51 protein-coding genes, 3 pseudogenes and 1 riboswitch (1 of these 55 only partly in view) are annotated in these 56,431 nt (G+C 71.4%); of the genes and pseudogenes, 28 read left to right on the forward strand and 26 right to left on the reverse strand.

Annotation, left to right across the window (positions count from 1 at the left end):
* The first annotated feature begins 18 nt into the window (after window positions 1–18).
* A riboswitch (cobalamin riboswitch) is annotated at window positions 19–161 on the forward strand.
* Between the two features lie 97 nt (window positions 162–258).
* From LE548_RS33555 to cobI, 7 genes are read left to right on the forward strand one after another with little or no spacing between them, the layout of a single operon-like run.
* The gene (locus tag LE548_RS33555) at window positions 259–1,212 is read left to right on the forward strand and encodes a cobalamin biosynthesis protein (protein WP_225100785.1); all 954 of its coding nucleotides are present in this window, start codon (window positions 259–261) and stop codon (window positions 1,210–1,212) included.
* Entirely contained in the window at window positions 1,209–2,717 is a 1,509-nt protein-coding gene (locus LE548_RS33560) for a cobyric acid synthase (protein WP_225100786.1), read from the forward strand. The genes LE548_RS33555 and LE548_RS33560 overlap by 4 nt, the downstream gene beginning before the upstream one ends.
* Window positions 2,714–6,367, forward strand: coding sequence for a cobaltochelatase subunit CobN (gene cobN, locus LE548_RS33565; RefSeq protein WP_225100787.1), 3,654 nt, complete (start codon window positions 2,714–2,716; stop codon window positions 6,365–6,367). Before LE548_RS33560 ends, cobN begins: the two co-directional genes overlap by 4 nt.
* Window positions 6,364–8,358 carry a putative cobaltochelatase gene (locus tag LE548_RS33570; RefSeq protein WP_225100788.1) on the forward strand — a complete coding sequence of 665 codons (1,995 nt, stop codon included), beginning with the start codon at window positions 6,364–6,366 and terminating at the stop codon, window positions 8,356–8,358. The genes cobN and LE548_RS33570 overlap by 4 nt, the downstream gene beginning before the upstream one ends.
* Window positions 8,358–8,957 carry a cob(I)yrinic acid a,c-diamide adenosyltransferase gene (gene cobO / locus LE548_RS33575; RefSeq protein ID WP_201818749.1) on the forward strand — a complete coding sequence of 200 codons (600 nt, stop codon included), beginning with the start codon at window positions 8,358–8,360 and terminating at the stop codon, window positions 8,955–8,957. The genes LE548_RS33570 and cobO overlap by 1 nt, the downstream gene beginning before the upstream one ends.
* Window positions 8,957–10,366 (forward strand): cobyrinate a,c-diamide synthase, encoded by a 1,410-nt coding sequence (locus tag LE548_RS33580; protein ID WP_225100789.1) that lies wholly within the window; start codon window positions 8,957–8,959, stop codon window positions 10,364–10,366. The genes cobO and LE548_RS33580 overlap by 1 nt, the downstream gene beginning before the upstream one ends.
* Entirely contained in the window at window positions 10,363–11,094 is a 732-nt protein-coding gene (gene cobI / locus LE548_RS33585; protein ID WP_225100790.1) for a precorrin-2 C(20)-methyltransferase, read from the forward strand. Before LE548_RS33580 ends, cobI begins: the two co-directional genes overlap by 4 nt.
* Window positions 11,095–11,126: 32 nt before the next feature.
* Here cobI and LE548_RS33590 read toward each other — a convergent pair whose 3' ends face one another.
* On the reverse strand, window positions 11,127–11,861 hold the full coding sequence (locus tag LE548_RS33590; RefSeq protein ID WP_225100791.1) for a ZIP family metal transporter: 735 nt from the start codon (window positions 11,859–11,861) through the stop codon (window positions 11,127–11,129).
* A gap of 117 nt (window positions 11,862–11,978) precedes the next feature.
* Between LE548_RS33590 and cobM the strand changes: the two genes are divergently transcribed.
* From cobM to cobC, 6 genes are read left to right on the forward strand one after another with little or no spacing between them, the layout of a single operon-like run.
* Window positions 11,979–12,845, forward strand: a complete 867-nt coding sequence (gene cobM, locus LE548_RS33595; protein WP_225100792.1) for a precorrin-4 C(11)-methyltransferase — start codon at window positions 11,979–11,981, stop codon at window positions 12,843–12,845.
* The gene (gene cbiE, locus LE548_RS33600) at window positions 12,842–14,077 is read left to right on the forward strand and encodes a precorrin-6y C5,15-methyltransferase (decarboxylating) subunit CbiE (RefSeq protein ID WP_225100793.1); all 1,236 of its coding nucleotides are present in this window, start codon (window positions 12,842–12,844) and stop codon (window positions 14,075–14,077) included. The genes cobM and cbiE overlap by 4 nt, the downstream gene beginning before the upstream one ends.
* Window positions 14,074–15,774: a precorrin-3B C(17)-methyltransferase gene (cobJ, locus tag LE548_RS33605; RefSeq protein ID WP_225100794.1), complete on the forward strand. Its 1,701-nt coding sequence runs from the start codon at window positions 14,074–14,076 to the stop codon at window positions 15,772–15,774. The genes cbiE and cobJ overlap by 4 nt, the downstream gene beginning before the upstream one ends.
* Entirely contained in the window at window positions 15,771–16,358 is a 588-nt protein-coding gene (locus LE548_RS33610) for a precorrin-8X methylmutase (RefSeq protein ID WP_225100795.1), read from the forward strand. Before cobJ ends, LE548_RS33610 begins: the two co-directional genes overlap by 4 nt.
* Entirely contained in the window at window positions 16,355–17,305 is a 951-nt protein-coding gene (locus LE548_RS33615) for a sirohydrochlorin chelatase (RefSeq protein ID WP_225100796.1), read from the forward strand. The genes LE548_RS33610 and LE548_RS33615 overlap by 4 nt, the downstream gene beginning before the upstream one ends.
* Window positions 17,295–18,350 carry an Rv2231c family pyridoxal phosphate-dependent protein CobC gene (gene cobC, locus LE548_RS33620; protein ID WP_225100797.1) on the forward strand — a complete coding sequence of 352 codons (1,056 nt, stop codon included), beginning with the start codon at window positions 17,295–17,297 and terminating at the stop codon, window positions 18,348–18,350. Before LE548_RS33615 ends, cobC begins: the two co-directional genes overlap by 11 nt.
* A 127-nt stretch (window positions 18,351–18,477) precedes the next feature.
* On the opposite strand, the gene LE548_RS33625 is transcribed toward cobC, so the two are convergent.
* Entirely contained in the window at window positions 18,478–19,338 is an 861-nt protein-coding gene (locus tag LE548_RS33625) for a helix-turn-helix domain-containing protein (protein ID WP_225100798.1), read from the reverse strand.
* A 113-nt stretch (window positions 19,339–19,451) separates the two neighbouring features.
* Between LE548_RS33625 and LE548_RS33630 the strand changes: the two genes are divergently transcribed.
* Window positions 19,452–20,051: an NADPH-dependent FMN reductase gene (locus LE548_RS33630; protein WP_225100799.1), complete on the forward strand. Its 600-nt coding sequence runs from the start codon at window positions 19,452–19,454 to the stop codon at window positions 20,049–20,051.
* Between the two features lie 33 nt (window positions 20,052–20,084).
* On the opposite strand, the gene LE548_RS33635 is transcribed toward LE548_RS33630, so the two are convergent.
* The 5 genes from LE548_RS33635 to LE548_RS33655 all read right to left on the reverse strand — a co-directional run bounded on the left by LE548_RS33635 (window position 20,085) and on the right by LE548_RS33655 (window position 24,710).
* On the reverse strand, window positions 20,085–20,987 hold the full coding sequence (locus tag LE548_RS33635; protein ID WP_225100800.1) for an SCO1860 family LAETG-anchored protein: 903 nt from the start codon (window positions 20,985–20,987) through the stop codon (window positions 20,085–20,087).
* 143 nt (window positions 20,988–21,130) lie between these two features.
* A complete protein-coding gene (locus LE548_RS33640; RefSeq protein ID WP_225100801.1) occupies window positions 21,131–22,222 on the reverse strand; it encodes an amidohydrolase family protein in 1,092 nt (363 codons plus the stop codon).
* Window positions 22,223–22,240: 18 nt separating this feature from the next.
* Complete coding sequence (locus LE548_RS33645) at window positions 22,241–23,035, reverse strand: amino acid ABC transporter ATP-binding protein (protein WP_308030921.1); 795 nt, start codon at window positions 23,033–23,035, stop codon at window positions 22,241–22,243.
* On the reverse strand, window positions 23,032–23,865 hold the full coding sequence (locus LE548_RS33650; protein WP_225100802.1) for an amino acid ABC transporter permease: 834 nt from the start codon (window positions 23,863–23,865) through the stop codon (window positions 23,032–23,034). The genes LE548_RS33645 and LE548_RS33650 overlap by 4 nt, the downstream gene beginning before the upstream one ends.
* Window positions 23,862–24,710, reverse strand: coding sequence for a transporter substrate-binding domain-containing protein (locus LE548_RS33655; protein WP_225100803.1), 849 nt, complete (start codon window positions 24,708–24,710; stop codon window positions 23,862–23,864). The genes LE548_RS33650 and LE548_RS33655 overlap by 4 nt, the downstream gene beginning before the upstream one ends.
* 150 nt (window positions 24,711–24,860) lie before the next feature.
* On the opposite strand from LE548_RS33655, the gene LE548_RS33660 reads away from it, so the two are divergent.
* Window positions 24,861–25,970: an aminotransferase class V-fold PLP-dependent enzyme gene (locus LE548_RS33660; RefSeq protein ID WP_225100804.1), complete on the forward strand. Its 1,110-nt coding sequence runs from the start codon at window positions 24,861–24,863 to the stop codon at window positions 25,968–25,970.
* 203 nt (window positions 25,971–26,173) lie between these two features.
* Here LE548_RS33660 and LE548_RS33665 read toward each other — a convergent pair whose 3' ends face one another.
* On the reverse strand, window positions 26,174–27,601 hold the full coding sequence (locus LE548_RS33665; RefSeq protein ID WP_225100805.1) for an FtsW/RodA/SpoVE family cell cycle protein: 1,428 nt from the start codon (window positions 27,599–27,601) through the stop codon (window positions 26,174–26,176).
* A gap of 119 nt (window positions 27,602–27,720) precedes the next feature.
* On the opposite strand from LE548_RS33665, the gene LE548_RS33670 reads away from it, so the two are divergent.
* The 8 genes from LE548_RS33670 to thpD all read left to right on the forward strand — a co-directional run bounded on the left by LE548_RS33670 (window position 27,721) and on the right by thpD (window position 35,358).
* On the forward strand, window positions 27,721–28,692 hold the full coding sequence (locus LE548_RS33670; RefSeq protein WP_225100806.1) for a heavy metal transporter: 972 nt from the start codon (window positions 27,721–27,723) through the stop codon (window positions 28,690–28,692).
* Window positions 28,693–28,776: 84 nt separating this feature from the next.
* Window positions 28,777–29,562: a hypothetical protein gene (locus tag LE548_RS33675; RefSeq protein WP_225100807.1), complete on the forward strand. Its 786-nt coding sequence runs from the start codon at window positions 28,777–28,779 to the stop codon at window positions 29,560–29,562.
* Between the two features lie 255 nt (window positions 29,563–29,817).
* Window positions 29,818–31,341 (forward strand): LCP family protein, encoded by a 1,524-nt coding sequence (locus tag LE548_RS33680; RefSeq protein ID WP_225100808.1) that lies wholly within the window; start codon window positions 29,818–29,820, stop codon window positions 31,339–31,341.
* A 90-nt stretch (window positions 31,342–31,431) separates the two neighbouring features.
* Complete coding sequence (locus tag LE548_RS33685; protein ID WP_225100809.1) at window positions 31,432–31,962, forward strand: DinB family protein; 531 nt, start codon at window positions 31,432–31,434, stop codon at window positions 31,960–31,962.
* A gap of 266 nt (window positions 31,963–32,228) precedes the next feature.
* Window positions 32,229–32,747 (forward strand): diaminobutyrate acetyltransferase, encoded by a 519-nt coding sequence (gene ectA, locus LE548_RS33690; RefSeq protein WP_225100810.1) that lies wholly within the window; start codon window positions 32,229–32,231, stop codon window positions 32,745–32,747.
* A gap of 13 nt (window positions 32,748–32,760) precedes the next feature.
* Entirely contained in the window at window positions 32,761–34,032 is a 1,272-nt protein-coding gene (ectB, locus tag LE548_RS33695) for a diaminobutyrate--2-oxoglutarate transaminase (RefSeq protein ID WP_225100811.1), read from the forward strand.
* 28 nt (window positions 34,033–34,060) lie between these two features.
* The gene (locus LE548_RS33700; RefSeq protein WP_225100812.1) at window positions 34,061–34,465 is read left to right on the forward strand and encodes an ectoine synthase; all 405 of its coding nucleotides are present in this window, start codon (window positions 34,061–34,063) and stop codon (window positions 34,463–34,465) included.
* A 5-nt stretch (window positions 34,466–34,470) separates the two neighbouring features.
* Window positions 34,471–35,358, forward strand: a complete 888-nt coding sequence (gene thpD / locus LE548_RS33705; RefSeq protein WP_225100813.1) for an ectoine hydroxylase — start codon at window positions 34,471–34,473, stop codon at window positions 35,356–35,358.
* A 149-nt stretch (window positions 35,359–35,507) separates the two neighbouring features.
* On the opposite strand, the gene LE548_RS33710 is transcribed toward thpD, so the two are convergent.
* The 5 genes from LE548_RS33710 to LE548_RS33730 form a co-directional block, all read right to left on the reverse strand.
* Window positions 35,508–36,560 (reverse strand): aminotransferase class V-fold PLP-dependent enzyme, encoded by a 1,053-nt coding sequence (locus LE548_RS33710; protein ID WP_225100814.1) that lies wholly within the window; start codon window positions 36,558–36,560, stop codon window positions 35,508–35,510.
* A 95-nt stretch (window positions 36,561–36,655) separates the two neighbouring features.
* Window positions 36,656–37,375 (reverse strand): DsbA family oxidoreductase, encoded by a 720-nt coding sequence (locus LE548_RS33715; RefSeq protein WP_225100815.1) that lies wholly within the window; start codon window positions 37,373–37,375, stop codon window positions 36,656–36,658.
* Between the two features lie 76 nt (window positions 37,376–37,451).
* Complete coding sequence (locus tag LE548_RS33720) at window positions 37,452–37,958, reverse strand: GNAT family N-acetyltransferase (RefSeq protein WP_225100816.1); 507 nt, start codon at window positions 37,956–37,958, stop codon at window positions 37,452–37,454.
* Window positions 37,959–37,993: 35 nt separating this feature from the next.
* Window positions 37,994–38,602: a DUF1349 domain-containing protein gene (locus LE548_RS33725; RefSeq protein WP_225100817.1), complete on the reverse strand. Its 609-nt coding sequence runs from the start codon at window positions 38,600–38,602 to the stop codon at window positions 37,994–37,996.
* 45 nt (window positions 38,603–38,647) lie between these two features.
* Window positions 38,648–40,177 carry an aldehyde dehydrogenase (NADP(+)) gene (locus tag LE548_RS33730; protein ID WP_225100818.1) on the reverse strand — a complete coding sequence of 510 codons (1,530 nt, stop codon included), beginning with the start codon at window positions 40,175–40,177 and terminating at the stop codon, window positions 38,648–38,650.
* Between the two features lie 173 nt (window positions 40,178–40,350).
* Between LE548_RS33730 and LE548_RS33735 the strand changes: the two genes are divergently transcribed.
* Window positions 40,351–41,124, forward strand: a complete 774-nt coding sequence (locus LE548_RS33735) for an IclR family transcriptional regulator (RefSeq protein ID WP_225100819.1) — start codon at window positions 40,351–40,353, stop codon at window positions 41,122–41,124.
* A gap of 94 nt (window positions 41,125–41,218) precedes the next feature.
* Window positions 41,219–42,676 (forward strand): penicillin-binding protein 2, encoded by a 1,458-nt coding sequence (locus LE548_RS33740; protein ID WP_225100820.1) that lies wholly within the window; start codon window positions 41,219–41,221, stop codon window positions 42,674–42,676.
* 3 nt (window positions 42,677–42,679) lie between these two features.
* Here LE548_RS33740 and LE548_RS33745 read toward each other — a convergent pair whose 3' ends face one another.
* On the reverse strand, window positions 42,680–44,077 hold the full coding sequence (locus tag LE548_RS33745) for an NCS2 family permease (protein WP_225100821.1): 1,398 nt from the start codon (window positions 44,075–44,077) through the stop codon (window positions 42,680–42,682).
* Window positions 44,078–44,336: 259 nt separating this feature from the next.
* Between LE548_RS33745 and LE548_RS33750 the strand changes: the two genes are divergently transcribed.
* A complete protein-coding gene (locus LE548_RS33750) occupies window positions 44,337–44,906 on the forward strand; it encodes a SigE family RNA polymerase sigma factor (RefSeq protein WP_225100822.1) in 570 nt (189 codons plus the stop codon).
* On the forward strand, window positions 44,903–45,745 hold the full coding sequence (locus LE548_RS33755; RefSeq protein WP_225100823.1) for a hypothetical protein: 843 nt from the start codon (window positions 44,903–44,905) through the stop codon (window positions 45,743–45,745). The genes LE548_RS33750 and LE548_RS33755 overlap by 4 nt, the downstream gene beginning before the upstream one ends.
* Window positions 45,746–45,768: 23 nt before the next feature.
* Here LE548_RS33755 and LE548_RS33760 read toward each other — a convergent pair.
* A pseudogene (locus tag LE548_RS33760) lies at window positions 45,769–45,897 on the reverse strand (pectate lyase); the annotation flags it as partial.
* A gap of 125 nt (window positions 45,898–46,022) precedes the next feature.
* Window positions 46,023–46,820 (reverse strand): HAD family acid phosphatase, encoded by a 798-nt coding sequence (locus tag LE548_RS33765; RefSeq protein WP_225100824.1) that lies wholly within the window; start codon window positions 46,818–46,820, stop codon window positions 46,023–46,025.
* Window positions 46,821–47,009: 189 nt separating this feature from the next.
* Here LE548_RS33765 and LE548_RS33770 point away from each other — a divergent pair, with 189 nt between their 5' ends.
* On the forward strand, window positions 47,010–47,468 hold the full coding sequence (locus tag LE548_RS33770; RefSeq protein WP_225100825.1) for a hypothetical protein: 459 nt from the start codon (window positions 47,010–47,012) through the stop codon (window positions 47,466–47,468).
* Between the two features lie 88 nt (window positions 47,469–47,556).
* Here LE548_RS33770 and LE548_RS33775 read toward each other — a convergent pair whose 3' ends face one another.
* The 10 genes and pseudogenes from LE548_RS33775 to LE548_RS33820 all read right to left on the reverse strand — a co-directional run.
* A complete protein-coding gene (locus LE548_RS33775; protein WP_225100826.1) occupies window positions 47,557–48,666 on the reverse strand; it encodes a chondroitinase-B domain-containing protein in 1,110 nt (369 codons plus the stop codon).
* A gap of 23 nt (window positions 48,667–48,689) precedes the next feature.
* Window positions 48,690–49,829: a pectinesterase family protein gene (locus tag LE548_RS33780; protein WP_225100827.1), complete on the reverse strand. Its 1,140-nt coding sequence runs from the start codon at window positions 49,827–49,829 to the stop codon at window positions 48,690–48,692.
* Between the two features lie 88 nt (window positions 49,830–49,917).
* On the reverse strand, window positions 49,918–51,213 hold the full coding sequence (locus tag LE548_RS33785) for a polysaccharide lyase family 1 protein (RefSeq protein ID WP_225100828.1): 1,296 nt from the start codon (window positions 51,211–51,213) through the stop codon (window positions 49,918–49,920).
* 85 nt (window positions 51,214–51,298) lie between these two features.
* Window positions 51,299–52,096: a rhamnogalacturonan acetylesterase gene (locus LE548_RS33790; RefSeq protein WP_225100829.1), complete on the reverse strand. Its 798-nt coding sequence runs from the start codon at window positions 52,094–52,096 to the stop codon at window positions 51,299–51,301.
* Window positions 52,097–52,116: 20 nt separating this feature from the next.
* Window positions 52,117–53,457 carry a sugar ABC transporter substrate-binding protein gene (locus LE548_RS33795; RefSeq protein ID WP_225100830.1) on the reverse strand — a complete coding sequence of 447 codons (1,341 nt, stop codon included), beginning with the start codon at window positions 53,455–53,457 and terminating at the stop codon, window positions 52,117–52,119.
* 73 nt (window positions 53,458–53,530) lie between these two features.
* Window positions 53,531–54,005, reverse strand: a pseudogene (locus LE548_RS33800) (glycoside hydrolase); the annotation flags it as partial.
* Window positions 54,004–54,387 (reverse strand): annotated as a pseudogene (locus tag LE548_RS33805) (DUF6807 family protein); the annotation flags it as partial. The pseudogenes LE548_RS33800 and LE548_RS33805, both read right to left, overlap by 2 nt.
* Entirely contained in the window at window positions 54,387–55,526 is a 1,140-nt protein-coding gene (locus tag LE548_RS33810; protein WP_225100831.1) for a Gfo/Idh/MocA family protein, read from the reverse strand. The pseudogene LE548_RS33805 and the gene LE548_RS33810, both read right to left, overlap by 1 nt.
* Window positions 55,523–56,410, reverse strand: coding sequence for a carbohydrate ABC transporter permease (locus tag LE548_RS33815; protein ID WP_225100832.1), 888 nt, complete (start codon window positions 56,408–56,410; stop codon window positions 55,523–55,525). The genes LE548_RS33810 and LE548_RS33815 overlap by 4 nt, the downstream gene beginning before the upstream one ends.
* Window positions 56,407–56,431 carry the 3' portion of a carbohydrate ABC transporter permease gene (locus LE548_RS33820; protein WP_225100833.1) on the reverse strand. Its footprint extends 911 nt past the window's final position, so the window shows 25 of its 936 coding nt (coding positions 912–936); its start codon lies beyond the right edge, outside the window; it ends in the stop codon at window positions 56,407–56,409. Before LE548_RS33820 ends, LE548_RS33815 begins: the two co-directional genes overlap by 4 nt.

Consider the following 56,431-nt stretch of genomic DNA (forward strand, 5'->3'; position numbering starts at 1 on the left):
TCAACGGCAAGTTGACGGCCGTTCCGGACACGTGGTGGACTGCCCAGGCCATGTACGGCGGCAGGAGAGGAAGCCGGTGCGAATCCGGCGCGGTCCCGCCACTGTCACCGGGGAAGAACCCCCGGGAGCCAGGAACTCTCACCGCCGAATCTCGTCGAACCAGGGCGCGGACACCCTGAGTGAGGACAACGATCGCCATGCCCGGCTGCCGAAGGACCCCTGTCAGGCCCGCTCCTGTACCCACGGCCGGCTGAGCCCATGGGTGCCGATCGCTCCTACGCGTACGGCGCCGCCGCCGGCCTTCTCGGGGACCTGCTCCTCGGCGATCCGCGCCGCGGGCACCCGGTCGCCGTGTTCGGGCGGGCGGCCACGGCCGTGGAAGGCGCGTTGTGGCGCGACCACCGCGGCTGGGGCACGCTGCACACCGTCGTGTGCGCGGGCGGCGCCGTCGCCCTCGGCACGGTCGCCGCGCGCGCCGTACGCCCCTCCCCTGCCGCCTCCGCCGCGCTGACCGCCGCTGCCGTCTGGGCGGTCGTCGGCGGCACCTCGCTGGCCCGTGAGGCCGGCACGATCGGGCGGGCGCTGCAGGCCGGGGACGTCGAGGCGGCCCGTGCCCGGCTGCCTCATCTGTGCGGCCGGGACCCGCAGGCGCTGGACGCCGACGGGATCGCGCGGGCCGTGGTCGAGTCGGTCGCCGAGAACACCTCCGACGCCGTCGTGGGCGCGCTGGTGTGGGGCGCGGTGGCCGGGGTGCCGGGGTTGCTCGGGTTCCGGGCCGTCAACACCCTGGACGCGATGGTGGGTCACAAGTCCCCTCGCTACCGCCGCTACGGCTGGGCCTCCGCCCGCCTCGACGACGTGGCCGGCTGGCCGGGGGCACGGCTGACCGCCGTACTCGCCGCCGTGGCCGGACCCGACCCGCGCGGCGCCCTGCGCGCCTGGAAGGCCGACGCCGGCAAGCACCCGAGCCCCAACGCCGGGCCCGTGGAGGCCTCGTTCGCCGGCGCGCTCGGCGTGCGCCTCGGCGGCACCCTCTCCTACGGCGGCCGCGTCGAGCACCGGCCCGTGCTGGGCGGGGCCACGGGCCGGGCCGTCCGGGTCACCGACATCGACCGGGCCGTACGGCTCTCCCGCCGCGTCGGCCTCCTCGCGCTCGGCACCACGGTCGCCGCGCGCCTCCTCGTCAAAAGCCTGAAGGGACGTGGCAAGTGAGCGGGGGACTCCTCGTCGCCGGCACCACCTCCGACGCCGGCAAGAGCGTCGTGACGGCCGGGATCTGCCGGTGGCTGGTGCGTCAGGGAGTGAAGGTCGCGCCGTTCAAGGCGCAGAACATGTCGCTCAACTCCTTCGTGACCCGTCAGGGCGCGGAGATCGGCCGGGCGCAGGCCATGCAGGCCCAGGCCAGCCGGATCGAGCCGACCGCGCTGATGAACCCCGTGCTGCTCAAGCCGGGCGGCGAGCAGAGCAGCCAGGTGGTGCTGCTGGGCAAGCCGGTGGGCGAGCTGAGCGCACGCGGCTACCACGGCGGGCGGCAGCAGAAGCTCCTCGGCACGGTGCTGGACTGTCTCGCCGAGTTGCGGGGCACGTATGACGCGGTGATCTGTGAGGGGGCGGGCAGCCCGGCCGAGATCAATCTGCGCCGGACCGACATCGTGAACATGGGGATCGCGCGGAACGCGCGGCTGCCCGTGCTGGTGGTGGGGGACATCGACCGCGGGGGCGTCTTCGCCTCCTTCTTCGGCACCGTCGCCCTGCTCTCGCCGGAGGACCAGGAGCTGATCGCCGGGTTCCTGGTGAACAAGTTCCGGGGCGATGTCAGCCTGCTGGCGCCCGGGTTGGAGATGCTCCAGGGCCTCACCGGGCGGCGCACCTACGGCGTGCTGCCGTTCCGGCACGGGCTCGGCATCGACGAGGAGGACGGGCTGCGCGTCTCGCTGCGCGGCACGGTCCGCGAGTCGACCGTGTCTCCTCCGGTCGGCGAAGACGTGCTGCGGGTCGCCGTATGCGCGATCCCGCTGATGTCGAACTTCACGGACGTCGACGCCCTCGCCGCCGAACCGGGCGTCGTGGTGCGGTTCGTGGACCGCCCGGAGGAGCTGGCCGACGCGGACCTCGTGGTGATCCCGGGCACGCGCGGGACCGTGCGGGCGCTGGAGTGGCTGCGGGAGCGGGGCCTCGCCGACGCCCTTGTCCGCAGGGCCGCCGATCAGAGGCCCGTCCTCGGCATCTGCGGCGGCTTCCAGATCCTCGGCGAGCACATCGAGGACGAGGTCGAGTCGCGCGCCGGCGCGGTCCCCGGGCTCGGGGTGCTGCCGGTGCGGGTGCGGTTCGCCCGCGAGAAGACGCTCACCCGGCCGGTCGGCGAGGCCCTCGGCGAGCGGGTCGAGGGGTACGAGATCCACCACGGCGTCGCCGAAATCACGGGCGGAGAAGCCTTCCTCGACGGCTGCCGGGTCGGCCGGACCTGGGGCACCCACTGGCACGGCTCGCTGGAGTCGGACGGCTTCCGGCGGGCCTTCCTGCGCGAGGTGGCCGCCGCCGCGGGCCGCCGCTTCGTGCCCGCGCCGGACACCTCCTTCGCCGCGCTGCGCGAGGAGCAGCTCGACCGGCTCGGCGACCTGATCGAACAGCACGCGGACACGGACGCGCTGTGGCGGCTCATCGAGTCGGGCGCGCCGCAAGGACTGCCTTTCATTCCACCGGGAGCGCCCGCATGAGCACAGTGTTGTTGTTGTCCACCGCCGACACGGATCTGCTGGCGGCCCGGGCCTCCGGTGCGGACTACCGCATCGGCAACCCGACCCGGGTGGACGTCGGGCAGGAGCTGCCGGAGCTGCTGGCGGGCGCGGACCTCGCCGTCGTACGGCTGCTGGGCGGCAAGCGGGCCTGGGAGGAGGGGCTCGCCGCGCTGAGGGCGGCCGGGATCCCGACCGTGCTGCTGGGCGGCGAGGCCGTGCCGGACGCGGAGCTGATGGCCGAGTCGTCGGTGCCGGCCGGAGTCGTCGCGGAGGCGCTGCGGTACCTGGTCGAGGGCGGCCCGGCGAACCTGCTGGAGCTGTCCCGGTTCCTGTCCGACACCGTGCTGCTGACCGGCGAGGGCTTCGAGGAGCCGCGCACGATGCCGGCGTACGGCGTCCACGGTGAGCGTGCTCGCGTCGACGGCCGGCCGACGGTGGGCGTGCTCTTCTACCGGGCGCACGAGCTGAGCGGCAACACCGCCTTCGTGGACACCCTCTGCGACGCGATCGAGGCGCGGGGCGCCAACGCCCTTCCGGTGTACTGCGGTTCGCTGCGCGGCGCGGACGCCGGGCTGTACGAGCTGCTGGGCGGGGCCGACGCGCTGATCGCCACCGTGCTCGCGGCGGGCGGCACACACGCCTCGCAAGCCTCGGCGGGCGGTGACGAGGAGGCCTGGGACATCGGCGCCCTCGCCGACCTCGACGTCCCTGTGCTGCAGGGGCTCTGCCTCACCTCGTCGAAGCAGGCCTGGGAGGAGTCGGACGCCGCCCTCTCCCCCATGGACGCGGCGATGCAGGTCGCGATCCCGGAGTTCGACGGCCGCCTGATCACCGTGCCGTTCTCCTTCAAGGAGCAGGGCCCCGACGAGGTCCCGGTGTACGTCGCCGACCCCGAGCGGGCGGGCCGGGTCGCGGGGATCGCCGTACGGCACGCGCAGTTGAAGCACAAGCCGAACGCGGAGAAGAAGGTCGCGCTGGTCTTCACCGCGTACCCCACCAAGCACTCCCGCGTCGGCAACGCGGTCGGTCTGGACACGCCCGCGTCGGCGGTCCGGGTGCTGGACGCACTCCGCGACGCCGGATACGGACTCACCGAATACCCCTCCGGCGGCGACGAGTTGATCCACCGGCTGATCGACGCCGGCGGCCACGATGTCGAGTGGCTGACCGAGGAGCAGCTGGCCGCCGCGCCCGCGCGGGTGCCGCTGGCCGATTACCGGGCGTGGTTCGACACGCTCGACCCGGACCTCAGGGACGCCATGCTGGAGGCGTGGGGCGAGCCGCCGGGCAGCTTGTACGTCGACGGCGACGACATCGTGCTGGCCTCCCTCCGGTTCGGGAACGTCGTGGTCATGATCCAGCCGCCGCGCGGCTTCGGCGAGAACCCGATCGCGATCTACCACGACCCCGACATGCCGCCCTCGCACCACTACATGGCCGCCTACCGCTGGCTGGAGAACAGCTTCGGCGCGGACGCGATCGTGCACATGGGCAAGCACGGCACGATGGAGTGGCTGCCGGGCAAGGGGCTCGGGCTGAGCGCGGGCTGCGCGCCGGACGCCGTCCTCGGTGACCTCCCGCTCATCTACCCGTTCATCGTCAACGACCCCGGCGAGGGAACCCAGGCCAAGCGGCGCGGGCACGCCACGGTCGTCGACCACCTGGTGCCGCCGATGGCGCGCGCCGACACCTACGGTGACCTGGCCAAGCTGGAGCAGCTGCTGGACGAGTACGCGCTCGTCTCCGACCTGGACCCGGCGAAGGCGCCGGCCGTGCGCGCCCAGATCTGGACGCTGGTCAAGGCGGCCGAGCTGCACCACGACCTGCATGTGGACGAGCAGCCGGGCGACGACGACTTCGACGAGTTCGTCATGCACATCGACGGCTATCTGTGCGAGATCAAGGATGTGCAGATCCGCGACGGGCTGCACATCCTGGGCGGCGGCCCGGTCGGTGAGCCGCGCGTGAACCTGGTGCTGGCCGTGCTGCGGGCGTCCCAGGTGTGGGGCGGCCGGGCGAACGCGCTGCCGGGGCTCAGGGCCTGCCTCGCCGCTCATTTCGGGCTGGTGGAGAAGGAGTTGCTGGCCGAGCCGGGGGCGCCGGTGAAGGTGCCGGTGGAGCTGACGGACCTGGTGGAGGGTCCCTCCCGTACGGCCGCCGACGCGATCGACCTGCTGGAGCAGCTGTGCCGGCGGATCGCGGAGGGCATGGAGGAGCGGGCCTGGGAGCGTACGGCCGTGCCCTCCGTTCTGCGCGCCGTGCTCCACGTCGAACTCCCGGACGCCGTCGTGGTGTTGGAGTTCGCGTGCGACGAGGTCGTACCCCGGCTGGCGAAGACCACCGACGAGATCGGGCACATCCTGCGGGCCCTGGACGGCGGTTACGTCCCGGCCGGCCCCTCGGGTTCGCCGACCCGTGGTCTGGTGAACGTCCTGCCGACCGGCCGTAACTTCTACTCGGTCGACCCCAAGGCCATTCCGTCCAGGCTGAGTTGGGAGGTCGGGCAGTCGCTCGCCGACTCGCTGGTGCAGCGGTATCTGAGCGACACGGGCGAGTACCCGCAGTCCGTCGGCCTGACCGTGTGGGGCACGTCCGCGATGCGCACCCAGGGCGACGACATCGCCGAGATCCTGGCGCTGCTGGGCTGCCGTCCGGTGTGGGACGACGCCTCGCGCCGGGTGACGGGCTTCGAGATCGTGCCCCTGGCGGAGCTGGGCCGGCCGCGCATCGACGTCACGGTCCGTATCTCCGGCTTCTTCCGGGACGCGTTCCCGCATGTGGTCGGGCTGATCGACGACGCGGTGCGGGCGGTGGCGGAGCTGGACGAGCCCGCCGAGTCCAACTACGTGCGGGCGCATGTGGAGGAGGACGCGGCCGGGCACGGCGACCGGCGGCGCGCGACGGCCCGCATCTTCGGCTCGAAGCCGGGCGCCTACGGCGCGGGTCTGCTGCCGCTGATCGACGCCCGGAACTGGCGCTCCGACGCCGACCTGGCCGAGGTGTACGCGGTGTGGGGCGGTTACGCCTATGGGCGCGGGCTCGACGGGCGGGCGGCGCGCGGGGACATGGAGACGGCGTTCAGGCGGATCGCGGTGGCGGCGAAGAACGTCGACACCCGCGAGCACGACCTGGTCGACGCCGACGACTACTTCCAGTACCACGGCGGCATGGTGGCGATGGTCCGGCATCTGACCGGCGCCAACCCCGAGGCGTACGTGGGCGACAGTGCCGTACCGGACCAGGTGAAGACCCGCACGCTGGGCGAGGAGACCCACCGTGTCTTCCGTGCGCGGGTGGTCAACCCGCGCTGGATGGCGGCGATGCGCCGGCACGGCTACAAGGGCGCCTTCGAGATGGCGGCGACCGTGGACTACCTGTTCGGCTACGACGCCACCGCAGGCGTGGTCGACGACTGGATGTACGAGAAGCTCAGCGCGGAGTACGTCTTCGACCCGGAGAACCGGGACTTCATGAAGGAGTCCAACCCGTGGGCGCTGCGCGGCATCACCGAGCGGCTCCTTGAGGCGGCGGACCGGGGGCTGTGGGCGGAACCGGACGCGGACACGCTGGAGCGGCTGCGCGCCACGTATCTGGAGCTGGAAGGCGATTTGGAGGGCGACGACCAGTGACAACTCCCTTCCCTTTCACGGCCGTTGTCGGTCAGGACGATCTGCGGCTCGCGCTGCTGCTGAACGCGGTCAGCCCCGCCGTCGGCGGTGTGCTGGTGCGCGGCGAGAAGGGCACGGCCAAGTCGACGGCGGTGCGCGCCCTTTCGGCGCTGCTGCCCGAGGTGGCCGTGGTGTCCGGGTGCCGGTTCTCCTGTGACCCGGCGGCACCGGATCCGGCCTGCCCGGACGGCCCGCACGAGCAGGCGTCCGGTACGGCTCGGCCCGCACGGATGGTCGAGCTGCCCGTCGGCGCCTCCGAGGACCGGCTTGTGGGCGCGCTGGACATCGAGCGGGCGCTCGCCGAGGGCGTGAAGGCGTTCGAGCCGGGGCTGCTGGCCGACGCGCACCGGGGCATCCTCTACGTCGACGAGGTCAACCTCCTCCACGACCATCTGGTCGACCTGCTGCTGGACGCGGCGGCGATGGGTGCCTCGTACGTGGAGCGCGAGGGCGTGTCGGTGCGGCATGCGGCGCGCTTCCTGCTCGTCGGCACGATGAACCCCGAAGAGGGCGAGCTGCGGCCGCAGTTGCTGGACCGGTTCGGGCTGACCGTGGAGGTCGCGGCCTCGCGCGAGCCCGATCAGCGGGTGGAGGTCGTGCGGCGCCGGCTGGCGTACGACGACGACCCGCGCGGGTTCGCCGCGCGGTGGGCGGACAAAGAGGCTGCCGTACGCCAACGGATCGTGGCGGCACGGGAGTTGCTGCCGCAGGTGCGGCTGGGAGACGGGGCGCTCCGGCAGATCGCGGCGACCTGTGCCGCCTTCGAGGTGGACGGCATGCGGGCCGACATCGTGATGGCGCGTACGGCGACCGCGCTGGCCGCATGGGCCGGGCGGACCGACGTGCTCGCCGAGGACGTACGGCAGGCGGCGCTGCTCGCGCTGCCGCACCGCAGGCGCCGTAACCCCTTCGACGCTCCCGGTCTGGACGAGGACAAGCTGGACGAGACCCTGGAGCAGTTCTCCGGGGACGACTCGCAGGGGGATGAGGATCCTGATCCCGACGGGCCCGGGGGCGGCGGGCAGCCGGCGCCCGACAGCGGTCCGCAGGGCGGCGGGGACACCGCCGCCCGCCCTGAGGCCGGTGAGGGCGGGGAGCCGCAGGCGTCCGGCGGGCGGGAGCAGTCGGCCGTACGGGCCGCCGAGCCGTTCCGGACCAAGGTGCTGAGCGTGCCCGGGATCGGTGAGGGTGCCGCCGGGCGGCGCTCGCGGGCGCGGACCGAGCACGGGCGGACCACCGGGGCCCGCCGGCCCCAGGGGGCGCTGACCAAGCTGCATCTGGCCGCGACCGTGCAGGCCGCCGCCCCGCACCAGCGGGTGCGCGGCCGGTCCGGGCCGGGGCTGGTGATCCGCCGGGACGATCTGCGGCAGGCGACCAGGGAGGGCCGCGAGGGCAACCTCGTGCTGTTCGTCGTGGACGCCTCCGGGTCGATGGCGGCGCGGCAGCGGATGAGCGCCGTGAAGGGTGCGGTGCTGTCGCTGCTGCTCGACGCCTATCAGCGGCGGGACAAGGTGGGGCTGGTGACCTTCCGGGGAGCCGGTGCTGATGTCGCGCTGCCGCCGACGTCCTCCGTGGATGCCGCCGCCGTACGGCTGGAGTCGCTGCCGACGGGTGGGCGTACGCCGCTGGCGGCCGGGCTGCTCACGGCACATGACGTGCTGCGGGTGGAGCGGTTGCGGGATCCGGCGCGCCGGGCGCTGATGGTCGTGGTCACCGACGGGCGGGCCACCGGTGGCCCGGAGCCGGTGGCGCTGGCCGGGCGGGCGGCGCGGCTGTTCGCGGCCGAGTCGGTCGCCTCGGTGGTCGTGGACTGCGAGTCGGGTCCGGTGCGGCTGGGGCTGGCCGGGCAGCTCGCGGGCGAGCTGGGCGGTACGGCCGTCACGCTGGACGAGCTGCGGGCGGACTCGATCGCCGGGCTGGTCAAGGGAATGCAGAGCAGGAGGGCCGCGTAATGCCGCAAGGACAGCCGAGTGTCGTACCGGACGACGGACTGACGACCCGTCAGCGCCGGAACCGTCCGCTGGTCGTCGTGCACACGGGCGTCGGCAAGGGCAAGTCCACCGCCGCGTTCGGGCTCGCGCTGCGTGCCTGGAACCAGGGGTGGCCGATCGGGGTGTTCCAGTTCGTCAAGTCGGCGAAGTGGAAGGTCGGCGAGGAGAACGCGCTGCGCGTGCTCGGCGCCTCCGGCGAGGGCGGCACCGTCGACTGGCACAAGATGGGCGAGGGCTGGTCGTGGGTGCAGCGGGACGCCCAGATGGACAACGAGGAGAAGGCCCGGGAGGGCTGGGAGCAGGTCAAGCGGGACCTGGCGGCCGAGACGTACCGGCTGTACGTGCTGGACGAGTTCGCCTATCCGATGCACTGGGGATGGGTGGACACCGATGAGGTGATCGAGGTGCTGCGGGACCGGCCGGGCACCCAGCACGTCGTCATCACCGGGCGGAACGCGCCGGAGAAACTGGTCGACTTCGCAGACCTGGTGACCGACATGTCCAAGGTCAAGCACCCCATGGACGTGGGCCAGAAGGGGCAGAAGGGCATCGAGTGGTGATGTCGTCGGTGCCACGGCTGGTCATCGCCGCGCCCTCCTCGGGCAGCGGCAAGACCACCGTGGCCACGGGGCTGATGGCCGCGTTCGCCGCGCGGGGGCTCGCCGTGTCCCCGCACAAGGTCGGGCCGGACTACATCGACCCCGGGTACCACGCGCTCGCGACCGGGCGGGTCGGGCGGAACCTGGACGCCTACCTGTGCGGGCCGGAGCTGATCGCTCCGCTGTTCCTGCATGGGGCGCGGGGGTGCGACCTGGCCGTGGTCGAGGGTGTGATGGGGCTGTACGACGGGGCGGCGGGCGAAGGCGAGCTGGCCTCCACCGCGCATGTGGCCAAGCTGCTGGGCGCTCCGGTGGTGCTGGTGGTCGACGCGTCGTCGCAGTCCCGGTCCGTGGCCGCGCTGGTGCACGGATTCGCTTCCTGGGATCCGGGGGTGCGGGTCGGGGGTGTGATCCTCAACAAGGTCGGGTCCGACCGGCATGAGGAGTTGCTGCGGGAGGCGTTGGATTCGGCCGGCGTGCCGGTGCTGGGTGCCGTGCGGCGGGCTCAGCAGGTGGACACGCCTTCTCGGCACCTTGGGCTGGTGCCGGTCGCCGAGCGGGGCTCCGCCGCGGTCGAGGCCGTCGCCGCGATGGCTGCGCAGGTGTCCGCCGGCTGTGACCTGGCGGCGCTGGAGGCGCTGGCCCGTGCTGCCGGTCCCGTACCAGGGGGCTGCGACCCCTGGACCCCCGCCTCGCCCGCCCTCCACGCGACTCGCTCGGCCGGGAAGCGAGGGCAGGGCGGGCCCGAACCGTCGGCCGGGAATCCGGCCCCCGTCGTCGCCGTCGCCGGTGGGCCCGCCTTCACCTTCTCCTACGCCGAGCACACCGAGCTGCTCGCCGCAGCCGGTGCCGACGTCGTCACCTTCGATCCCCTCCGTGACGAGCAACTGCCGGAAGGCACCGCAGGGTTGGTCATCGGTGGGGGGTTCCCCGAGGTGTACGCCGGTGAGCTGGCCGCCAACGAGCCGTTGCGCAAGGCCGTCGCGGAGCTGGCCCTCGGTGGCGCCCCCGTGGCCGCCGAATGTGCCGGACTGCTCTATCTCTGCCGGGAGTTGGACGGGCAGCCCATGTGCGGGGTGCTGGCTGCCACCGCGCGGATGACGCAGCGGCTGACGCTCGGTTACCGGGACGCCGTGGCCGTGGGGGACAGTGTGCTGGCCGTCGCCGGGACGCGGATGCGGGGGCACGAGTTCCATCGCACTGTTGTCGAGCCCGGCGCCGGGGCGGCTCCCGCCTGGGGAGTGCGGGCGCCCGTACGGCGGGTGGAAGGTTTCGTACAGCAGGGCGTGCACGCGAGTTATCTGCACACGCACTGGGCGGCCGAGCCCGGTGTGGCCCGTCGGTTCGTGGAGAGGTGCCGGACGTCATGAGCAGCAGGCTGGTCGGGGTCGGGGTGGGTCCTGGTGACCCGGAGCTGGTGACCGTCAAGGGGGTCAACGCCCTGCGCGCGGCCGATGTCGTCGTCGTACCCGTCATGGACACCGGTGAGCGGGGGCGGGCCGAGGCGACCGTGCTGCACTACGTGGGCGCGGAGAAGGTCGTCCGGGTGGTGTTCGCGCTGAACGAGCGGACCGACCGGGCGCGCCGGGAGGCCGCCTGGGACGCGGCGGGTGAGCGGGTCGCCGAGCTGCTGCGGCGGCACGGGTCCGTCGCCTTCGCCACCATCGGCGACCCCAATGTGTACTCGACGTTCACGTATCTCGCGCAGACCATCGTGGCGCTCGTGCCGGACGTGGTCGTCGAGACCGTGCCCGGGATCACCGCCATGCAGGATCTCGCGGCGCGCTCCGGTGCCGTGCTGACCGAGGGAACCGAGCCGCTGACCCTCGTACCGGTCACGGCCGGGTCCGCCGTGCTCAAGGACGCGCTGGCGGGGCCGGGGACGGTTGTCGCGTACAAGTTCGGGCGGCAGGCCGCCGAGGTCGCGGAGGCGCTCACGGAGACCGGGCGGCTGGCGGACGCCGTGTGGGGTTCGGCGCTGGGTCTGGCGGAGGAGTCGGTGCGGCCGGCCGCCGAGCTGGACGGGGAGCCGCTGCCGTACCTCTCCACGCTGATCGCGCCGCCGCGCCGGGACGGCGGACGGGGCGGGAAGCTGTGACCCGCCCCCTCGGGGTGCGCGGTCCCGTCGGATCAGCCGCCGGAGATGCCGACCACCAGCCAGACGAAGGCCGCGCCCGCCACCGTGCACAGCAGGGTGGAGCGCGCGGGGTGCTCGTGGTGGGCCTCGGGGAGGATCTCGGCGGCGGCGAGATAGAGCAGCGCGCCGCCGAAGAGGCCCAGGTAGCCGCCGAGCAGCGGTTCGGGGATGTGGAAGAAGACCGTCGACAGCGCGCCCAGCACCGGTGCGCAGGCGTCGGCCACCAGCATGGCCACGGCCCGGCGGCGGGCGTTGCCGTACAGGCTGGTGATGGTGAAGGTGTTGAAGCCGTCGGCGAAGTCGTGCGCGATCACGGCGAGCGCGACGGCCGCGCCCATGCCGCCGCCCACCTGGAAGGCGGCGCCGATCGCCACGCCGTCCATGGCGCTGTGCCCCACCATCGCACCGGCCGCCGCCAGGCCCACCTCGGGCGCCCGGTGCCGGTGCCCCTCGGCTCCGCCGTGCGGGGCCTGCCGGGCGGCCAGGGTGCGTTCGACCAGATGGGCCAGCAGGAAGCCTGCCACGAACAGCAGCAGGGCGGCGGGTACGCCGAAGATCTCGCGGCCGGCGGCGTGCAGCGCCTCCGGGAGCAGGTCCAGGCCGACCACGCCCAGCATCAGTCCGCCGGCCAGGCCCAGGACCAGATGCCGACGGTCGGTCACCCGCTGTGCCGTCCAGCCGCCGGCCAGCGTCATCAGGAACGCGCCGAGCGCGACGAAGACCGCCATAGGCCCTTGCTATCCGATGGAGGCGCCTTCGCGCACATCCGGCGCCTCCCATATCGCCCTACACCCTGACATTTCGCTGCTCCCGCAGTGTGTTTTCCGTACGAGAGGACCTTTCCCATGGCCGATGCCACTGCCGATGCCAAGGGCGACGCCACTGCCGATGCCAGGGGCGACGCCCCCGCCGGCAAGGTGACGTTCGTCGGTGCCGGCCCCGGCGCCGCCGATCTGCTGACGTTCCGCGCCGCGCGCGCGATCGCGGACGCGGACGTGGTGATCTGGGCGGCCAGCCTGGTCCAGGCGGAGGTGCTGGAGCACGCGCGCGCGGACGCGGAGATCCTGGACTCGGCGACCATGTCCCTGGAGGACGTCGTCGCCGTCTACCGGCGCGCCCGCGCCGAGGGCTTGAAGGTGGCCCGGATCCACTCCGGCGACCCGGCGCTGTGGGGCGGCACGCAGGAGCAGCTGGACCGGTGCGCCGAGATCGGGATCGCGACCGAGGTCGTCCCCGGTGTGTCGGCGTTCTCGGCCGTGGCCGCGCTCGCGCAGCGCGAGCTGACCATCCCCGAGGTGGCGCAGTCCGTCGTCCTCACCCGGCTGGGCGGCGGCAAGACGCCGATGCCGCCCGGCGAGGAGGTACGGGAGTTCGCCCGGCACGGTACGACGATGGCGATCTTCCTGTCGGCGGCGCGCAGCGGGCAGCTGGTGCGCGAGCTGCTGGAGGGCGGCTACCCGACGGACACCCCCGTGGTCATCGCCTACCAGGCGACCTGGCCGGAGGAACTGCTCGTGAACTGCACGATCGGCACGCTGGAGGAGACGGTCAAGGAGCACAAGCTCTGGAAGCACACGCTCTTCCTGGTCGGCCCGGCGCTGGACGCGCACGGGACGCGGTCGCACCTGTACCACCCGGGGCACTTCCACGGCTACCGCAAGGCCGACCCGGAGGCCCGGCGGGCCCTGCGCGAGCGGGGAGCGAGCAGTTGATCACGGTCGTCGGCGCGGGGACCGGGGCGCCGGTTCCCGAGGACGCCGTGGCGGGGGCCGCGCTCGTCGTCGGCGGGCGGCGGCACCTGGACGCCGTACGGCTGCCCGAGGCGGCCGAGCGGATCGTCCTCGGGCCGCTGGCGCCCGCCCTGGACACGATCGCCGGGTACGTGGCGAAAGAGCTCCCGGTGCTCGTGCTGGCCTCCGGGGACCCCGGGTTCTTCGGGATCGTGCGGGCGCTGGCCGAGCGGTTCGGGGCCGGGCTGCTGGACGTGCGGCCCGGGGTGTCGTCCGTGGCGACGGCGTTCGCGCGGCTCGGGCTGCCCTGGGACGACGCGGTCGTGGTCAGCGCGCACGGGCGGGAGCTGCGCACAGCCGTGAACGTCTGCCGGGCCCGGCCCAAGGTGGCCGTCCTCACCGGGCCGGGGGCCGGGCCCGCCGAGCTGGGCGCCGCGCTCACCGGGTGCGACCGGGTGCTGGTCGTGGCGAGCGCGCTCGGCGATCCGGCGCGCGAGCGCGTGGAGCGGGTGACGCCCGCCGAGGCGGCGGCCCGGGACTGGGGTACGGCGGTGAGCGTGGTGCTGTGCCTGGACGAGGCGCGGGCGCTCGGCGCGGTGCGTACGGTCGCCGGGGTACCGGAGCAGCCCGGCCGGTGGGCGCTGGAGGAGTACGAGATCGCGCACCGGGACTCGATGATCACCAAGTTCGAGGTGCGTGCGCTGGCCCTGGCCCGGCTCGGGCCCCGGCTCGGCGACCTGGTGTGGGATGTCGGCGCCGGGTCGGGCTCGGTGGCGGTGGAGTGCGCGCGGCTCGGCGCTGCCGTCGTCGCCGTCGAGAAGACCGGCGAGGGGGTCGGGCTGATCCGCGCCAACGCGGCCGCGCACGGCGTCGAGGTGGACGTGGTGCACGGGGCGGCACCGGACGCGCTGGCCGGACTGGACACCCCCGACGCCGTGTTCATCGGCGGCGGCGGGCGTGATCTTCCCGGCATCGTCGGCGCGTGCGCGCGGCGGGCGCGGCGGTCGGTCGTCGTCGCGATGGCGGCCCTGGACCGGGTGCCGACGGCACGCGAGGCGCTCGTGGCGGCCGGGTTCGCCTGTGGCGGGGTGCTGCTCCAGTCCTCGCGGCTGGCGCCGCTGCCGGGGAATGTGACCCGGCTCGCGGCGACCAATCCTGTGTTTCTGCTCTGGGGCGAGAGATTTCTGGCGTCTAGTGAAGGAGTTCCTCAGTGATCGGCCTGATTTCCGCCACCGCGGCGGGGGCGGCGGCGCGCGACCGGCTGGCCGCGGCGTGGCCGTCGCGGACGCGGGTGTACGAGGGTCCCGTCGGGGAGGCGGTGCGGGCCGCGTTCGCGGAGTGCGAGCAGCTGGTGTGCTTCCTGGCGACGGGGGCGACCGTACGACTGCTCGCGCCGCTGCTCGGTGACAAGACGGCGGACCCGGGTGTGGTGTGCGTGGACGAGGGCGGCCGGTACGCCGTGTCGCTGGTCGGCGGACACGGCGGCGGCGCCAACGAACTCGCCCGCAAGGTGGGCGAGTTGCTGGGGGCGGAGCCCGTGGTGACGACCGCGACGGACTCCGTCGGGCTGCCGGGGCTGGACACGCTCGGGCTGCCGTACGAGGGTGCGGTGGCCGCGGTCTCGCGGGCGCTGCTGGACGGCGAACCGGTCCGGCTGGAGGCGGAGTCGGCCTGGCCGCTGCCGCCGCTGCCGACGTCGGCGCAGGGCTCGTACACGATCAGGCTGACGGACCGGGCCGTCGAACCCGGCGAGCGCGAGGTACTGCTCCGGCCGCCGTCACTCGTGGTCGGAGTCGGCGCCTCCCAGGGGGCGCCGGCGCAGGAGGTGCTCGGGCTGGTCGAGGAGACGCTCGCGCAGGCGGGCCTCTCGGTCACGTCCGTCGCCGAACTGGCCACCGTGGACGCCAAGTCGGCGGAGCCGGGCATCGTGGCGGCCGCCGAGCGGCTGGGGGTGCCCCTGGTGACGTACTCCGCCGAGGAGCTGGCGGCCGTCGAGGTGCCCAACCCGTCGGACGCGCCGCTCGCGGCCGTCGGCACTCCGTCCGTGGCGGAGGCCGCGGCCCTGGTCCGGGGCGGCGAACTCCTCGTACCGAAGCGGAAGTCCGTACGCGCCGACGGCCGGCCCGCCATGGCGACCTGTGCCGTGGTGCGGCGTCCGGCGCGCGGGCGGCTCGCGGTGGTCGGGCTCGGACCCGGCGCCCGGGACCTGCTCACCCCGCGTGCCACGGCCGAACTCCGGCGCGCTTCCGTGCTGGTGGGCCTCGACCAGTACGTCGACCAGATCCGCGATCTGCTGCGGCCGGGCACCCGGGTGCTGGAGTCCGGGCTCGGCGCCGAGGAGGAGCGGGCCCGTACGGCGGTCGCGGAGGCCCGCAAGGGGCACGCGGTGGCGCTGATCGGCAGCGGGGACGCGGGCGTGTACGCGATGGCGTCCCCCGCACTGGCCGAGGCGTCCGACGACATCGACGTGGTCGGGGTGCCCGGGGTGACGGCCGCGCTGGCCGCCGGGGCGATCCTCGGTGCGCCGCTGGGCCACGACCATGTGTCCATCAGCCTGTCCGACCTGCACACGCCGTGGGAGGTCATCGAGCGGCGGGTGCGGGCGGCGGCCGAGGCGGACCTCGTCGTCACCTTCTACAACCCGCGTTCGCGGGGCCGCGACTGGCAGCTGCCCAAGGCGCTCGCGATCCTCGCCGGGCACCGGGAGCCGACGACGCCCGTCGGTGTCGTACGCAACGCGTCCCGGCCGGACGAGTCGAGCCGGGTGACCACCCTCGGCGCGCTCGATCCGGCGACGGTCGACATGATGACGGTCGTGACGGTGGGCAACACCGCGACCCGGAACATCGCGGGGCGCATGGTGACCCCGCGCGGCTACCGCTGGCAGGCGTCGCAGGAGGAGGCCCGGTGAACCGTGTCGTCCACCCGATCGAGCAGGAGTCCTACCGGCGGCTGCGCGCCCGGCTGGACACCTCGCACTTCCCGCCGTTGACGAGGGCGGTGGTGGAGCGGGTCATCCACTCCGCCGCCGACCTGGACTACGCCGGCGACCTCGTCATGGCCGAGAGCGACCTGGCGAAGGCCCATGCGGCGCTGCACGCCGGGGCGCCGGTCGTCGTCGACGTCGAGATGGTGGGCGCCGGGATCACCCGGCGCGAGACCGTCTGCCGGCTGAAGGACGCCGAGGCCGGCCCCGGCCTGACGCGTTCGGCGCACGCGATCCGGCTCGCCTACGAGCAGGTCGGCCCGGGTGCCCTCTGGGTGATCGGCAACGCGCCGACCGCCCTGGAGGAGCTGCTCACCCTGAACGCCTCCCCCGCGCTCGTCATCGGCCTGCCCGTCGGCTTCGTCGGGGCGGTCGAGTCCAAGGCCGCGCTCCGCGAGAGCGGGCTGCCCGCCGTGAGCAACGTGTCCGAGAAGGGCGGGTCGGCGGTGGCCGCCGCCGCGCTCAACGCCCTGCTGTACCACCCCACTTCATCCGAGGAGACCCCGTGACCACCCCGCCGCCCGCCCTGCTCATCGCCGGTCACGGCACCCGGGACGAGGCCGGAGCCGAGGCGTTCCGCGACTTCGTCCGGGAGCTGGGCCGCCGCCACCCCGAACTGCCCGTCGCGGGCGGCTTCATCGAGCTGTCCCCGCCGCCGCTCGGCGAGGCCGTCGCCGAGCTGGTCGAGCGGGGGGTACGACGGTTCGCGGCGGTGCCGCTGATGCTGGTGTCCGCCGGGCACGCCAAGGGTGACATCCCGGCCGCGCTGGCCCGCGAGAAGGAACGGCACCCGGGGATCTCGTACGCCTACGGCCGTCCGCTGGGCCCGCACCCGGCGCTGCTGGGCGTGCTGGAGCGACGGCTGGACGAGGCGCTGGGCTCCTCCGGGCGGAGCCCCGAGGACCGGTCGGACGTGACCGTGCTGCTGGTCGGGCGCGGCTCGACCGACCCGGACGCCAACGCCGAGGTGTACAAGGCGGCCCGGCTGCTGTGGGAGGGGCGCGGGTACGCCGGTGTGGAGACGGCGTTCGTGTCGCTGGCGGCGCCGGACGTGCCGAGCGGGCTGGACCGGTGCGTGCAGCTGGGGGCGAAGCGGATCGTCGTGCTCCCCTACTTCCTGTTCACCGGGATCCTGCCGGACCGGGTGCGGCAGCAGACCGAGGGCTGGGCGGCCGCGCACCCGGAGGTCGAGGTGCGCTCCGCCGAGGTCATCGGGCCCGAGCCGGAGCTGCTGGACCTGGTGATGGAGCGGTACACGGAGGCGGTCGAGGGCGATCTGCGGATGAACTGCGACTCGTGCGTGTACCGGATCGCGCTGCCGGGCTTCGAGGACAAGGTGGGGCTGCCGCAGCAGCCGCACTTCCACCCGGACGACGACGGGCACCACGGCCATGGACACGGGCACGGGCACGGGCAGCACCATCACGGGGGGCACTCGCACAGCCATGCACACTGAGGACAGCGGGCACGATCTGCGGCATCACGGCGACGCCGAGGTCCGTGACGACGGCTCGGCGCTGGTGGACCTCGCCGTCAACGTCCGCGCGGACACTCCCCCGGCGTGGCTGCGGGAACGCATCGCCGAGTCGCTGGGCTCGCTCGCGGCCTACCCGGACGGGCGGGCCGCGCGGGCGGCGGTGGCGGCGCGGCACGGGCTGCCGGTGGAGCGGGTGCTGCTGACGGCCGGGGCGGCGGAGGCGTTCGTGCTGCTGGCGCGCGCGCTGAAGGTACGGCAACCCGTCGTCGTGCACCCGCAGTTCACCGAGCCGGAGGCCGCGCTGCGGGACGCGGGCCACACCGTGGAGCGGGTGCTGCTGCGGGAGGCGGACGGGTTCCGGCTGGATCCGGCGGCTGTGCCGGAGGAGGCCGACCTGGTGGTGATCGGGAATCCGACCAACCCCACGTCGGTACTGCATCCGGCGGACACGATCGCCCGGCTCGCCCGTCATGGGCGGACGCTGGTGGTGGACGAGGCGTTCATGGACGCGGTGCCGGGTGAGCGGGAGACGCTGGCCGGGCGGACCGACGTACCGGGTCTGGTGGTGCTGCGCAGCCTGACCAAGACCTGGGGGCTGGCCGGGCTGCGGATCGGGTATGTGCTGGCCGCGCCGGAGACCATCGGGTCGCTGGAGCAGGCCCAGCCGCTGTGGCCGGTGTCCACGCCGGCGCTGGCCGCGGCCGAGGCGTGCATGACGCCCCGGGCGCTGGCGGAGGCGGGGCATGCGGCGCATCGGATCGCGGCGGACCGGGCCCATCTGGTGGCGGGGCTCTCCGCATTCGCCGACCGGGGTGTCTCGGTGGCCGGTCCGGCGGAGGGGTCGTTCGTGCTGGTCCGGATGCCGGGGGCGGCCGGGGTACGACGCCGGCTGCGTGAGCTCGGCTACGCCGTGCGCCGGGGTGACACGTTTCCGGGGCTCGGCGAGGAATGGGTACGGATGGCGGTACGGGACCGGGTCACGGTGAACGGGTTCCTGAAGGCGCTGTCCGTCGCGCTGCCGTAGCCGGGGCTCCGCCCCAGATCCAGCCAGGGGCTCCGCCCCTGGACCCCGCCTCGCCCACCCTCCCCCACGCTCGGCTGCGCTCGCGCGGGGGGACCCCCATCCCGAAGCTGTCGGCTGAGAGGTTCCGTCAGGAAATTGCCCTGAGCCCGCCCCTCGCGCGCGCCCCGCGTTCGCCGCGCCCGTACCCCCGGAGTTCGGCGATCGCCTCGGCCGTCCGCTCGTCCGCCGGGAGGTACACGACAAGCTGCTGGGCGTCCGCCGTGGCGTCCAGCGTCTCGCGGGTGAGCCGGAGTTCGTGACCGGCCGGGTGATTCAGGCGCAGCACCCCGCGGTGCGGCACCACGTGCAGGTTCAGGCGACGCGTGAACTCCGGGCCCGCCACCGGGGCCAGTTCCGTGCTGAGCCACTCCGCGTTCTCGATGGACGGGCCGAGCCACAGGTCGAAGGCCTGCTCGTCGGCGACCTCGGGCCAGTCGGTGAAGAAGGTGCGGGCGCGCGGGTCGGTGAAGACGTACCGGGTGAGGTTCGGGGTGTCGCTGTCGAGGAGTCCGGTGCCGTCCGTCAGCAGCTCGTAACCGCTGGTGCGGGCGAGGATGTCGCCGAGGCGGTTGGTCACGACGGCGATGCCCGGTTCCAGCAGGCGGAGCGTGTCGAGCAGGGCGGGGCGGACGTCCCGGCGGGGCGGGGCGGGCCGGGTGTGGCTGGGGCAGGCGCCGCCGGTGATCTTCGCGAGGTAGCGCAGATGGCCGCGCTCGGCCGCGTCCAGGCTGAGCGCGTCGGCGAGGGCGTTGAGCACGGACACCGAGGGGTTGCGGTCGCGGCCCTGTTCGATGCGGGTCAGGTACTCGACGCTGATGCCGGCGCGGGCGGCGAGGTCGATCCGGCGCAGGCCCGGTGAGCGGCGGCGGCCGCGCTCCGGCAGTCCCAGTGTCTCCGGCTGGATGCTGTCCCGCTTGGCCCGGACGAAGTCCCCCAGTGGTGTACCCATGAAGGGAGGATAGGTCGCCCCTGCGACCGTCGCCGAGGGCTCAGCGTGGCCCTGCGGGGGCCAGCCTGAGCACGGCCTGGCTGTGCGGTGCCGGGCGCCCGATCGTGGTGGACATGGAGAACACGAACACGCACAAGCTGCTGATCATCGTCGGAAGCGTCCGGGAGGGCCGGTTCGGGCCGGTCGTCGGGTCGTGGGTGGCCGAACAGGCCCGTACCCACGGAGGGTTCGAGGTCGATGTCCTCGATCTGGCCGACATCGACATCCCGTTGGCGCTGCCGGCCGAGTCGCCGAAGTTCGCGGGGGACGCCTACCCGCGGCCGGCCGGGATGGCCCGGCTGACGTCGGCGCTGGAGGAGGCCGACGCGTTCATCGTCGTCACGCCCGAGTACAACCACAGCTACCCGGCCTCGCTGAAGGCGGCCATCGACTGGCACTTCACCCAGTGGACGGCCAAGCCGGTCGCCTTCGTCAGCTACGGCGGCGCGGCCGGCGGCCGGCACGCGGTGCTGCACCTGGAGAACGTGCTGACGGAGCTGCACGCGGTGACCATCCGGGACGGGCTCGCCTTCCCGAACTACTTCACCGCCTGGCAGGACGGCCGCCCCCTGGACGAGTCGGCCGCCGGTTACGCGAAGACCCTGCTCGACCAGCTGTCCTGGTGGGCGGCCACGCTGCGATCGGGCCGGGAGACCGCTCCCTACCCGGCGTGAGGGCTGGGCTGGGAGCGGCAGAAGGCCGTGCCGTCAGCCCTTGCGGCGCCGGGCCACCGTCACCGCTCCCCCGCCGGCCAGCACCAGCGCCAGGGCGCCGCCCGCGATGTACGGGGTCGCCGAGCTGCCGCCGGTCTCCGCGAGGTCGGCGCGGGATCCCTGCGCCTTGACGTCGGCGACCGGGTCGTGGCTCTGCGCCGGGTCGCCGGCGGGCGCGGGCGCCGGGGACTCGCAGGTGGCGCGGGCCAGGGTGACCGTGCCCTCGACGTCGGCCACGTTGAGCTTCAACGGGTTGACGGAGACCTTGAGTTCGAGGGCGGTGGCGGCCGCCGTACGGGTCGTGGTGCTCCGCCGGGACAGGTCGAGGCGGACCTCGCCGACGCCGGGCACCTTCACCTCGGTCGGGCCGCCGGCGGTGAGCGTGACGCGCTTGCCGAGGACGGTGACGGCGCCGAGGACGTTCGCGGCGGCGACCGGAGCCTTGCCGGCCTCGCAGGTGGCGTCGGCGGTGACCGTGTCGGCCTCGATCAGGGACAGCAGGGGCAGGCCGGGGACGTGCAGCCGGGCGTGGGCGAGCCGGACCGAGCCCTCGGCGCGCCGCGCGGTCACCGTGGCCTTCGCCGAGGCGACGTCCGCGCCGAGGACGGTGAACGGTCTGCCGCCGGCCACGCCGTCGAGCCGGGCGGACAGGGCGGTCCTGTCGGCGCTCTGCGGTGCCTGGACCTCGTTGAGGGAGACCGCGAGCGGGACGTCGACGGTCTTGTTGAGCAGGGACACGTCGAGACCGGTGCGGAGCACCACTGCGGTCGCGCGGCCGTGGTCACCGGTCGCGTGCGCGGCGCCCGCGCCCAGGACCGCGGGGACTGCGGTGAGGGCGGTGACCGTCGCCAGGGCGGCGAGTCGGCGCGCGGGCATGCGGAAGTCGTTGCTGTTCAAGGTGGTGGGACCCCCAGAAGGAACCTGCTTGGGACCCGTCAACCTTGTACGCAGTGCGGGTGAACGGTCAGCGTTCCTGGGTCACTTCACTCAAACGTGGATTTTCCGCACGCTGATTCGAATCGCCGGGCACGGGCGTTCCCTTACCCGACGACGATCCCGTTGAGCACCACCCGGCGCGGTGCCGCCAGCACCCGTACGTCCGCGCGCGGGTCGGCCTCGTACACCACCAGGTCGGCCGGTGCGCTCTCCTCCAGACCGGGGCGGCCGAGCCAGGCGCGGGCACCCCAGGTCGTCGCGGACAGGGCGGCCACGGGCGGGATGCCGGCGGTGACCAGCTCGGCCACCTCGGCGCCGACCAGGCCGTGGGCCAGTGAGCCGCCGGCGTCCGTGCCGACGTAGACCGGGATCCCGGCGTCGTAGGCACCGCGCACGGTGTCGTAGCGACGCTCGTGCAGCCGGCGCATGTGCGCCGACCAGCGCGGGAACTTGCTCTCGCCACCGTCCGCGAGCCGCGGGAAGGTGGCGATGTTGACGAGGGTGGGGACGATCGCGACGCCCCGTTCGGCGAAGAGCGGGATCAGGTCCTCCGTGAGACCCGTGGCGTGCTCGACGCAGTCGATGCCTGCCTCGACCAGGTCGCGCAGGGAGTCGGTCGCGAAGCAGTGCGCGGTGACGCGGGCGCCGAGCCGGTGGGCTTCCGCGATCGCCGCCCGGGCGGCCTCGCGCGGCCAGCAGGCGGACAGGTCGCCGAGGTCGCGGTCGATCCAGTCGCCGACGAGCTTGACCCAGCCGTCGCCCCGCTTCGCCTCCTGGGCGACATAGGCGACCAGGTCCTCCGGTTCGATCTCCCAGGCGTAGTTGCGGATGTAGCGGCGGGTGCGGGCGATGTGCCGGCCGGCCCGGATGATCTTCGGCAGGTCGGCGCGGTCGTCGATCCAGCGGGTGTCGGAGGGCGAGCCGGCGTCCCGCAGCAGCAGGGCGCCCGCCTCCCGGTCGGTGAGCGCCTGCTTCTCGGCGGTGTCCGCGTCGACCGGGCCGTGCGCGTCGAGGCCCACATGGCAGTGCGCGTCGACCAGGCCGGGCAGCGCCCAGCCCTCGACCGTGGTGACGTCCCGGGCACCGGCGGGGCGGTCGTACGACACCCGGCCCCCGACCACCCACAGCTCGTCGCGGACGTCCTCGGGCCCGACGAGGACCCGCCCCTTCACGTGCAGCACGGCACCATCGCTCATGTACTGCACCTTAATGAGCTACTGCTCGGACCCGCCCACCTGGTCGGAGGTCTCCTCCTCGACCTCGGCCATCGCCGGGTCCAGCAGCCGGGAGAGGAAGTGCCGGGTGCGCTCGTGCTGCGGATTGCCGATGACCTGCTCGGGGCTGCCCTCCTCCACGATCACGCCGCCGTCCATGAAGACGACCCGGTCGGCGACCTCGCGGGCGAAGGTCATCTCGTGCGTGACGACCATCATGGTCATGCCCTCCTGGGCGAGCCTGCGCATCACCGCGAGGACGTCCCCGACCAGCTCCGGGTCGAGCGCGGAGGTCGGCTCGTCGAAGAGCATGACCTCCGGGCCCATCGCCAGCGCCCGGGCGATGGCCACGCGCTGCTGCTGGCCGCCGGAGAGGGAGGAGGGGTACGCCTCCGCCTTCTCGGCGAGGCCGACGCGGGCCAGGTTCTCGGCGGCGATGCTCGCGGCGCTCGCCTTGTCCCGGCCGAGGACCCGGCGCTGCGGGAGCGTGAGGTTCTCGGTGACGCTGAGGTGCGGGAAGAGGTTGAACTGCTGGAAGACCATGCCGATACGGCGGCGTACGGCGTCGATGTCGACGTCGGGGTCGGTGACCTCGGTGCCGCCGACGAAGACCTGGCCCTTGGTGGGCTCCTCCAGCAGGTTCACGCAGCGCAGCAGGGTCGACTTGCCGGAGCCGGAGGGGCCGATGACGCAGACGACCTCGCCCTGGCCGATCTCCAGGTCGATGCCCTTGAGCACCTGGTTGTCGCCGAAGGACTTGTGCAGGTCCCGGACGTGGATCTCGGGGCGGGTCACCGGATCGCCTCCTGCTGCTTGGACTCCATACGGCGCACGACGTAGCTGAGCGGGATGGTCACCAGCAGATAGCACAGGCCCGCGACGAGGATCGGCGTGGAGTTGGCGGTCGTACTGGCAAGATCACGGCCGAACTTGGACAGTTCCCGCTCCTCCAGGGTGACGCCCAGGAACAGCACCAGCGAGGAGTCCTTGAAGAGCAGGACGAGTTCGTTGGTGAGCGGCGGCAGGATGATCCGGAAGGCCTGCGGGACGATGATGGAGATCATGGCCTTCGCGGGCGAGAAGCCGAGCGAGCGGGCCGCCTCCATCTGCCCCTTGGGCACGGCCTGGATGCCGGCGCGGATGGTCTCCGCCATGTACGCGGCCGAGACCAGGCCGAGCGCGAGGGCGACCTTGCCGTAGGTGCCGCCGGGGATCTCCGTGCCCGGGAAGGCGAGCGGGACGGCCACGCCGACGAAGATGAAGATCAGCAGGGCGGGCAGGCCGCGGAAGATCTCGATGTAAATGCTCGCCAGCCAGCGGTACGGCCCCACGGAGGACAACCGCATCAGGGCGATGACCATGCCGAGGACGAGTCCGACGACGAAGCCGGACAGCGTGTAGAGCACGGTGTTCTTCAGCGCCAGCGTGATGACGTCCGGGAACATCTGCCGGGCGATGCTGCCCTGCGCGAACTGGTTCTGCAGCCGGCCCCAGTCCGCCGTGACCGCGAAGGCGATCACGGCGGCGACGAAGACGACGTACTGGATGCCCCGGGACAGACGCCGCTTCTGACGCCGCGTCAGGCCCTTCTTCTTCGGCTGGAGTCGTACGTCCGTGTCGGTCATGAGGTGGCGGCCGGGGAGGCGACGGAGGCGTCGTACGGGCCGATCCACTGTTCGTAGATCTTCTTGTAGGTGCCGTCGGCCTTGGCGTCCTTCAGGGCCTTGTTGATGGCCTCGCGCAGGGCGGTGTTGCCCTTCTTGACCGTGAAGCCGTACTGCTCGCCGGTCTTGAGGTTGTCGACGACCTTGAACTTGCCGGCGTTGGCCTTGTCCTTCAGCCAGCCCTGGACGACCGGGTAGTCGATGACGACGGCCTGGACCTGGCCGGTGCGCAGGCCGTTGAGGACCGCGTCGGAGGAGTCGAAGGAGATCGGGTCGAAGCCCTTGCCCTTGACGTAGTCCTCGCCGGTGGTCTGCGCCTGGGCGCCGAGCTTCTTGCCCTTGGCCTTGACGTCGGCGAGCGAGGTGATGCCGCTGCTCTTGTCGACGAGCACGGCCTGGGTGGCCTCGAAGTACGGGTCGGAGAAGTCGACGTTCTTCTTGCGCTCGGGCGTGATCGTCATGCCGGCGGCGGCCAGGTCGCACTGGCCGGAGTTCAGGAAGGCGCCGGTCTTGAAGTTCTCGAACGGGGTGTCGACGATCTGCTGCGTGACGCCGAGGTTCTTGGCGACGAGGTCGATCAGGGAGACGTCGAAGCCCTGCACCTTGCCGTTGATCTCGGACTGGAACGGCGGGTAGGGCAGGTGGGTGCAGGTGGTCAGCTGGCCGGCCTTGACGACGTGGACCCCCTTGACGGTGGCACCGCTCCCCCCGCCGTTCGAGGAGCAGCCGGCGGCCACGAGCACCAGCCCGGCGGTCGCGGTGGTGACAGCCAGGAGGCGGGTCCGGTGTCCGAGGAACGTTTTCATGGGGGATCTTCTCTGTGGGGGAACTGTGGCTTCCGATTATAAGGATGAGTTTGAGTCTCTCAAATCAAACCCATGGTTACGGAGCCGCTGCGCCTAAGATCGATGGAGTCGGCCCCCACATATCACCCCTTGAACGAAGAGAGAAGCGCCGTGAGCCACCCCTTCCTCGATCTGCCCCCGCTGAGTGCCGAGCGTTTCGCCGCGATCGAGGACGGGGTGGCCCGGCTGCTGGACACCCGGCAGGACGTGCTGATCACGCAGGGTGAGGCGCTGCTCCCGCTGGAAGGCGCGATCCGCGCGGCGGCCGGGCCGGGCACCGTGGCCCTGAACGTGATCACCGGCCCCTACGGCCAGACCTTCGGCAACTGGCTGCGCGACGCCGGCGCGACCGTGCACGACATCTCCGTCCCCTTCCACACGGCGGTGACGGCCGAGCAGATCGAGGAGGCGTTCGCCGAACACCCGGAGACCGACTTCGTGTCCCTCGTCCACGCGGAGGCGGCGACCGGCAACACCAACCCGGTCGCGGAGATCGGCGAAGTGGTACGGCGGCACGGCGCGCTGTTCTACCTGGACGCGGTGGCCTCCGTGGGCGCGGAGCCGGTGCTGCCGGACGCGTGGGGCGTGGACCTGTGTGTGATCGGGGCGCAGAAGGCGATGGGCGGCCCGGCGGGTGTCTCGGCGATCTCGGTGAGCGAGCGCGCCTGGGCCCGGATGGCGGCCAACCCGAACGCGCCGCGCCGCTCCTACCTGTCCCTGCTGGACTGGAAGGAGCGCTGGATCGACGCCGGTCGCGCGGTGCTGCCGCACGCTCCGGCCCAGCTGGAGATGCTGGCGCTTGAGGCGTGCCTGGAGCGGATCGAGTCGGCGGGCCTGGCGGCGGTCATGGCCCGGCACCGGAGCGCCGCGCTGGCCACCAGGGCGGGCGCGGTGGCGCTGGGCGGCGGGCTGGAGCCGTACGTGTACGAGGAGAAGGACGCGGCGCCGGTCGCCACGACACTGCGGGTGCCGGCGGGCGTGGTGGCCTCGGAACTGGTGACCAGGGCCCTGGCGACCGACCCGGCGCTGCCGCTGGTCGCGGGCGGCGGCGCGCTGGCCAAGGAGATGGTCCGGGTCAACCACTACGGGGTGGATGCGACGCCGGGCGTGGTCCAGGGGTCGCTCGCCGCCCTGGGCGGAGCGCTCGCCGAGCAGGGCCTGACCGTGGACCTGGAAGCCACCCGGCGAGCCGTCGCCGAGGCCTGGGGACAAGGGCGCTGAGCGCTCCGCTGGATGTGCGGCGACGGGCCATCGTCCGGCTGCGGCGCCGTCGTGGCTGGTCGCGCAGTTCCCCGCGCCCCTTGAGGGAGCTGCCGAACCGCAGTGGACTTCACCAGGTCCGCTCAGCGCTTCAGGAATCCGGCGAGGACGCTCACGTCGAAAAACCTCAGCGGCCCCTCGCTCTCACCGGAAGGGACGCGGTCTCACGGCCGTACGAACTGGGTCTCGGCGGCACTGACGTCCGCGGCCGGCACCGGCGGCGGGCGGCGGGCGGTGTCGCTGACCTTGATCAGGACGGCGACCAGCAGCCAGTTGGCCACCATGGACGAGCCGCCCTGGGCGAGGAAGGGCAGCGCCTTGCCGGTGAGCGGGATGAGCCCGGTGACACCACCCACGACCACGAAGACCTGGAGGACGAGCGCCGAAGCCAGGCCGCCGGCAAGCAGCTTGCCGAACGGGTCGGTGACGGTGAGGGCCGTACGCAGGCCGCGCTCGGCGAGCAGGGCGTAGAGCAGAATGACGATCGTGACCCCGGTCAGGCCGAGTTCCTCGCCGACCGTGGTGAGGATGAAGTCGCTGCGCCCGGCGAAGCCGATGAGTTCCGGATGGCCCTGGCCGAGGCCGGTGCCGAGGATGCCGCCCGAGCCGAAGCTGAACAGGGCCTGGGCGGCCTGGTCCGAGATCAGCCCCGGCGGGCGCTTGTCGGGCGGGAGGAAGATGTCCATCGGGTGCAGCCAGGCGACGACACGGCCATGGACGTGCGGTTCGAAGGAGCCGACGACGAAGGCGCCGACGGCGAACATGACGACGCCGAACACCACCCAGCTGGTGCGCTCGGTGGCGACGTACAGCATGATCACGAACAGGCCGAAGAAGATCAGCGAGGTGCCGAGGTCCCGCTCGAAGACCAGGACGAGCAGGCTGAGCAGCCACACGGCCGCCACGGGGCCGAACTGGCGCCCGCGCGGGAGATACATGCCGAGGAAACGCCGCCCGGCGAGCGCGAGGGCGTCCCTGCGCAGCGTCAGATATCCCGCGAAGAAGACCACGATGACGATCTTCACGAACTCGCCGGGCTGGAAGGACAGCGGGCCGATGAAGATCCACCGCTTGGCGCCGTAGACGTCACCGGGGTAGAAGGCCGGCGCCATCAGCAGGACAAGGCCCACGAAGATCGTGACGTACGGATAGCGCTGGAGCCTGCGATGGTCCTTGAGCAGCGCCACCGCCCCGGCGAACACCGCCACCGCGATGCCGCACCACGTCAGCTGCCCCGACGCCGCGGCCGTCGCGTGGTGGTAGTGCGTCCCGTAGGCGATGTCGAGACGGTGGATCAGGACGAGACCCAGACCGCTGAGCAGGGTGGCCAGGGGCAGGATCAGCGGATCGGCGTGCGGCGCGAACCGGCGTACGGCGACATGGCACACCACGGGCAACACGGCCACGCCCAGGCACGTCAGTGGCATACTCGGCGGCAGCTGCCCGCTGGCGGCCAGAGCCGTCTCGGCATAGCCGTAAACGCAGATGAGGACGGCGCCGAGGAGCAGTACCAACTCCAGGTTCCGGTCGCTCAGGCGTCCTGACCGGCCTGGCCGCACCGCCAGTTTTGCCGGTCCCCGCCGACCCGTCATACCTTCCCCCTCGATCGGGTCCACTGCCGCGATCCCCCTCCGGGCCACAGTCAGCAGAGTTATATGGTTGCGCAACAACGCAACTGAACTGTAGCCGAGGGCAGGTAAGAGGAGGGCCAGTGGCGGCAGCAAGCAGGTGGGGGCGCCGCAGGCTGTGGCCGGTCGTGATCGGATCGGGCGTGGTCCTCGCGCTCGTGGGTTATCTCGCCGTTCGGTTCATCCGCTCGGCGACGTCCGACGAATGCACGGCACACGGCACGGACGGCACGACCGTCACACTCGATCTGGACCAGGCGTCCCATGCCGCGACCATCGCGGCCGTGGCCCACGCGCGCGGTCTGCCGGAACGGGCCGTCACCATCGCCCTGGCGACCGCGATGCAGGAGTCCAAACTCCGCGATCTCTCCTACGGGGACCGGGATTCCCTCGGCCTGTTCCAGCAGCGCCCGTCCGAGGGCTGGGGCAGCCCCGCCCAGATCCGCGACCCCGTCTACGCGTCGGGCAAGTTCTTCGACGCACTGGTCAAGGTGCCGGACTACGTCGACCTGCCGGTCACCGTCGCCGCGCAGGATGTCCAGCACAGCGGCTACCCGGAGGCCTACGCATCACACGAGGCCACGGCGGCGACGCTGGCCGACGTGCTGACGGGGCGGGAGGGGCCCGCGCTGACCTGCACGGTCAGCGGAGCGGGCAAGAGCGGGGCGGATGCCGCCCAGGCCGGCGGAGGGAGCGGTACCGACGACGCCGGGGCGGGCCGGGGCAGCGGTACGGCAGGTGTCGTACACGAGGGCGGCGACGGCGGTGGTGTCGCCGCAGCGGTCCGACGGGAGTTCGGCAGGGTGCCGGCCGCCGTCCCCGCGACCGGCGGCAGCGTCAGCTACCCGGTCACCGAGACGGCCACGGGCTGGTCCCTCGCCCTGTGGCTGGTCTGTCACGCCGACGCGTTGCACGCCGCGTCGGTCACGTTCGACAACCGTCGATGGAGCAGCGGCGCCTCGGACCATGGCTGGACGCAGATCTCGCCCGCGTCGGAGGACTCCTCGACGGTGGCTGTGAACGTGAGCCGGCCCGCGGTGGCCGCTGCACCGTGACGGACTGCGGCAGGCCCACGGCCATCCACAAGTATTGATTGCAGACTTGCGCAATATCGCAGACGTCTGGCGAGAATGGTGCCCGTGACCACCCATGACACCCCTCCCCCGCAGCGCCAGGGCCCCGAGCACTGGTCCGAGCTGCTGCATGTCCGTCTGGAACGGATCGAGGGCCTGCTCGCTCCGGCCGAGCAGGCATCCGAGTCCGAGCGTCCCGCGTGGCAGCGGCGCACCAGAGGTGAGCAGCGTTGGGCGGTGATGGCGGCACTGCTGGTCGCCGTCTGGGTGCAGTGGGCGCTGCCGGAACGCTTCAGCATCCACCCGCACTGGCTGCTGCCCGTCCTGGAGTTGGCCATGATGGCGGCGCTGTGGGTGGCCCATCCACACCGACGGATCGAGTACCGGTCCCGCCCGCTGCGCGCGCTGGGCCTGTTGCTGGCCGGCGCGGTCAGTCTCGCCAACGGCTGGTCGGCCGTCGTCCTGGTGCGCGACCTGCTGCACGGTACCGAGGGCTCCAATGCCGCGGCCCTGCTGACGACGGGAGGCGGCATCTGGCTGACCAACGTCATCGCCTTCAGCCTCTGGTACTGGGAGTGGGACCGGGGCGGCCCGGTGGTCCGCGCCCTGGGCACGCGCCAGCATCCGGACTTTCTCTTCCCTCAGATGCAGCAGGAGGGCATCGCGCCCGACGACTGGGAGCCGCAGTACATGGACTACCTCTATGTGGCCCTCACCAACGCCACGGCCTTCAGCCCCACCGACACCATGCCGCTGTCCCGCTGGGCGAAGCTGCTGATGTCCACGCAGTCCACGATCTCGCTGCTGACCCTGGCGCTGATCATCTCGCGCGCGGTCGGGGTCCTGCAGTAAGTCTCGCGCGTGCGGGGGGAGTTGAAGATCACCGGCGGGCAGCGGGCGGACGGGGACGACGGCGGGCTTAAGTTTGCTAGATTGCGCAACTACGCAACTAAGCCTGGCAGGCCCGACTGGTCATGGGAGTGGAAGATGAGCGACCTGCGGAACGGGCCAGATGGTCGGGCGACGCGCAGTCGTACGTCCCCGGTGCCAGGCCCGCGCGGGGCAGGGCGAGCAGGCCGGGGCCGCCCGGTGCGACGCGGCAGGCGCATGCTGAAGATCGCCGGAATCTGTCTGTCTCTCCTGGTGCTCGGTACGGCCGGTGTCGGCTGGTGGTTCTACCAGCACCTGAACGGCAACATCCACAGCGTGTCCCTGGACGGCAAGGGCGGCACCGAGAAGGCCGACACCTTCGGCCGCACCCCGATCAACATCCTGGTGATCGGCTCGGACGGCCGCACCAGCGCGGAGGACTGCAGGCTCGGCGGCGGTTGTTCGAAGACCGGTGTGCAGTCCGGCAACGGGAACGCGGACGTGGAGATGGTGGTGCACATATCGGCGGACCGCTCCAACGCCACGGTGATGAGTGTGCCGCGCGACACCATGACCCAGGTGCCCGCCTGCAAGGACCCTGTCTCCGGGCAGTCCACGTCCGGTTACTACGGCCAGATCAACAGTGCCTTGTCGTACGGGCCCGCCTGCCAGGTGGCCACCGTCCATCAGCTCACCGGCATCCCGATCGACCATTTCGTCAAGCTCGACTTCTCCGGCGTCGTGCAGATGTCGGACGCGGTCGGCGGCGTCGACGTCTGCGTCAGCGACGATGTCTACGACACCTACTCGCATCTGAAGCTGTCCAAGGGCACCCACACCCTCAAGGGCTCGGGCGCGCTGGAGTTCGTGCGCTCGCGGCACGGCTTCGGTGACGGCAGCGACCTGGGCCGTACGGTCTCGCAGCACATCTTCCTGAGCGCGATGATCCGCAAGTTCAAGAGCGCCGGCACCCTCACCGACCCCACCGCGGTCTACGGCCTCGCCGACGCCGCCACCAAGGCGCTGACCGTGGACGACGGCCTGGGATCGGTGAGGAAACTGATCGGGCTCGCGTCCGACGTGGACAAGGTCCCCGCCAAGCGGATGACGTTCACGACGATGCAGACCGATCCCGATCCGAACAACAGGGACCATGTGGTCGTGGGCCCGGGCGCCAAGACCCTGTTCTCCACCATCGCCAACGACCAGTCGCTGACGACCGATTCGGGCAAGAAGGCCGACGCGGCCTCGGCCACCGCCGAACCCACCGCCACCGCTTCGGCCGAACCCCCCTCCCAGATCGCGGTGACCGTGGGGAACGGCTCCACGGTCACCGGCCGCGCCGCGGAGATCGCGACCGCCCTGACCGACCAGGGCTTCGGTTCCGCCACGGTCGTCCACGGCACTCCGAGCTCCGCCACGACCACGCTCACCTACGGCGCCGGCCGGCAAGCGGAGGCACAGACAGTCGCCAAGGCGCTCGGCCTGTCCTCCTCGCAGCTGAAGCAGGGCACCGGCACGGGCCTGACCCTGGTGATCGGCAGCGACTGGCCCAGCGGGACACGCTTCCCGGGCGGCAGCTCCTCGCCCGCGCCGGCCGACACCCACGCCGCCGTCGGAGGCGCCCACGCCTCCACCGCCGACCAGGCCAAGACCTGTGCCAAGGTCAGCCCCTACAAGACGGTCAGCCTCAATGGTGTCTCCATGACGCCCACCCAGGCATACGCGGCGGCACGCGGCATTCCCGACTCCGACACCTGAGAGGGGGAGCAGCGTGCGGCATCGTCGGCGTGCTCGCCGCGCAGGGTTTCGGCCGGGGCCGTTGTCGTACCCGCGTGGCATGCTGCGGCCATGACCACCCCACAGGCACCCCGGACCCTTCCCGACGGCCGCCCGATCCCCGCGCCGACCGGTCCCGAACGCGCCATGCTGGAGAGCTGGCTGGACTTCCACCGGGCCACGCTGGAGCTGAAGTGCCAAGGCCTGGACGACGCGCAGGTGCGGCAGGCCTCGGCGGAGCCGTCGTCGCTGACGCTGCTGGGACTTGTCCAGCATCTCGCCGAGGTGGAACGCAACTGGTTCCAGCGGGTGCTGGCAGGACAGGACGTACCGCCGCTGTTCGAGGAGCGGACGGGGTACGGCCTCGATCCCGAGCGCGGGCCGGCGCAGGCCCTGGCCGTGTGGCGGGCGGAGATCGCGCGGAGCCGGGAGCTGCTCGCCGGGTGGGATCTGGAGGACACCGGGCGCATCGTCGACGAGCCGATGGCCGGCGTCGAGGTCAGTGTGCGCTGGGTGCTGATCCACCTCATCGAGGAGTACGCCCGGCACAACGGACACGCCGACATTCTGCGTGAACGAATCGACGGGACCACCGGGACCTGAATTCAATTTACTTTCACAATTCCCGCCAATTCCCCGGACGACAGCTTCCCGTCTTCTTCTGCCCGCTTTTTTCAAGACTAAACAGGGCACTTTTCCGGCGTGTTTCATACACGTCATTGACGGTTTCCTGGCTGTGACGCACTCCACAGCGACATGGATTTGCCCCGATTTATCACGGGACAAGACGGGCATAACACCGAGCCCCCTGCACACCCCAGCGACGGCGGCCGTGCATTTCTGAATTCACCTCGGTAAATTCGTGCCGCATGACTGCCGCACCCGCAGACCTGTTCATCGACCAGCCGGCGGTGACCGACGGAGCCACGCTCTGGCGTCTCGCCAAGGACTCGAAAACGCTCGACCTGAACTCCTCGTACAGCTATCTGCTGTGGTGCCGGGACTTCGCCGGCACCTCGGCGGTCGCGCGCGGTGCGGACGGGGAGCCGGTCGGCTTCGTCACCGGCTACGTACGGCCCGAGCGCCCCCGCACGCTGCTCGTCTGGCAGGTGGCCGTCGACTCCGCCCACCGGGGTCTCGGCATCGCCGCCGCGCTGCTGGACGGGCTGACCGTGCGCCTGGCCGCCGAGCGCGGCATCACCGACGTGGAGACCACCATCACCCCGGGCAACACCGCCTCCGAGCGGCTGTTCACCTCGTTCGCCGCCCGGCACGGGGCGCACCTCGAACGCGAGGTGCTGTTCCCCGCCGAGCTGTTCCCGGACGGCCCGCACGACCCCGAAGTCCTCTATCGCATCGGCCCGTTGACCGAGTACACCGCCCACTGAGGAGCGATTCACCGTGACCATCACCCAGCCCGACCTCAGCGTCTTCGAGACCCTTGAGTCCGAGGTGCGCAGCTACTGCCGCGGCTGGCCCACGGTCTTCGACCGCGCGCGGGACAGCCGCATGTACGACGAGGACGGTCATGCGTACCTCGACTTCTTCGCCGGTGCCGGCTCACTCAACTACGGCCACAACAACCCGGTGCTCAAACGGGCGTTGATCGACTATCTCGCACGCGACGGGGTCACCCACGGCCTCGACATGTCGACCACGGCCAAACGGACCTTCCTGCAGACCTTCCAGGATCTGGTGCTGCGCCCGCGGGACCTGCCGTACAAAGTCATGTTCCCGGGCCCGACCGGCACCAACGCCGTGGAGGCGGCGCTGAAGCTGGCCCGTAAGGTGAAGGGCCGCGAGGCGATCGTGTCGTTCACGAACGCCTTCCACGGGATGTCCCTGGGCTCCCTCGCCGTCACCGGCAACGCCTTCAAGCGGGCCGGCGCCGGCATCCCGCTGGTGCACGGCACGCCGATGCCGTTCGACAACTACTTCGACGGCACGGTCCCGGACTTCCTGTGGTTCGAGCGGCTCCTCCAGGACCAGGGCTCCGGGCTCAACAAGCCCGCCGCCGTGATCGTGGAGACCGTGCAGGGCGAGGGCGGCATCAATGTGGCCCGGCCCGAATGGCTGCGCGCGCTCAAGGAGCTGTGCGAGCGGCAGGACATGCTGCTGATCGTCGACGACATCCAGATGGGCTGCGGCCGTACCGGCGCCTTCTTCTCCTTCGAGGAGGCGGGGATCGTGCCGGACATCGTCACCGTGTCCAAGTCGATCAGCGGCTACGGCCTGCCGATGTCGCTGTGCCTGTTCAAGCCCGAGCTGGACGTGTGGGAGCCGGGCGAGCACAACGGCACCTTCCGCGGCAACAACCCCGCGTTCGTCACCGCGACCGCGGCGCTGGAGACGTACTGGGCCGACGGCTCGGCGATGGAGAAGCAGACCCGGGCCCGGGGCGAGCAGATCGAGCAGGCGCTGATCTCCATCACCGAGGAGAACCTCGCCGACGTCAAGGAGTACCGCGGGCGCGGACTGGTGTGGGGCATGGAGTTCCACGACAAGGCGCGGGCCGGCCGGGTCGCCGGGCGGGCCTTCGAACTCGGGCTGCTCATCGAGACCTCCGGCCCCGAGGGCGAGGTCGTCAAGCTGCTGCCGGCCCTCACCATCACGCCGGACGAGCTGGACGAGGGCCTCAGGATCCTCGCCCGCGCCGTCCGCGAAACCCTCTGACCGACCGACCAGGAGAGAGCGCACCACCGTGATCGTCCGATCGTTCAAGGACATCGAAGGCACCGACCGGCACGTCAGGGCCAAGTCCGGCACCTGGGAGAGCAAGCGGATCGTCCTCGCCAGGGAGCGGGTCGGCTTCTCCCTGCACGAGACCATCCTGTACGCCGGGACGGAGACGTCGATGTGGTACGCCAACCACATCGAGGCCGTCGTCTGCACCAAGGGCGAGGCCGAACTGACCGACCACGAGACCGGGAGGACGTACACGATCACCCCCGGCACCATGTACCTCCTGGACGGCCACGAGCGGCACACGCTGAAGGTCAAGGAGGACTTCCACTGCCTCTGCGTGTTCAACCCGCCCGTCACCGGCCGGGAGGACCACGACGAGAACGGCGTCTACCCGCTCCTGACGGAGCCCGAGGAGGTGTGACAGACATGACCACCCTGACCGATCTGTACCCCAGCCGCGGCGCCACCGAGGTGAGCGTCCCCCGCCAGGACCCGGTCGTCTGGGGCTCCCCGGACACGCCCGGCCCGATCCCGACCGCCGACCTTCAGTCGTACGAGCGGGACGGCTTCCTCGCGATCGACCAGCTGATCACCCCCGACGAGGTCGAGGTCTACCGGCAGGAGCTGGACCGGCTGGTCGCCGACCCGGCCGTCCGGGCCGACGAGCGCTCCATCGTGGAGCCGGCGTCGCAGGAGATCCGCTCGGTCTTCGAAGTGCACCGGATCAGCCAGGTGTTCGCGAACCTGGTGCGGGATCCGCGCGTGGTCGGCCGGGCCCGGCAGATCCTCGGCTCGGACGTGTACGTCCATCAGTCCCGGATCAACGTCAAGCCCGGTTTCGGCGCGAGCGGCTTCTACTGGCACTCGGACTTCGAGACCTGGCACGCCGAGGACGGCCTGCCGAACATGCGCACGGTGTCCGTCTCGATCGCGCTGACCGAGAACTACGACACCAACGGCGGCCTGATGATCATGCCGGGTTCGCACCGCACGTTCCTGGGCTGCGCCGGCGCCACGCCCAAGGACAACTACAAGAAGTCCCTCCAGATGCAGGACGCGGGCACGCCGTCCGACGAGGCGCTGACCAAGATGGCGAGCGACCACGGCATCAAGCTCTTCACCGGCAGGGCCGGCTCGGCGACCTGGTTCGACTGCAACTGCATGCACGGCAGCGGGGACAACATCACCCCGTTCCCGCGCAGCAACGTCTTCATCGTGTTCAACAGCGTGGAGAACACGGCCGTCGAGCCGTTCGCGGCACCGGTGCGCAGGCCCGAGTTCATCGGGGCGAGGGACTTCACAACCGTCCGGTGACCGCACGCCACCCACCGGCCCGCCCGCCGCGCAGCGGCAAACGGACACAGCATCGGGGCGAGGGACTTCACGCCGGTGAGCTGAGAGCCCCGTGAACCCCGGGCCGGGGTCTCCTGTGTGGGACGGGAGGCCCCGGCCCGGTCGTGTCGTCAGCCGGCGAGGACGTTCAGCAGCCGGTCGACGTCCGCGGGCGTGTTGTAGAGGTGGAACGAGGCCCGCAGGTTGCCGGCCCGGTTGGAGACCTCGATGCCCGCGCGGCTCAACTCGCCCTGCCGCTCGCCCAGTCCGGGCACCGAGACGATCGCCGAGCCGGGCGCGGGCAGCGCCTCGTGGCCGAGCGTGGCGAGACCGGCCCGGAAGCGGTCGGCGAGGTCGAGGTCATGGGCGTGTACGGCGTCGACGCCGAGTTCCTCGATGAGGTCGAGGGAGTGGCGCAGCCCGGCGTAGGTGAACAGGCTGGGGCTGACGTCGAACCGCCTTGCCGAGTGGGCGAGTTCGGCCACCGGGCCGTAACAGCTGTCCCACGGCTTCTCGGCGGCGACCCAGCCCGCGAGCAGCGGGGTCAGCTCCCCGAAGTCCTCGGGGACGACGAGGAACGCGGCACCGTGCGGGCCGAGCAGCCACTTGAAGGTCGTGGAGACGGTGAAGTCGTAGGCGCCGGCGTCCATGGGGAGCCACCCGGCCGCCTGGGAGAAGTCGACGTAGGTACGGGCGCCGTGAGCGCGGGCGGCCTCGCGCAGGGCCGGCAGGTCGGCGATCCGGCCGTCGGCGGACTGGGCGGCGCTGACCGCGACGAGCGCGGTGCCGGAGCGCACGGACTCGGCGAGCCGCTCCAGCGGTACGGCACGGACCTTGAGGTCACCCCTGGTGTGGAAGGGGTTGATCACGGAGGTGAAGTCGTCCTCGGCGGTGAGGACTTCGGCGCCGGAAGGAAGGGCGGCGGCGACCAGTCCGGTCTGGGAGGCGACAGATGCGCCCGCCGCCACCCGGGTGACCGGGACTCCGGCCAGCCGGGCGAAGGACGCGCGGGCGGTCTCGACGTCCTCGAACAGGGGGTCCAGGGCACGGCCCTCGGCCCGGATGGCGACGGCCTCGTGCAGGGCGGCTACGGTACGGGCGGGCAGCAGGCCGCTGCTCGCGGTGTTGAGATAGGTGTTCTTCGGGCTGAACTCGGCGCGGACGAGGCTCTCGAAGGTCTCCATGCCCCCACTGTGCGGGGCATGGCATCTCTCGTCCATTGCGAATTTTTGCGTGGATCCGCTTAGGAGCCCTTATACATCCGCGCCGACCTGCGGTTTCAGCCCTGCTGCGGCACCGCGCACCCGTCCGGGCCACAGGCTTCGGCGTCACCCTGGTCGACCAGCTTCAGCGGCGAGCGCTCGCCCCAGGCCTGGCTGAGGGCCTGGGTGAAGACCTCGGCGGGCTGGGCGCCGGAGACGCCGTACGTCCGGTCGAGCACGAAGAACGGCACTCCGTTCGCGCCGAGCTGCGCGGCCTCGCGCTCGTCGGCGCGGACGTCGTCGGCGTAGCGGGACGGGTCGGCGAGCACGGCACGCACGGCCTCCGCGTCCAGCCCGGCCTCCACGGCCAGCTCGACGAGCCGCTCGTCGCCCTCGGTGAACAGGGACCGCTCCTCGGCGAAGTTCGCCCGGTACAGGATCTGGATCAGCTCGTCCTGCCGGCCCTGCTCCTTGGCGAAGTGCAGCAGGCGGTGCATGTCGAAGGTGTTGCCGTGGTCGCGGCCGCGGGTGCGGTAGTCCAGGCCCTCGGCGGCGGCCTGGGCGCCCAGATTGTCCTCGCCGGCCTCGGCCTGGGCCTCGCTCATGCCGTACTTCCGGGTGAGCATGGTGATCACCGGCTGGACATCGCCCTTGGCGCGGCCCGGGTCCAGCTCGAAGGACCGGTGCACCACCTCGACCTCGTCGCGGTGCGGGAAGGCAGCGAGCGCCTTCTCGAAGCGGGCCTTGCCCACGTAGCACCAGGGGCAGGCGATGTCGCTCCAGATCTCGACGCGCATTCTTCGGCTCTCTTCGGGTCGTACGGGCACGGAGGCTCTCTCCGCCACCGGTACGTGAACGTTCAAACAGCGCGGTTCATTCCCCGGGCCGTACGGCGTACCGCAGGAACAGATGGTGATCACCCGCGGCCGGTGGGTTCTCCGGGTCCGGGATCCAGCCCTGGCGGGCGTAGAAGGCCTGGGCGCGCCGGTTGTCCACGTGCACGTCGAGAACGGCGGTCCGTCGGCCGTCGGCCCGCCACTGCTCCACGCAGGCGGCGTGGAGGGCCGTACCGATGCCGGAGCGCCAGTGGTCGGGGGCGACATGGAACTGGAAGAGCTTGACCGTGTCGGCCGGGCCGTTGTCCGGGGTCCGGAAGGAGGCGATGCCGGTGATCACGCCCTCTGCCACCACGCACAGCACCTGCCCGTCGGGCCGCTCGACGGCGCCGCGCCAGGTGGCGGTCCAGTCGATGCCGTCGTCCGGGAGGCCGTCCGGGTAGTACGTCGAGCGCGCCCTGTGGTGCAGCGCGGCGATGGTCTCGGCCTCGGCGGGCAGGGCGGTGCGGATCACGCGGCTGCCCCTCACACGGTCGTTGATCATGCCACCGAGGACGCGACCGCTCCCGTACCGGTTCCTCAGCTCCCGTCTCGCAGGTCCTGCGGCCAGCTCTGCCGGAACTCGATGTGGTCGTACGTCACCACGCATCCCTCCCCCATCGGCGACTGGGTCATGAAGCCGACCAGCGCGTCACCGGTCTCCTTCTCGTCGCCCAGCGTGAACAGCCGGACGAAGGTCCATCGCTCGCCGTCCCGGGAGGCGTGGAAGGCGAGGGCCCGCCCGGTCCGGCTGACCCGCAGCCACACCGAACTCCCCTCCACCGTGAAGGAGTTGGCGTCGTCGGAGTGTCCCCGGGTGACCACCGTGCAGACGGTGGGCACGTCCGGGGAGTACTCCAGGCACAGCTTGGCCCAGGCCCGCTCGCCGACGTGCACGTACAGCACGCCGGCGTCGAAGGCCGCCCGGAACCCCACGGTCACCCGGGCGATCAGCTGAAAGTCCCCCTCGGGCGCCCCCAGCAGCCGCGGCGCGTCGGAGGCGGGATCGAGCGCCTCACCGGTAGGCGTGACAAACCGGTCCTGCCGGGCCCCGGCCCATCCGGTCAGCACACCGCCCTCGTAGGACCAGTGGCCTTCGGGTCCGTATGTACGCAGGGGGAAGGGGAGTTCGGGAAGTTCCACGTCCATCGGCCCATCATCGCAGGGGTGCTGAAACTGCCTGAGGGGGCGGCGTCACCGCTCCAGAACCCCGTTGAACCTCCGGGGGAGACCCAGCGGGTTCTCGTCCTTCAACTCGGCAGGCAAGAGGGCGGTGGGCGCGTTCTGGTAGGCCACCGGCCGCAGCCACCGCTCGATGGCCGTACCGCCCACGGACGTGGACGTGGACGTCGTGGCCGGGTACGGCCCGCCGTGGTGCTGGGCCGCGGCCACGGCGACACCCGTCGGCCACGCGTTCACCACGACACGCCCCGCCAGCGGCGTGAGCTCGGCGAGCAGCTCCGGCCCCCGCCCCTGCCCGGCGGCCTCCTCGGCGGACACCTGGACGGTCGCCGTCAGGTTGCCCGGCAGCCGCGAGAGCACGGCCTTCGCCTCGGCCTCGTCGGCATAGCGGGCCACGACCGTGACCGGCCCGAAGCACTCCTCCAGCAGCAGGTCGTACGCCCCCTCCTCGGCCAGCTTCTCCGCCGGCACCGTGAGGACCCCCGCGCTGACCGTGTGCTCGCCGCCCGCGCCCGGTGTGACGGGCGAGTCGACGTCCGCCAGGGCGGCCCGCTCCTGGACCCCGGCGACGAAGTTGTCGCGCATGCGGTGGTCGAGCAGGACCCCCGCCTCGGTGTCGCTGACGGCGTCGGCGAGGGACTTCACCAGCCGGTCGCCGCCCGCGCCGGACGGCACGAGCACCAGGCCGGGCTTCACACAGAACTGCCCCACGCCGAGCGTCATGGACCCGGCGAGCCCCGAGCCGATCGCCTCCGCGCGCTCGGCGACGGCCGCCTCCGTCACCAGGACCGGGTTCAGCGAGCCGAGTTCGCCGTGGAACGGGATCGGCACCGGACGCGCGGCGGCGGCGTCGAAGAGCGCGCGGCCGCCCCGGACCGACCCGGTGAAGCCCGCGGCGGTGACCAGCGGGTGCCGGATCAGCTCGATGCCCGCCTCGAAGCCGTGCACGAGGCCGACGACGCCCTCGGGGATGCCGTGCTCGGCGGCGGCCCGGCGCAGCACCTTGGCGACCAGCTCGGACAGGGCCGGGTGGTCGGGGTGGGCCTTGACGACGACCGGGCAGCCCGCGGCGAGCGCGCTCGCGGTGTCGCCGCCGGCGACGGAGAAGGCGAAGGGGAAGTTGGAGGCGGAGTAGACGGCGACGACGCCGAGCGGGACCTTGTAGCGGCGCAGGTCCGGGATGGGCGGGGTCGCGGTGTCGTCGGGGTGGTTGATGACGACGTCGAGGAAGGCGCCCTCGTCGACGATGTCGGCGAAGGCCCGCAACTGATAGCCGGTGCGGGCGAGTTCCCCGGTCAGCCGGACCGGGCCGAGGGCGGTCTCGGCGTCGGCGGTCTCGATCAGGCCGTCCTTGGCCGCTTCCAGGCCCGCGGCGGCGGAACGCAGGAACGCGGCGCGGACCGTGCGGTCGGCGAGGGCTCCGCGCGCGGCGTCCGCCGCGCGGACCGTGGCGTCCACCTCCTGCGCTGTGGCCTCCACCGCAACCTGCTCGCGCTGCTTCCCGGTGCGCGGGTCGACACTCCAGACTGGTGCTGCTGCCACCGCGGGTTCCTTCCAAACGAGACTGCGCTTAACTGGGTCACCCATCAGCCGCGTTCGATATACTGAACACTGTCTCTGATGATGAATTCGCTGCTCGGAGACTATATATCTGGGTCCTGAATATCCAGGGCCCTCGAACATCCGGGTCTCGTCGAACGAAGGGGTCAAGGGCGATGACGGCAGGCGACGCAGGGGGCGGGGCGCAGGTCAAGTCCGCGGTACGGACCGTTGAGCTGCTTGAGTACTTCGCCGGCCGGCCTGGCATGCACTCCCTCGCGGCGGTCCAGGAGGCCGTGGGGTACCCCAAGTCCAGCCTGTACATGCTGCTGCGCACGCTCGTGGAGCTGGGCTGGGTGGAGACGGACGCGACGGGCACGCGGTACGGCATCGGGGTGCGGGCGCTGCTGGTCGGCACGTCGTACATCGACGGTGACGAGGTGGTGGCCGCGGCCCGCCCGACGCTGGACCGGCTGTCGGACGACACCACGGAGACGATCCACCTGGCGCGCCTCGACGGCACGAACGTCGTCTATCTGGCCACCCGCCAGTCCCAGCACTATCTGCGCCCCTTCACCCGGGTCGGCCGCCGGCTGCCCGCGCACTCCACCTCCCTCGGCAAGGCGATCCTCGCCAGCTACACCGACGAGCAGGTCCGCAAGCTGCTCCCGGAGACCCTCCCGGCCCTCACCGAGCACACCATCACCGACCGCGAGAAGCTCATCGAGGAGCTGCACCAGGTGCGGGAGCAGGGCTTCGCGGTCGACCGCGAGGAGAACACGCTGGGCCTGCGCTGCTTCGGCGTGGCGATCCCGTACCGCACCCCCTCGCGGGACGCGATCAGCTGCTCGGTGCCGGTGGCCCGGCTCACTCCGGCCCACGAGCAGATGATCAAGGACGCGCTGTTCGACGCCCGCGACCGGCTGACGCTGGCGACGCGCCGGCTCTGACCGGACACCTCGGGGGCCGGTCTTTCTGAGCGTCCGATGAGAAAACGGGCGTACGGGAACGATCAGCCCCTTCCCGGTCGTCTTCCTGACCGGGATGAACAAGACGATCAGGCGGGCGTCCGTCTTCTGTCTGCTGCTCGTGCTCGCTCTGCTGGTCAGGGCGACCTGGGTGCAGTTCTACGACGGCAAGGCCCTCGCGGACGACAACGACAACCGGCGGAATTCGATCGCGACGTACTCGCGGCCGCTCGGGAACATCATCGTGGCCGGGAACGCGATCACCGGCTCGACGCGAACGAAGGGCGGCGACCTCGCGTACAAGCGGACGTACACGGACGGCAGGCTCTACGCCGCGGTGACGGGCTATGCCTCGCAGGCCTACGCCCCCACCCAGCTGGAGGGCATCTACCAGGACCTGCTCAACGGCACGGACACCAGGCTCAAGACCGTCCTGGACACGCTCACCGGCGAGCGCGCCGACCCGGGCGATGTGCTCACCACGATCGACCCGGCGGTGCAGAAGGCGGCCTACGACGCCCTCGGCGACAAGAAGGGCGCGGCCGTCGCGATCGACCCGAAGACCGGCAGGATCCTCGCCGTGGTGTCGACGCCCTCGTACGACCCCTCGTCGCTCACCGATGCCAACACGGCCGGGGCCGCCTGGCAGCGGCTCACCGCGGACCAGGACAAGCCGCTGACCAACCGTGCGCTGCGCCAGCCGCTGCCGCCGGGGTCGACGTTCAAACTGGTCGTGGCGGCGGCCGCGCTGGAGGACGGGCTCTACAAGAACGTGGACGAGCACACCGACAGCCCCAACCCGTACACCCTGCCGGGCACGGTGCGTCCGCTGGCGAACGAGAACGCGTCGGCCCCGTGCGGGAACGCCTCGATCCGGGTGGCCCTGCAGTACTCCTGCAACAACGTCTTCGGCAAGATGGCCGTCGATCTCGGGCAGGACAAGGTGAAGGCCATGGCCGAGAAGTTCGGCTTCAACGACGACACGCTCGAAGTGCCGGTGCGGGCCTACGCCAGTGTGTACCCGTCCGGCATGGACAAGGCGCAGACGGGCCTGTCCGGCATCGGCCAGTTCGACGTCACCGCGACCCCGCTCCAGATGGCCATGGTGTCCGCGGCCATAGCCAACGGCGGCAAGCTGGTCTCGCCGCATATGGTGTCGCGGATCACCGACAGCGGCGGTGATGTGCTGCACGACTACGACACCGGCGCGAGCACGAAGCAGATCGTCAGCTCCTCCACCGCCGAGCAGCTCCAGTCGGCGATGGAGACGGTGGTGCGGGACGGCACCGGTACGAACGCGCAGATCGACGGCGTGACCGTCGGCGGCAAGACCGGCACCGCCCAGCACGGCGAGAACAACAGCAAGACGCCGTACGCCTGGTTCACGTCGTTCGGAAAGTCCGACAGCACCGGCAAGGAGGTGGCCGTGGCGGTGCTGGTCGAGCAGTCGGACGCGGCGCGGTCGGAGGTCAGCGGCAACGGGCTGGCGGCGCCGGTGGCGAAGGCGATGATGCGGGCGGCCCTGAAGAGCTGAGGCCTACTTCACGCCGAGAAGCTGCTCGACGGGATCGATGGCGAAGTACACCAGGAACAGCGCCGAGACTCCCCACAGCAGCCAGTTGACCTCCCGGGCCTTGCCCAGCACCGACTTGATGAGCACGTACGACAGGAAGCCGGCCCCGATCCCGTCGGTGATGGAGTACGTGAACGGCATCGCGGCGATGGTGAGGAACGCCGGGATGGCGATCTCGTAGCGGTCCCAGTCGATGTGCTTGACGTGGGTCATCATCAGGAAGCCCACCGCGATCAGCGCGGGCGCCGCCGCCTGGAGCGGGACGATGGTGAGCAGCGGGGTGAGGAAGAGGGCCAGGCCGAACAAGCCGCCGGTGACGACGTTGGCGAGTCCGGTGCGGGCGCCCTCGCCGACGCCGGCCGCCGACTCGATGTAGGCGGTGTTGGAGGAGGCGGAGCCGAGACCGCCGGCGACGGCGGCGGCGCCGTCGATGAACAGCACGCGGCCGATGCCGGGCACCTGTCCCTTCTCGTCCAGCAGCCCGGCCTCGGCGCTGATGCCGACGATCGTGCCCATGGCGTCGAAGAAGTCCGACAGGATCAGGGTGAAGACGAGCAGGACGGCGGTGAGCACACCGGCCTTGCCGAAGCCGCCGAACACGCTGAAGTGACCGATCAGTCCGAAGTCCGGGGCGGCGACGATCTTGTCCGGCAGCTTGGGCGTGGTCAGGCCCCAGCTCTTGATGTGGGCGACGGCGTTGATGACGATCGCGACGACGGTCATCGTCACGATGCTGATGAGGATCGCGCCCTTCACCTTCCGGGCGAGCAGCGCGATGGTGAGCAGTACGCCGAGGCAGAAGACGAGCACGGGCCAGCCGGTGAGCCGGCCGACCGCGCCGAGCTGGACCGGCACGGTGGTGTCGGCGGCGTCCGGGATACGGCTGACGAACCCGGCGTCGACAAAGCCGATGAAGGCGATGAACAGGCCGATGCCGACGCCGATCGCCTGCTTCAGCTGGTTCGGGATGGCGTTCATGATCGCTTCCCGGAGCCCGGTGAGGACCAGGAGGCAGATGATCAGGCCTTCGAGGACGACGAGGCCCATCGCGTCGGGCCAGCTCATCAGCGGGGCGAGCTGGAAGGCGACGACGGCGTTGAGGCCGAGGCCGGCGGCGATCGCGAGCGGGAGGTTGCCGCCGACACCCATGACGATCGTCATCACACAGGCCACCAGTGCGGTGGCGGTGACGAGTTGGCCGGTGTCGAGCGTGTGCCCGTACTTGTCCTTGGCACTGCCCAGGATGATCGGATTCAGGACAAGGATGTAGGCCATGGTGAAGAACGTGGCGAAGCCGCCGCGTATCTCCCGGCCTATGGTGGATCCCCGTTCGGAGATTCTGAAGTACCCGTCGACGGACATGGGCCAACTCCTTGTTGCCTGATGAGCGGTGTGCGGATGCTGGCTGGATTGTTCCCCCGCTGAACCCGGTTCAGGTTTTCTCCGTGTTACGGATTCGGGTTCGGCGGGTCATACACCGTCCGAACCCCCGTACATCTTCACCAAATGATCACTGATACGCTTCCGGATCTCCGTCTGAGGCACCCCCTCCGGTGGCTGCATGTCATTCGCATGACACTCACAGAGTCGTCCCGAGTCGTATCGAGAAGAGGTCACGCCCGTGGGCACAGTCGTCGACGACGCCGCCTCCGTGGAGTTCCATGCCTTCTTCGAACAGCACTACGCCGAACTCTCCCGCCTGGCCTACCTGTTGACCGGCGAGTCCGACGCCGCCGACGACCTGGCGGCGGACGCGCTGCTGGCGCTGTGGCACCGCTGGGACCGGGTACGCGGCGCCGACCATCCGGTGGCGTACGCCCGGGGCGTGGTCGCCAACCTGGCCCGCACCCGGATCCGCAGCGCGGTGCGCGAACGGCGCCGGATCGCGCTGTTCTGGTCGCACCGCGAGGAGAAGACCGAGAACCCGGACGTGGCCGGGGTGGTGGACGTGCAGGAGGCGCTGCGCAGACTGCCGTTCCGCAAACGGGCCTGCGTGGTGCTGCGGCACGCGTTCGACCTCTCGGAGAAGGACACCGCGCTCGCGCTCGGGGTGTCGGTGGGTACGGTTAAGAGCCAGACGTCCAAGGGCATGGCCGAGCTGCAAAGATTGCTCGGCCCGCAGGGCGATCCGCGGCGGATGCACGCGGTGATGGCGACCCGGGGCGGCGAGAGCGGAGGACGGAACCGATGAGGCAGCAGGACGTGCACGACGAGCTGCGCGCCCGGCTGCACGAAGCGGCCGAGGCCCATGAGCCCGACCGCGCGCGCATCCTGGCCCGCGTGGAACGCGGCATGGCCGCGCCCGCCCGCTCCGCTCGCGTCACCCGTTCCGCCCACCGGGCCACGCGATCGCCGGTGCTCGGCTGGGCACGGGTGGTCGGGGCCACGGCGGCGGTCGCCGGGGTGCTCGCCGTCGGCGGGTACGCGGTGGCGTCCGCGGTGAAGGACAAGCCTCCCGCGGAACAGACGGTGGCGGTCTCGCCGACGCCCACGCCGTCCCCGGACGCGACCTCGCGCCCACCAGCTCCCTCCGGTCCGGCCCCGGGCACGGGCGGCACGCACTCCGCGCACGCACCGAGTGCCTCGCCGTCCCGCACGCCGGGAGCCTCCGGACAGCCGCCCGTCGCCCACAGCGAGCAGGACGGCCCGCTGTGGTCGGACGGCTCGGTGGACTCGCACAGCAACGACTTCTGGGCGCAGAGCAATCTGACCCTGAAGACCTCGAAGCAACTGAGCGCGCTCACCGTGGAGTTGAAGGTCGCCCAGACCGGCGGAGTGTCCTCGACGGGCGCTTGGCGCTCCCTGCCGGAGACGGACTTCACACAGACGGTGCAGGAGCGGGACGGCTTCCTCGTCTACACCTGGACCCTCAAAGAGGGCCGTACGGTCCCGGCGGGCGAGTGGGTGTTCGCGGGGCAGTACAACCACGAGCGCGGTGGCCGGGACGCGAAGCGCGACGGCTACACGATCACGGGCACCGCGGACGGCAAGCCGTACACGGTGAAGGGCGACTTCGCACAGCACGGCTGACCGGCCACGACGGACCCACGGACTCAATCCATGGTCGCCCCGATGACACCGGACCCGGTCGTCAGAAACGTCGTGGCCGGCAGCGAGCCGTCGGAGCCACGGGCGCCGTACACGGAACTCGCGTCGGTCGACGTGAAGGCCGGCGTACCCACGCGGCAAGTGGACCGAGTCCACGGACCACGCGCTGCCGGCGAGCCCCCGCCACGGCACGGTGCTGCCGGTGACGGGGGCGGAGTACGAGCGGCTGCTCAGGACGTACGGCTGAGCGGCGGGGCCGTCAGGAGACGAAGTACGTCGGGTTGGGCAGCTTGTACGTCCGGTCGGCGTAGCCGCCGTCCAGGTCCGAGTACTGGTCGCCGAAGTTGGCGATGATCTCGTAGCCGAGGTCGTCCTCGATGTGCTTGCGGGTGCCGGACTTGTACTGCACGGTCGTGCAGGTCCAGGTGCCCGGGGTGGCGCAGTCGCTCAGGTAGGCCGGCGGGTTGGCCTTGTCCTTGAGGAACATGTGGTCGGCGTCGAGGTTCACATCGGCGCCGACCTTCTTCAGGTTGGCGACGGCGGCGGTGCGCTGCGCCTCGCTCAGGCCGGAGTTGTAGAAGACCTCGACGCCCTTGGACTCGGCGTACCGGACCAGCTCGGGGCTGCCGAAGACCGCCGGCCGGTCGGCTCGGTTCACGTAGTCGTTCCACGTAGCGGAACTGAACGTGTAGTTGTACCGCTTCTCGTAGTCCAGGCTGAGCAGCAGCGTGTCGTCGATGTCGAACATCACGGCCGGCTTCTCACCGTGCCGGTGCGCCTTGCGCGCGGCCTTGTCGATGTAGGCCTTGGCCTCGGCGTCGATCCCGGCCAGGTCCTTGGCGTACGGGCTGTCCGGGGACGCCTGATAGACACCGTTGCTGTCGAGGCTGGTGCCGTAGTAGCTGTCGATGTCCTTCACCAACTGCCCGATGTTGTAGGGCTCGTGGGTGGAGTTCGCCGTCGACTGGCGGGCACCGGCCGCGCCCGCGCCGTACAGCGCGACGCCGGCGAGGGCGCAGGCGGCACCGAGGGCGACGGCTCTGTGGGACTTCCGCATGGATTCTCCGGATCTGGTGGTTGGAGTGACGTACCAGGTCAGAGACTGTCTACGCGCATAACACCCGGCCCGGCGAGGGGTGTTACGCGATCGATATACTTTGTTCCGCCCCTCGCGCAGGACGGCAAGCCGCGCGGGCTGTCGAGTCCGGCTTCGATCCAGGCGCTGTGGTGGGCGAGGATCGTGGGCATGAGATTCGTCGATGTCCACTGGCAGGAACACGGGTTTTTTCTGGACCCGAGGGCCTACCTGGCCGAACTGCCCAGCCTCCGTGGCGTGTTGCCCTCGGGCGCCTGGGCCTTCGTCTCCGATCCTGGGCACTACGACATCCCGGGTGCCACGCGCTGTGTGAAGGATCTGGAGCTGGCCGGGATCCAGCCGGCCACCGACAAGAGCGGCAGGCTGGTTCTGGACTTCGCGCCCAACAAGTGGAAGCACGACTCGGGCCTGCGCATCAGCTACTCGGGGGTGCGGCACTTCGCCGTCGACTACCGGCACTCCATCGACTGGATGGCGGTCGACACGGTGCTCCTGGACGAGATCCTTCCCGACGAGGACGGCGGCTGTGTGCACGAGATCGAGCTGACCGACGCGACCGTCACCGTGCGGTGCCAGGATCTGGAGGCGGTGTGGGGCAGCACCGGGTGACATGGCCGGCCTCGGAGGCCTCGGTACGGCCGGCTCGGCCGGCCATGTCCCGTCCGTCAGTCCGTCAGTCCGGCCGGCCGTCCGGCCGTCAGTTCATCGTCGCGCCGATCGTCGTGCTGCCCGTCGTCAGGAACGTCGTGTCCGGCAGGGAGCCGTCCGACGTGCGGGCGTTGTAGACGGTGGTGGCGTCCGTGGAGATGAAGGACGGGGTGGAGATGCCGGAGTCCCAGTTGTTGCCGGCCGAGGTCACGTTGGAGCCCTTGCTGACCAGGCCGCTGCCGTTGCCGACCGCCAGGTTCTTGCCGAGCTTCGCCGAGCTGGTCGCGAAGTAGTAGCCCCACTTGGCGTTCGCGTAGGCCGTCGTGCGGTTGATGACGATCGACCCGGTGTTGGAGTTCTCCGTGAACCCGTTGCCGGAGTTGTCCCAGGCGGCGGAGTTGTTGACGACGTGGGCGACTGTGACGCCGTTGCCGCCCAGCTTGAACCCGTTGCCGTTGCCCTCGAAGGCGCTGTCGCCCCAGCGGTTCTTGCCGTTGCCGAAGGACCAGGTGTGCTCGATGGTCACCGGGGAGGAGAAGGACCACAGGTCGATGCCGTCGTCCGAGTTGTTGAAGAGCCGGGCTCCGGTGACCAGGTTCCCGGTGCCCGAGCCGAACTTGATGGCGACTCCGTCGGCGTTCTGGCCGTGCGTGGCGGCGTCGTAGTTGCCGTAACTGTCCAGGTTCTTCACGGTGTTGTTCACCGTGCCGTCCCCGGTCAGCGTGAAGCCGGAGTCGCCGTTGTCGATCGTCTTGTCGTTGTTCCAGTACGTCCCGGTGCAGGACTGGCAGACGACGGCGTGGCTGGGCCCGTTCTGGAAGGTGATGTCGGAGACGTTCCAGTAGTCGGCCGTCAGTTTGAAGATCCAGGAGCCCGACGGCAGCGACGAGCCGTCTATCTTCACCGTCTCCGAGCCGTACGCCGTCAGGGTGACCGGGGCGGAGGAGGTGCCGTTGGCCGTGGACTGGAGGGTGGCCGTCGGGTAGTAGGTGCCGCCGCGGACCTGGATGACCTCTCCGGCGGTGGCGTTCTTGATGGCGTTCGCCAGGTCCGTGGAGTTGCTGACCACGACCGTGGCGGCGTGTGCGGGCGTGGCGAGCAGGCCGAGCCCGCCGGCGGCCACGGAGAGTGCGAGGAATGTGCTCTTGATGCGACGCATGACGTGCGGGTCCTTTCGTCGGCTCAGAGCGAGCGGCTGTGGTGTCGGGGATTCCAGTCGCCGAGGTAGGCGGCCGGGGTGTACCGCACTGCCTCGGCAGGGGTGAGCTGGGGCCGGTCGGCGGGGACGGTGATCACCGCGCCGGGCCCGGTGTTGCGGTACTCGGCGAAGCGCATGGACTGCCACGGGTAGGCGTCCGACATGGTGGTGTAGGGGGCGACCGCGTCGATGCCGGGGCCGAGCCAGGTGTCGCGGACGGTGAGCATCGGGCGGGCCGTGGTGTCGGAGCCGGGCACCCAGGGCCGGGCCAGCTTGTAGGCCGCGTCCGGGGCCGCGCTGCTGACGTGACCGCGTACGACCAGGTAGCCGCGGGGGTTGGCCACGGCGGTGGAGGGCGCGAAGACGAAGCCGTACGGCGGCGCGGGCACGTCCGTCCGGTCGAGGGTGCGGAAGTGGCAGTGCTCGTACACCGCCGTGGCCCGGCCGAAGACGAAGTCGACGTCGCCTTCGACGTAGCAGTGGGCGTAGTACTGGCGGGCGAAGGCCGTGAGGGCCATGGAGTCGGCGTACAGGGTGTCCTGGTGGCCGAGGAAACGGCAGTACAGGAAGGCGCTGCGGTCGCCCTGCACCTTGATCGCGACCGCCTGGGTGCCGCTGATGCCGGGGTGGTCGGCGCGCAGCCAGTCGTTGGCGAAGGTGATCCAGCGGGCCGTGAAACCGGCGGGCTGGACGGTCACCGTGGCCGAGCCGGTCGTGCCGTACGTGCCGCCGCCGGGCTTGGGGGTGCCGGCCGCGTTGTCGTAGACGATCACGACGTCCCGGGGATCCTCGGTGGCGCCGATCCAGGTCATCTCCGTACGGGTGGCGTCGACGGCGACCGTCTCGCGGTAGGTGCCGGGGGCGAGGACGAGGGTGCGGCCGGTGCCGGTGGCGGCGGTCACTGCGGCCTGGACGCCGGTGAAGTCGCCCCGGCCCTGCGGGTCGACGTACAGGGTCTGCGGGGTCAGCCGGCGGGCCGGGGAACCGTACCGGCCGAACGGGCCCGGCGCCCCGGCGGCGTGCGCGGGGACGGTACCGAGGCCGACGAGGCCGAGTGCGGCGGCGGCCCCGGCGCTCACGGTGAGGAAACCCCTTCTGGACAGGGGGAGTTGGGGCGAGGGCATGGTCATGCTCCTTCGCGGTGCGTGCGGCTCTGGGAAGCGGGAGGGCGAAGGCGGCCGGGGCGGTGGGGTGCGCGCCCCGGCCGGCGGTTCAGCACAGGTGGCCGGCGCCTGCCTGGTGGTCGACGATGCCCGGCACGGCCTGGGCCGGGTCCACCTTCGTCCGCAGGGTCGGGGTCCAGCCCGCGCCGGACTGGAGGATCTCGCTCGGCACCTGGGCGTTGTGGACGGCGATCAGGTCGGTCGGGACGCCGTTGACGTAGTTGTCGTCGGCGGTGATCGGCGCCTCCTTCCACTTCTTCAGGATCGTGCCCGCCTGGACGCCGTCCGGGAGGGTGAACGCGTTGTGCTCGGCGACGATCTGGGACTCCATGCCGATGCCGTAGCTGTAGACGTAGTCGGTGCCGCCCGCGACGAAGTGGTTGTCGTAGGAGTCGACCTTGCCGAAGCGGACGCGCGGGGCGCGCTCCAGCACGTTCGTGTACAGGTTGTGGTGCAGGGTGACCCTGAGGTGGCCCCGGTCGATCGCGGCGGTGGCGGCGCCGTCGCTGTTGCCGATGAGGGTCGTCTTGTCGTGGTCCGCGAAGACGTTCCAGGACGCGGTGACGAGGTCGGACCCCTTGACGATGTCCATCTCGCCGTCGTGCTGCTCGTAGATCCGCCCGTAGTAGGACGGCAGGGAGCTGTCGGGGTGGTCGCCGTCGGTGAAGGTGTTGTGGTCCAGCCAGATGTGCGTGGCGCCGTAGACGGTCACGTCGTCGTACTCGGAGTTCCAGTTGCCGACGGCGGTGTCGGTCGGGTCCCACTGCGGGAAGCAGTCGAGGGCGCTCTGGAAGCGCAGGTTGCGGACGATGACGTTGTCCACGCCCTTGATCACCAGGTTGGCGCCCTGGAATCCGGCGTCCTTGCCGATGCCGATGATCGTCGTGTTGGCCGGGACGTTCGCCTCGACGTAGGCGGCCTGGTCGGCCTCGGAGGCGCGGCGCAGGCCCTCGGGGCTGTCGGCGGGCTCGCCGTCGAGTTTCTTGGTACGGCCCCACACCGCGGGGTCGTAGGTCTTCAGGTAGGTGGCGAAGTCGTACCCGGGCACGGCGAACGAGCCGCAGCTGGGCTCGTCGGCGCGGATGGTCCCCTGGACACGGATGATCTTCGGTGCGCTGCCGCCGTCCTTGAGGGCCGCCTTGAACTGGTCCCAGGTGGTGACGGTGTACACGTGCGCCGAGTCGGCGGCGGCACCGCCGGTGGTCCCCGAGCCGTCCGCCGCCCAGCCGTCGTTCGCGGGCAGCACCTGCCGGTCCAGGCCGGCCCGCAGACCGGGCTGGGCGAAGGCGGATGCGGATGCGGAAGTGGTGCCGGTGACGGCGAGGGCCAGGGCCGTGCAGCCCACCAGCGTTACTATGACACGTCCATGACATTTCTGTGTACGCACTGTGCGGGTCTCCTCGATATGACTCGATATGAGAGGCAAGCGGTCAGGATTGCGGTGCCGGCGGCCAGGTGATCCAGGACGCCGGGATGTCCTCGTGCAGCCGTACGACGTCATGCGGCGCCAGCACCCGGGTGCGCAGCAGCTCCTGCGCGACGAGCCGGGCCACGGCGATGGCGCCGGGCGGGTTGAAGTGCGTGTTGTCCTGCTCGGTGGCGGTCCAGTTGAAGTAGACCTTCGTCTCCTCCATCCCGAGCCGCTGCCACAGCGCGAGCGACAGCGCCTCGATGTCGAGCAGCGGGACGCCCTCCTCCCGCGCGAGCGCCCGCATGGCCGCCGGGTACTCGCCGTGGGTGGGCACGGCGTTGCCGTCGGCGTCGAACCGGCGGCGCTCGACCGGGGTGGCGAGGACGGGCCGGGCCCCGTGGGCCCGCGCGCCGTCGAGGTAGAGCCGCAGATACTGCTGGTACGTCGTCCACGGCTCGGTGTAGCGGGTGGGGTCGGTGGCCTTCTCGTCGTTGTGCGCGAACTGGACGAGAAGGAGGTCCCCGGGGCGGATCTCGGCGAGTATCGCGTCGAGCCGCCCCTCCTCGACGAAGCTCTTCGAACTCCGGCCGTTCATCGCACGGTTGTCGACCTTGTGGTCTCTCCTCAGAAAGAAGGGGAGTGCCATTCCCCACCCGGTCTCGGGTGCTTCGTCGGCGTATTTCTGCGCCGCCGTCGAATCACCGGCGACATAGAGGGTGCGGGACCGCCCGGCGGCCTGGGCGAGGCCGCCGGCGGAGAGTGCGAGGGGAACGGAGGCGAGGGCGGCGAGGCCGGCCTGTCTGCGCGTGAGGGACACGACGGTCCTTTCTCAGGCTGTCAGTGATTCTTCTTCCAGTCCGCCTGAGCCTTGTTCAGCTGATCGGCCAGCGTGTCCAGGAACTGCTTCGCGCTCAGCTTGCCGAGCAGCAGCTTCTGGAAGTTCGGCTCGTTGTCGGACTTGGAGATGGTGTTCCAGTCGGGCAGGTAGTACGGCAGCTGGACGATCTTCGTGTCGGCCCCGTTCAGTGCCTCGGCCGCCAGCTTCGTGGGCTCGGCCTGCTGGATCCACGCGTCCTTCGCCGCGTCCGTGTTCGCCGGCACCTGCCCCGCCGACTGGTTGAACTTGGAGTTCTCGGCGGCCGAGACGGCGAACTCGATGAACTTCCAGGCGGCCGCCTTGTTCTTGCTCGACTTGAACAGGCTCAGCCCGTCCACCGGGTTGGACACCTGGACGCGCGTGCCGTCGTCCATCGTGGGGTTCGGAACGCCCCGGAACTTGTCCTTGCCGAGCGCCTTCAGATGGTCCTGGTAGGAACCGAGATTGTGGCTCAGCATGCCGATGGTGCCGCTGTCCCACTGGGCGACCATCTTCGTGAAGTCGTTGTTGATGTCGGCGGACGGGGTGTCCTTCTTGTAGAGCGCGATGTACTTCTCCAGCGCCGCCACGTTCCTGGGATCGTTGACGGTGGTCTTGTCACCGTTCCAGAACGAGGTGATGCCGGTCTGGCCGTACACCGCGTCCAGGGCCGGGGCGATGGATCCCGCACCGCCGCGGAGGGTGAAGCCGAACTCGTTCTTGCCCTTGTCGGTCAGCTTGTCGGCGGCCTCGTAGAACTTCGACCAGGTCGTCGGCGCGGCCAGGCCCGCCTTCTTGAACAGGTCGGTCCGGTACCACAGCGTGCCGTTGTTCGCGGACGTCGGCACCTGGTAGAGCGTGTTGTCGCCGCCGGCCGCCTTGCTGACGTCGATGAGGTTCTGGTTCAGCTTGCCGTTGAGGGCGCTCTTCGAGAGCCGGGAGTCCAGCGGCTCCAGCGCGTTCTGGGCCGCGACCTCGGCGAGCATCGCGGTGCCCACGCCGCCCACGTCGGGCAGGCCGCCGCCCTGGATCGCGGTGTCGTACTTCGACTGGGCGCCGGCCGCCGGGATGCCGACGTAGTCGACCTTGATGTCCGGGTACTTCTTCTCGAAGTCGGCGATGATCTGCTTCCAGATGTCGGTGCGGACACCGCCGTTGGTGTCCCAGAAGGTGATCGTGCCCTTCCCGGACCCCTCGTCCCCCTTGTCCCCCGCGCTGCCGCTGCCGTTGTCGCCGCACGCGGTCGCGGTCAGCGCGACGACGGAACCCACGGCGACGGCCATGACGGCACGCCTGCTTCTGCGGATGCTTCTGCTCTTCATACGTCGGCTCTTTTCATCATCGAAGGAGAGTGCGGAAGAACGAAGAACTACGAAGAACTACAAAGAGGACGGACTACAAAGACGTGATCCGGAACCGGGTGAAGGTCGCCGCCCCCGCGTGCCCCGGTCCCTCGGGAGCGACGGCGAACAGGCCGAGCAGGGCACCGACCCAGCCAGGGCGTGGCCGCGAAGACGGGACCGGAGCGGCGCGGGCCGTCCCCGACGTCGTAGCCGAACCGGCAGCGCGCCCCGGCGCCGATCTCGATCCGCAGCCGGGCCCGCCCCTCGGGCGCGGGGCAGGACACCCCGGCGTCCCGCTCCAGGTCGGCGACAGCCTCCGCGAACCGGTGCACGAGCCGGACCGTGCCGTCGACCGCCCGTTCCAGCCCGATCCAGCCGAACGCGTCCCCGAGGACGACGAGTCCGGCCCGCGCCCCGGGTTCGGCGGTGTCCAGCCGCAGCTCGACCTCCACCGTGCAGGGCAGGCCGGGCAGCCGCTGGGTCAGGAGGTTCGGGAGCCTGCGCGGGTCGTGGGCGTCGGCCGAGCGCGGATACGGTACGGCGCTCGCGCAGCAGCTCCGCCCCGGCGGCGACCCAGCGCAGCTCCTCCAGGAAGCCGTCGGGATCGCGCAGCTGGAAGGCGCTGTGCCGCTGGGCGCCGTGGTTGTCGAGCTCGGCCGGCCCCTGGCCGCGGACAAAGGTGCGCCCGCCCCAGAAGTTGTGCCCCTCGACGTCGGGAACGGCGACACCGACGCCGAGGTGGTGTGCGTGGTCGGCGGGGCTCAGCTCGGTCACCGCCGTACCGGCCAGGGTGGTGACCGGGTGCAGATAGGGGCGGGGGGAGAGCCGGGCGGGCAGTTCGGGCCGGGTGACATACCGGGCGACCGGGCGGCCCACGGCCCGCAGGACCAGGGTGTCGGGGGAGGTCATCAGCGGCTCACCTCGTTCCGTACGGCCCAGGGAGCGCCCAGTTCGGAGTAGAGGGCGAGGGTGTCGGCCGAGGCCGCGACCAGTGCGTCGATGCCGGGCACGATCCGGCGGTCCTCGGCGGGCAGCCGCCGCCAGGCGCCGTCCGGGAGCGGGGCCGGGTCGGGGGCGGTGCGGACGGCCTCCACGACCCGCATGAAGGCGCCGGTGTCGTCCGGCGGGACCAGCAGCTCCGCACCGGCCGTGAGGTGCTCGACCAGGTTCTCCAGCAGATCGGTGCGGCCGTACTCGGTCTCCTCCGGGCCGTGCCCGGCGCGCTGGAGCAGTACCCGGTCCTGCTTGTACCAGAAGGTGATCCGGCCGCTGCCGCCGTGCACCAGGACGTACGGCTCCCCCGGTTCCTCGGCGCACAGGGTCGCGGCGACGGTGACCGGGCCGCGCGGGGTGCTCACGCGGACGCAGGAGGTGTCGTCGGACTCGATGTCGTTGGCCCGCCGCAGCTCGGTCTCGATGCCGGTGACGTCCTCGGCGCGGGTGGTGCCGAGCAGGGCGAGACCGGTGGCGACGGCGTGCGCGAGGGGATTGGTGAGGACTCCGTCGACCACGTCGGTGCCGTTCAGGCGGCGCCGGCCGGCCCAGGGGGCGCGCCGGTAGTAGGCCTCGTCCCGGGCCCAGGCGCCGGCGCCGCCGACCCCGACGATCTCGCCGATCGCGCCCTCGGCGAGCAGCCGCCGGATCGCGGGCACGGCGTGCGAACCGAGCGACTGGAACCCGATCTGGCAGACCACGCCCGCCGCGCCCACCCCGTCGGCCATGCGCCGGAACTCCGGGTACGACGGCGCGGGCGGCTTCTCCAGCAGCAGGTGCGCACCCCGGGCGGCCGCCGTGAGCGCGAGGTCGGTGTGGGTGGGGATGGGGGTGCAGACGACCGCGATCCGGGCGCCGGTGGCGTCGAGGAGCGCACCGAAGTCGGCGGACTGCTCGGGTGTGCCGAGGCCGTCGGGGATCTCGTGCGGGGCCAGCGGGGTCAGCTCGCAGATCCCGGCGAGCCGGACGAGGCCGCGCCGCTGGAGCCGGCGGATGTTGTCGAGGTGCCAGCGGCCGTGACCGCGCGCGCCCGCGAGAACGATCGGCAGTGTCATCCCTTCACCGCCCCCGCGCTGAAGCCGGTGATCAGCCACTTCTGGATGAAGGCGAAGACGATCACGACGGGTACGGCCGCGATGATGCCGCCCGCCGCCAGCGCGCCGAGGTCGACGCTGTCCGCGCTCATCAGGGTGTTGAGGCCGACCGGGATGGTCTGCTTGCTCTGGTCGGACAGGAACATCAGGGCGAACAGGAAGTGGTTCCAGGCGTGCACGAAGGCGAAGGAGCCGACGGCGATCAGCCCGGGCCGCAGCAGCGGCAGGACGACGATCCGGAAGGCGGTCATCCGGTTGCAGCCGTCCACCCAGGCGGCCTCCTCCAGGGAGTACGGCACGTTCCGGATGAACCCGCTGATGAGGATCATCGACAGCGGCAGCTGGAAGACGGTCTCGGCGATGACGACACTCGCGAGCGAGTTGATCATCGACAGCTTGGCGAAGATCTGGAACAGCGGGACCAGCAGCAGCGCGCCCGGCACGAACTGGGAGCACAGCAGGGCCAGCATGAACCCGCGCTTGATCCTGAAGTCGAAGCGGGCGAGGGCGTAGCCGCCGGCCAGGGCGACGACGGTGGTCAGCACCAGGGTGGCGAGGCCGACGTAGACGCTGTTGGTGAAGTAGGTGCCGAAGCTGCGCTCGGTCCACACCTTCTGGAAGTGCTCGAAGGTCATCGGCCACGGCACGAGCGAGGTGGAGCCGGCCGGGCGCAGGGCGAAGAGCAGGATCCAGTAGAAGGGGATCAGGGTGAAGAGGAGATAGATCGACAAGGGGACATAGATCTGCCGGCGCGGTACCTCGTCCCAGGCGCGCCGCCGCTTGCGGGGCCGGGCGGGCTCGGGCGCCACGCGCCTGTCCTCCGCGGGAGCGATCTCGGTGATCACTTGGTCTCACCTCCGAACTTG

This window comes from Streptomyces sp. CoH27, assembly GCF_020181035.1.
Classification (GTDB): Bacteria; Actinomycetota; Actinomycetes; order Streptomycetales; family Streptomycetaceae; genus Streptomyces; species Streptomyces camelliae.

What these genes read in the sequence shown, in the direction of transcription:
- LE548_RS33555 (WP_225100785.1), top strand. Translation starts at nt 259, where the DNA reads ATGGGTGCCGATCGCTCCTACGCGTACGGCGCCGCCGCCGGCCTTCTC.
- cobN (WP_225100787.1), top strand. Translation starts at nt 2,714, where the DNA reads ATGAGCACAGTGTTGTTGTTGTCCACCGCCGACACGGATCTGCTGGCG.
- cobO (WP_201818749.1), top strand. Translation starts at nt 8,358, where the DNA reads ATGCCGCAAGGACAGCCGAGTGTCGTACCGGACGACGGACTGACGACC.
- LE548_RS33580 (WP_225100789.1), top strand. Translation starts at nt 8,957, where the DNA reads ATGTCGTCGGTGCCACGGCTGGTCATCGCCGCGCCCTCCTCGGGCAGC.
- cobI (WP_225100790.1), top strand. Translation starts at nt 10,363, where the DNA reads ATGAGCAGCAGGCTGGTCGGGGTCGGGGTGGGTCCTGGTGACCCGGAG.
- LE548_RS33590 (WP_225100791.1), bottom strand. Translation starts at nt 11,861, where the DNA reads ATGGCGGTCTTCGTCGCGCTCGGCGCGTTCCTGATGACGCTGGCCGGC.
- cobM (WP_225100792.1), top strand. Translation starts at nt 11,979, where the DNA reads ATGGCCGATGCCACTGCCGATGCCAAGGGCGACGCCACTGCCGATGCC.
- cobC (WP_225100797.1), top strand. Translation starts at nt 17,295, where the DNA reads ATGCACACTGAGGACAGCGGGCACGATCTGCGGCATCACGGCGACGCC.
- LE548_RS33625 (WP_225100798.1), bottom strand. Translation starts at nt 19,338, where the DNA reads ATGGGTACACCACTGGGGGACTTCGTCCGGGCCAAGCGGGACAGCATC.
- LE548_RS33630 (WP_225100799.1), top strand. Translation starts at nt 19,452, where the DNA reads ATGGAGAACACGAACACGCACAAGCTGCTGATCATCGTCGGAAGCGTC.
- LE548_RS33640 (WP_225100801.1), bottom strand. Translation starts at nt 22,222, where the DNA reads ATGAGCGATGGTGCCGTGCTGCACGTGAAGGGGCGGGTCCTCGTCGGG.
- LE548_RS33650 (WP_225100802.1), bottom strand. Translation starts at nt 23,865, where the DNA reads ATGACCGACACGGACGTACGACTCCAGCCGAAGAAGAAGGGCCTGACG.
- LE548_RS33655 (WP_225100803.1), bottom strand. Translation starts at nt 24,710, where the DNA reads ATGAAAACGTTCCTCGGACACCGGACCCGCCTCCTGGCTGTCACCACC.
- LE548_RS33665 (WP_225100805.1), bottom strand. Translation starts at nt 27,601, where the DNA reads ATGACGGGTCGGCGGGGACCGGCAAAACTGGCGGTGCGGCCAGGCCGG.
- LE548_RS33680 (WP_225100808.1), top strand. Translation starts at nt 29,818, where the DNA reads ATGCTGAAGATCGCCGGAATCTGTCTGTCTCTCCTGGTGCTCGGTACG.
- LE548_RS33685 (WP_225100809.1), top strand. Translation starts at nt 31,432, where the DNA reads ATGACCACCCCACAGGCACCCCGGACCCTTCCCGACGGCCGCCCGATC.
- ectA (WP_225100810.1), top strand. Translation starts at nt 32,229, where the DNA reads ATGACTGCCGCACCCGCAGACCTGTTCATCGACCAGCCGGCGGTGACC.
- thpD (WP_225100813.1), top strand. Translation starts at nt 34,471, where the DNA reads ATGACCACCCTGACCGATCTGTACCCCAGCCGCGGCGCCACCGAGGTG.
- LE548_RS33710 (WP_225100814.1), bottom strand. Translation starts at nt 36,560, where the DNA reads ATGGAGACCTTCGAGAGCCTCGTCCGCGCCGAGTTCAGCCCGAAGAAC.
- LE548_RS33715 (WP_225100815.1), bottom strand. Translation starts at nt 37,375, where the DNA reads ATGCGCGTCGAGATCTGGAGCGACATCGCCTGCCCCTGGTGCTACGTG.
- LE548_RS33720 (WP_225100816.1), bottom strand. Translation starts at nt 37,958, where the DNA reads ATGATCAACGACCGTGTGAGGGGCAGCCGCGTGATCCGCACCGCCCTG.
- LE548_RS33725 (WP_225100817.1), bottom strand. Translation starts at nt 38,602, where the DNA reads ATGGACGTGGAACTTCCCGAACTCCCCTTCCCCCTGCGTACATACGGA.
- LE548_RS33735 (WP_225100819.1), top strand. Translation starts at nt 40,351, where the DNA reads ATGACGGCAGGCGACGCAGGGGGCGGGGCGCAGGTCAAGTCCGCGGTA.
- LE548_RS33740 (WP_225100820.1), top strand. Translation starts at nt 41,219, where the DNA reads ATGAACAAGACGATCAGGCGGGCGTCCGTCTTCTGTCTGCTGCTCGTG.
- LE548_RS33745 (WP_225100821.1), bottom strand. Translation starts at nt 44,077, where the DNA reads ATGTCCGTCGACGGGTACTTCAGAATCTCCGAACGGGGATCCACCATA.
- LE548_RS33755 (WP_225100823.1), top strand. Translation starts at nt 44,903, where the DNA reads ATGAGGCAGCAGGACGTGCACGACGAGCTGCGCGCCCGGCTGCACGAA.
- LE548_RS33765 (WP_225100824.1), bottom strand. Translation starts at nt 46,820, where the DNA reads ATGCGGAAGTCCCACAGAGCCGTCGCCCTCGGTGCCGCCTGCGCCCTC.
- LE548_RS33770 (WP_225100825.1), top strand. Translation starts at nt 47,010, where the DNA reads ATGAGATTCGTCGATGTCCACTGGCAGGAACACGGGTTTTTTCTGGAC.
- LE548_RS33775 (WP_225100826.1), bottom strand. Translation starts at nt 48,666, where the DNA reads ATGCGTCGCATCAAGAGCACATTCCTCGCACTCTCCGTGGCCGCCGGC.
- LE548_RS33780 (WP_225100827.1), bottom strand. Translation starts at nt 49,829, where the DNA reads ATGCCCTCGCCCCAACTCCCCCTGTCCAGAAGGGGTTTCCTCACCGTG.
- LE548_RS33795 (WP_225100830.1), bottom strand. Translation starts at nt 53,457, where the DNA reads ATGAAGAGCAGAAGCATCCGCAGAAGCAGGCGTGCCGTCATGGCCGTC.
- LE548_RS33810 (WP_225100831.1), bottom strand. Translation starts at nt 55,526, where the DNA reads ATGACACTGCCGATCGTTCTCGCGGGCGCGCGCGGTCACGGCCGCTGG.